The organism is Primorskyibacter flagellatus (assembly GCF_014638275.1).
Classification (GTDB): Bacteria; Pseudomonadota; Alphaproteobacteria; order Rhodobacterales; family Rhodobacteraceae; genus Pseudooceanicola; species Pseudooceanicola flagellatus_A.
Map to the genome: position 1 here is coordinate 167,748 of NZ_BMFJ01000003.1, position 56,769 is coordinate 224,516.

Here is a 56,769-nt window from a genome sequence, read left to right on the forward strand (position 1 = left end):
GGAGCGGTAGAGCAAGGAGGCGAGCCAATCCGAAAGCCAGGCCGTGCCGCGCTCATCGATCTCGGTCCAGAGCGGGTTGAGGCCGGTCGCCTGTCCCGCCTTGATCGAGGCGTAGCGCCCGCCATTGGCGCGGACGGCCATTTCCATCCCGAGCCGGTAGTCGAAAACGAAGATGCGCGCGCCGACCCGCCGGGCTTGCGTCATGAGGAAGGCCGAGAGGACGGACTTGCCGGAACCGGGGCGGCCTAGAATGAGGGTGTGGCCGCTGGTGGGCTCCGTCTCGGGGCTGCCCTGCTCGTGGTAGGAGAACCGGTAGGCGCTCTGCTCCGGGGTCGGGAAGAGTGTAATCTCCTGGCCCCAGGGAAGCTGGTGTTTTTCCTTGCCGAGTTGCGTCCGGTGAAGTGCTGCGAAGTCCGCAAAGTTGCGGTTGGTGACGGCACTGGCGCGGACCCGTTTTGGCTGGTTGCCCGGATGCTGGCTGAAGTAGTGAGATTTCGCGGCCATCCGCTCGCCGATCATCTTCACGCCCTCGGCGGCCGCGGCGTTCACGATCTCGGCTCCGAGGGACTGCAACTCGTCAAGACTGTCACTGAAGACCGTCACGACCATGTGGTGCTCACCGAAGCTTTGGCGTTTGGCCTCAAGATCGTCGTGCGCGATGTCGAGCGCCTCGAGGAGCGAAAGAGCGGCATCCTGAGAGGCCTGCATTTGACGCTTCTGGCGTTTGATCCGGCCCGCCATCAGGTTTGAATTGATCGGCGTGAAGGAATGCGTGACGATCATGTCGACCGGCAGGTTCAGCATGTCGAACATCGTGCAGGTCGTTCCTTCGGCATATTCGCCGATGGTGAAGCTCTTGCCGAAGCGATGGCCGACAACGCCATTGGAAAGCTCGAAGTGATCTTCGAGAAACGTCACGCGAGTGTTGGCAATGTTGTAAGCCAGAAACCCGTAGCGGTTGGCGGGGTAAAGCGGCAACTCGCGGCCCGTGTTGAGCGCGCCGAGGAATCCAACCAACTCGCCAGAAGCTGCTGAAAGGATGCGGGGCTTGAGTTCCGCCAGGCCGGAGGTGAAGACCCCGACCGCCTCGTTGAGGCGCCTGATCCGTTTCGCGGTCTCCGCCTTAAAGCGTTCCGGTGCGGAACGGTTCACGAAACCAAGAAAACTACTGGGCGTCGGGCGGTGGATGATTGTGAGTGTGAGGGTCTTGTCCCGGAGACCTGCCGAGGCCAGCTTTGCGCGCCAGGCATCATCCACGGCGTGAGCGAAGCCGTCCCCCTTGACCGGGAGCAGGTCCGGCGTGATCGACTTCGAGACCTTGTGCACGTAGTAGCTGAACTCGGGGCCCAGCTGCGCGATGATCCGGGCAAAGAGCGCCGTCACCTTGTCGAGATAGGCGTCGTCCGTGGTGTAGCTGTTCACCCCGCTCAGGCGGATGCATTGGAAGAGTTCGTTGACCCGGGTGCGGACTGTCTGATCATCGACGAGGCTGACATAGGGCAGCATGTGCGCGAGGCGTTTCTCGCGGGCATACCAGGCCGGCATGAGGGTGCGTTCATCGACGGTCTCGTCCAGGGCTTCACTATGGCGCATAGCTATCGCCCCCGTGGATGGACCGGTTCCGCGTCGGCGGCGTCTCCTGCACCGCCGTCATCATCACGTCGATGAAACGCGGATCCCAGTCAGCCGCTTTCCAGAGAACCGGATAGAGCACCGCCGTGATGCCCAGGACAACCAGGTGCTGCACCCAGACGAAGAGCAGCACAGAGCCGAAGAGCCAGACCATGGCATACATGATCGGCAGGCCGAGGAGCTTGGGCGGGCGTACGAGGCCCAGAAAGAGCGGCGATCGTTCGGCCACGTTCGCCTCCTCTCACGACCCGAAGACGGCGGCAACGATGGTCGGCGCGGCCGCAACACCCGCGATGCCCACCAGCACCCAGAGGGCTTGGCGCAGATCGATGATGTTGAAGAACCAGCTGAGGAACACGCCGAGGACCGCGAGGGTGGCGATGACGACTCCAAGCGGTCCGGTCAGCGCGTCCACGATGCCCTGAAGCAAGCTCTGAATCGGTGAGAGGTCGATGCTCTGGGCCAGGGCCGGTTCTGCCGCAACGATGAGGAGAGCGGCAAGGGTGATCAGGGATTTCGTCAATGGCTTCATGGGGACGCTCCTTCCAGCCGGTTGAAGACGGCCAGCACCCGCTGGACGTGGTTTTGGGTTTCTCGAAACGGTGGAATGCCGGAATGCTCGCGCACGGCGTCGGGTCCGGCATTGTAGGCGGCGAGCGCGAGTCGCGCGTCGCCAAACTCGGCCAACATCAGGGCGAGGTAACGCGCGGAGCCGTCGAGGTTCTGTTTCCAATCATGGGGGTCGACGGCAAGAGCGCGGGCTGTATCGGGCATCAACTGCCCGAGCCCGACCGCCCCGACATGGGAGACGGCGTGCGGATTGTACGCACTCTCGATCTCGATATTGGCGCGATAGAGGTGGAGCCAGTCCGTGACGGTGATATCGGCTGCACGGAGCCCAGGGTGGCTCGCATAGCGCAGTCCGGTCTCCTCGATCGCGGCGAGGATATCCGGGCGTGGTGTGAGCGCGCGAGGGATCATCGCCGCGACGCGCACCCCTTCACGTCGCTCAGTGCGGCGCTCCTCGCCCAAGATGCGCAAACCGTCCGAAGCCGAGCCAACGCCAACCCCGTCATTGTAGTTGCGCGCGAACCGCTCCTGGGCGCGCGACGGCGAAAGAGAACCGTCCCCCGCCATCACCAGGACCATGTCTGCCGATGCCGGGAGGCCCAGGTAGGAAAGGAAAAGGGCGCTAAGCCCGGCTGGCAGCCATCTCTTCGCTGGAGAGTTTGTGAACCGTCCGCTTGCCCTCTTCCAGAGGCACGTCGGCGTGCGAGAAACCGATCCCTTGCAGGAAGGAGATGACCCCGGTGACGGTCTTGATCTCGCGGATCTTGATGTCGTTGCGCGAGGTTCGGGTCCGGGCCGTGACCAGAAGTTTCTCGATCCCATCGTCGCTGACAGCGCGCATGATCCAGACCCCATGCCAGTTGGGGCCTTTCTTGAAGGCGTCTTCCTTGCAGACAACTTCGACGCGATAGCCGCTGGCGACCAGATCGCGGAATCTGGGTTCGGTGACCACATTCGGGGCTTCTTTTTCTAGGTCCATCACCCGGATCACGTTCTCCAATAGGGCGAATGACCAGGCTTCAGGTGTTGAAGTCCAGGCATACGATGATATAGTATTGGCGCACAAGATAAACTTTTGATGCGACAAGCGGATTGTTGCTCAATTGACGAATAGACGGTTCCCATGCATTTGATCAAGAAAATAAGGGGCTTGGACGCCTTCAGGTTGTGCGTGTCGATCATGGCACAAGCTATACTTCTGGTCGCGTGCCTGGCAGGCGAAGTCTCCGCCGCGTCCTGTTTGCCGCCGCCCAGGCCGTTCGTGCCAAGCGATTCTCAAGCCGCGCGGGACTATGTCGATCTCATCCGCAGCGACTTTGAGATCTACATGCGGGACATCCAGAGCTACTTTCGGTGCCTTGAGGTTGAGCGCGCGCGGGCGTTCGAAGAGGCGCGCGAGGTGAGCCAGGACTACGGACGCTTCCTGGAATTGATGGACGAGTGAATTGGCCGCGACCTTTTCGAAGGGCCGCCGTCTTGTGAAATCTGGCCGTATCGGCGGCGTGCAGTTCGGAGTCTCTATCATCATGTAAACGCCCACTATCCACTTTTTAGATAATCTATAAAGTAGATTAGCCCTGTCACAAGAGGTTTGTGACACGTGGCGAAAACGATCAGGAGTTCGGGACATGAGGCACTTCGCGACGCTTTGATTGCGGCGCGGAAGGCGGCTGGCTTAACGCAGGCCGAGCTCGCTTTACGTCTCAGATGCCACCAGTCCTTCGTCGCTCGTCTGGAGAGCGGAGAGCGTAGGGTCGACGTAGTTGAGTTGATCGTACTCGCGCGTGCTCTGCAGATCGATGCGGTTACGCTACTGGCAGCGGCCGAGGCGGCGACGGAACTCGATCACCGGATTTAAGACGAGGCGAAGGGCTGTCGCCTCGGATGGTATGACGAAATCAAGCCTCGGTGGGACCGAAGGGCAATGATAACAGCGGATTGTTATGGGACGCTGCGATCCACGGTCTCTAATGCAGGTTTGGTGCAGAGGACAACGTCTTAGTAGTTCACCTGCTCGAACCCGTAATTGCCCTCATAGTCTCGCCAGTCGACGAACACCGAGCGGTGATAGATGGAGGGGCAATGATCGCCCCAACGTTCCAAGCCGACATGCGCCTCGGGCAACGCGGCGACGGACGAACGAGACCAGTAAAAATCGCCCTGGATTCCATAGGAACCGAGAAGGACTGTTTCGAAACGGCTGCAATCGCTGTCGCGGGATTCGTGTTGGCGCGCATACCGAACATCGAAGACACGGATCGAGCGGATGAAGTTGAACTCCGGTCCACTGATGTCGATGTCGGCTCGGTCCTGGATCAGATGTAACGCAAACCCGTCAGGGTGAGGTAGTGGCTCGACGCCTTTCGACCGCACGACGGCAGGCAAGAGGGCGCCAGCTTTTTCGGGGTCAGATTCCGCGAGGTTCTGGGGCAGGGTAGAAGCGTTGGAGAAGAGGATGTCAATGACACGCCGAGTGCGACCGGGGTCGTCTACAGGTTCGAAGGAGGCCCCCATGGGGCAACGCCAGATCTGGAGGGGAGGCTCGACAGGCCATGGCGTGATCCGTCGTATGAACTCTGCACGTGCCCGCGAACAGGGCTCTGATGCCGGCCAGCCGCCGGAGAGGCAGAGCAGGATGGCGCAATCGATCGGGTAGGTCTGCGCCGACGCGCTGTTTCCACCTCCGCTCAGCGAGGCCGTTCCCGCGACGACAGCGAGAAAAAAATAACGAAGGAAATTGCGCATATCCAAGAGCTCGATTGACTGTGATGCAGAATCTGAGGATTACGATAATATACTATCGTCGAGCGGTCAAATTCGAATTTTTGTAACTGTCTTGGAGCGCCTTGATGCTAAAGCAGATCGGCTGAGCCCCTGAGCGACAGCTCCTCCAAAAGGTCAGTAACCTCATCGGTGGTGACAGTCTTTGCATTCGCAATCGTGTTCCGGCTTAACGGGGGATCGATATGGTGTGCCGTACGTTTGGGATCGAGCCAGAGGATGGACAGTTCTGACGTATTCCAGCGATAGACCCAACCAACGGTTCGATCACTGCGACCGTCAACAAGCCGCGCGACCGGAACCGCTTCTTCCTTTTCGATGCTCACCGGTTCGTGTCCGCCTTTTCTGCTTCGGTTCTTCAGTCCTATTCGGCTGGGACGTTCCCGTGATCTGATCTCGGTTGAACTTATTCCTGGCTCGTTAAAAAGGGGCGACACCGACCGCGTCGGTGCCGCCAGAGGTTCGCCCACAGGGAGGTGGTAGAGGGCGAAACCTATTGAAAATAGGGGAATTTCATGTTGCGCATAATCAATCTTATGTTAATTTCCAGACTCCGCCATCTTGTACCACCCGCGACTCAGACAACAGCTTCTCCAGATGCGCCGCAACGTTTCGTCCTGCGGCCATTGCGATATGTGGGTCGGTTTTCTGGTAGACGGAAGCGGCGATATTCTGGACCGAATCCGGGGTGTTTGAGAGGTGGGCGAGGATCTCCGCCTCGCGACGCATGCGGTTGGAAAGCAACCGTTTGACGTAAGGTTGCGGATCCCGGAGTATAGGTCCGTGCCCCGGAAAGTAGATCCTATCGTCGCGCTCAATCAGCCGCTGTAGCTGCGCGCAGTAGTCGTGCATGTTTCCGTCAGGGGGGCTGACGATCGAACTGTTCCAACTCATAACGTGGTCGCCCGTGAAGAGCACTCCGTCAGGTCTCGCGAAACAAAGGTGGTCGCTCGCGTGACCAGGTGTGTGCAGGACGGTAAGACCGGCAATGACCTGTCCGTCCTCCAGAAACCGGTCAGGTCGAAATGCATCGTCAGGGAATGCCCGTGAGGCATAAACAGGTGCGTCTGTCCGTGCTCGCAGGGCTGGGACGACTCCAAAATGATCAGAATGGTGGTGTGTGAGCAGAATCCCGGATGGTTTGGCCCCCAAATTTTCGATGATTGCCCCGAAATGTGTACTGTCTTCTGCTGGGCCGGGGTCGATTATGAACCGACCATCAGGCGTATCAATGATGTAGCTATTTGTCCCGTGGTAGGTCATCTTTCCGGGATTGTTCGCGACGATCCTCAGAATTCCAGGGGCCAATTCGACTCCCTTCGCGCGGCAAGGCTCCGGCTCTGAGAAAAATATGCTGCTTCTTTTCATTGTGTGCGACCAGGTATTGATTGCGAACAATTTGGTTCGCAAAGTTTTGCGCATTGCTCTCGCATGGCGCCGGAAACCTCAGGCTGGCGTCCGGTGCCTGTCAAATCCGGCATCGGACTATTTCAACTTACATTGGACCAGGCCCGTATGAGACTGAAACAGTCTGATACAGTCTTGGGCTGGCAGTCACACAGCGCGGCGATTATGGTAAGCAGTATACAGAACTACAGCAATTGTCGCCTTCGTCAGATCCCCGAGAAGGAACGGGTAAAGACCGGCGTTCAGCAACTTTTCGCCATAGCCGACAAAGCCACCCAACCAGAGCAGCCCTGCGCAATACATGACTATCGAACCCAAAAAGACCGCGACAGATGCTCTGAACGCAGGCCGAAGTCCTTGCAGTGCTTGAACAATCCACCCGGCGGCGGCCGCCGCAAGTGCGAAGCCTACCAAGTATCCGCCTGTGGGACCCGCAATATACGCCGGTCCGGCCAGAGCCGGAGGCGTGCCTGCGAAGACCGGCAGGCCAAGCAGACCTTCAAAAAGGTATGTCACAACAACAAGACTACTGCGCACCGGCCCCAGGAAAAGGCCCAGACCCAAGACAACCAGGGTTTGTGTAGACATGGGAACCGGGTAGAACGGCACCACGATTTTGGCGGATAGTGTCAGAAGAATTGTGCCGACGAGAATTATCGAGATCTCTTGGGTAAGTTTTGCGAGTGTTTGGCTTTGAGTGGTTTCCAGATTCATCTTTTTCGTCCTTGTTTCTGTAGATTGTTAATTTTTTGGATAGTAAGCTCACATGCGCTTGGCGACTTCTTCCAACATGACTTCGCTCGCCCCGCCGCCGATGGCCTGCACACGGGCATCGCGTGACATGCGTTCCACCGGTGTTTCGCGCATATAACCCATACCGCCGTGAAACTGGACGCAGTCATAAAGCACGCTGTTCACCAGTTCGCCGCAATAGGCTTTGACCATCGAGACCTCTTTCACGCAGTCACCGCCCGCGGCATCCAGACCGGCGGCGTGATAGACCAGCTGACGTCCTGCAGCGATCCGCGTCTGACAGTCGGCCAGCCGTTGGCGCACGGCCTGCTTGTCCCACAGAACGCCGCCAAAGGCCCTGCGCTGCTTGACATAATCCACGGTCATGTCCAGCGCGGTTTGCGCTTCGGCACAGGCCATCGCACCCAGCACAATGCGTTCGTTCTGGAAGTTCTTCATTACCGAATAGAAACCGCGGTTGACCTCGCCCAAGACGTTTTCGGCCGGGATACGGACATCTTCGAAGATCAGTTCGGCAGTGTCCGAGCACAGCCAGCCGGTCTTGTTCAACGCCCGTCCGACCGAAAAGCCCGGCGTGCCTTTTTCGACCGCAAATATGGTGATCCCGCGCGACCCCTTGGCATCCGGATCGGTCTTGGCACCGACAAAGTAGAGATCGCCATGCACGCCGTTGGTGATGAACATCTTGGTGCCGTTCAGCACCCAATCCGACCCGTCCCGCACCGCGCGGGAGCGCATGCCCGCCACGTCCGAGCCCGCGCCCGGTTCGGTCACAGCAACGGCGGTGATCATTTCGCCCGAGACGATCGACGGCATCCAGCGCGCCTTCTGTTCGGGCGTGCCGGCGTTTTCCAGATGCGGCGAGGCCATGTCGGTGTGGACCAGAACCGTGGCCGAGAACCCGCCGAAAGTGGATCGCCCGACCTCTTCGGCCAAAACCACGCTGGACATCACGTCCAGCCCCGCGCCGCCATACTGTTCGTCATAGCGCATCCCCAGCACGCCGAGATCACCCATCCGGCGCAGCACGTCGCGGGGTACCTTGCCCTGCTCCTCCCAAGGCTCGGCCTTGGCGGTCACCTCGGCTTCAATGAACCGGCGCAACTGGTTGCGGATCATCTCGAGGTCTTCGTTGAACGGGCCGGTGACCTGAGTAATGCTGTCTTGTCTGGTCATGTGTTTTCCTCTGGATCGAGTTTGATAAGTGGGGCGTGCCCGGCGACCGTATCGCCGGGTGCACAATAGATTTCAGTCACCACGCCCGCGACCGGCGCGGGCAGGCTTTGCAACAGCTTCATGGCCTCAAGCACCACCAGCGTGTCTCCGGCTTTGACGCGATCGCCGAGTGCGACGCGCACCTCGGCCACGGCGCCGGGCATGGGTGCGGACAACAGGTCAGCGACGCCAGACCCGCCGGTGGCACGTTGCAGATGCTGGTCTTCCAGCGTACGCAGGTCTGTCGCGGTCATTCCAGCAGGGGTTTGCAGGTGCACTCGCCAGTGACTCGGCGCGCGCACGACGTAAGCGATGCGCGAAAACGGAACCCCGTCGATGCGTCCGCTCAGACGGCATCCTGTTAAAGCGGCACTCTCGACCGTGATGGTCTGGCCGTCCGGTTGAATGGCAGTCAACCCCGACCCGGAGCCGTACATGCGGATCGGTTCGTCTTTGGTTGTGTCCCAATAGAAGGCCGCGCCGGACTGTCGCGCAGGGGCTGTGAGTCGCCATGACCCTAGGCTTTCCCAGGGCGACGCGCCCGCCGGCACGAGACGCAGATGCAGCGCCATCGCGGCAAAGGCCATGTCCCGGTGATCAGCGGACGATTCAGTCCAGCCGCCTGGAAACATCTCGGGCAGGTACGAGGTATGGTGACGGAACGCCGCAAAATCCGGGTGTGCCAGTAACGCGCGTTGATAGGCCAGGTTCAGGCCGACGCCGCCGACGGCAAAAGCATCGATCGCGGTGATCGCCCGGCGGATCGCCCCGGTCCGATCCGGCGCGTGGACGATCAGCTTGGCAATCATGGAATCGTAGTGGTGGCCGACGACCGAACCGCACTCTACCCCAGTGTCCAGCCGCACATCCGCAGGCGGCGCCCAAAGGGTGATCTCGCCCGTTTCGGGGTGAAAATTCTCGGCCGGGTTTTCGGCGGCGATGCGGATTTCAATGGCGTGCCCGTCAAACTGCACATCGCCTTGCGTCAGCGCCAGCGGCTCGCCCCGCGCGATGCGCAACTGCCATTCGACCAGATCGATGCCGGTGATCGCCTCGGTCACGGGGTGTTCCACCTGCAACCGGGTATTCATTTCCAGAAAGTAGTATTCACCGCGCCCGGGGTCATAGAGGTATTCCACCGTCCCGGCGGAGCGATAGCCGATCGCCTGCGCCAACCGCACCGCTGCCGCACGCATTCGGTCGCGCACAGCCTCGGGAAGATCGGCGGCGGGGGCTTCTTCGATCAGCTTTTGGTGGTTGCGTTGCAGCGAACAATCGCGGTCGCCCAGATGCAGCACGGTGCCGTGAGTGTCGCCCAGAACCTGCACTTCGACGTGGCGGGCACGGGGCGCATAGCGTTCGAGGAACACCGCCGGATCGCCGAAGGCGCTCTGCGCTTCGGCCCGGGCAGATGCAATCGCTTCGGGTGCGTCGCCCAGATCGGAGACAAGCCGCATCCCGCGTCCGCCGCCGCCGGCGCTGGCCTTGACCAGAAAGGGGGTGCCAAGCGCCTCGGCCTCTTGCAGCAGGCGCGCGTCGGACTGATCCTCGCCGCGATAGCCGGGCAGGACGGGCACGCCTGCGGCTTCGGCGGCAGCCTTGGCCTCGATCTTGGAGCCCATCCGCGCGATAGCGTCGGGTTCCGGCCCGATGAACACAAGGCCCGCCGCCTCGACCGCCGCCGCGAAACCGGCATTCTCAGACAGAAAACCATATCCCGGGTGCACCGCACCCGCGCCCGTCGCCCGCGCGGCCTCAAGGATGGCCTCGACGTTCAAATAACTGTCTGACGGGGCGGCCCCACCGATGCAGACGGCATGATCGGCCTCGGCCACGAAGGGCGCGTCGCGGTCCGCGTCCGAAAACACCGCTACGCTTTCCAGCCCCAGTTTGCGGCACCCGCGCTGGATGCGCCGGGCAATCTCGCCCCGGTTGGCGATCAGAACGCGGGTGAAGCTCATTTCACCCGCCATGACGGAACGCCCTTGTTGATGAAGCTGTTGATGCCTTCGATACCTTCCTCCGTCTCCCACGCATCGGCCAGCCGGTCGGCGGTGTAGATCATGTTGGTCTCCAGATCGTGGGACGCGACATAGGCGATCAGCGCCTTGGTATCGGCCACGGCACCCGGCGCGGCCTGAAGGTGATCATGCACCACCCGGTTCACCGTGGCGTCCAAGTCGCCCGGCGCGACAACTTCGGTCAACAGACCGATCCGCTCGGCGCGGGCGGTGTCGAACAACGCCCCCGACAGCATGGTCTCACGCGAATGCACCTTGCCGATGCGGGCCACCACGTAAGGCGATATATTCGCGGGCAGAAGGCCCAGCTTGACCTCGGTCAGACCGAAGCGCGCGCCTTCGGCGCCGATGGTGTAGTCGCAGACGGAAATCATGCCGACACCGCCACCGTAAGCCGGACCGTTGATCCTCCCGATCAAGGGTTTGGGCAGCGTGTCAAGACGGCGCAACAGCCGCGCCAGCGTGGCGCTTTGTGCGACCCTTTCACTACGGGTTTTCTCGACATTAGAGGCGAACCAGTTGAAGTCGCCGCCCGCGCAGAAGCTCTTGCCCGCGCCGGTCAGGACCACAATACGCACATCGTCATCTGCAGCCAGCTTTTCGGCGGCATCGTATAGCTCTGCGATCAATTCGCCATTCAGCGCATTGTGTTTGTCGGGGCGGTTGAGCGTCAGCGTGGCGACGCCACGCGCATCGGTTTCGATAAGGATCGTGTTGTAGGTATTGGTCAACTTGAAGCCTCACATTCTGAATACAGGCGTATGGCGACCGGCTTCGGGCACCGATGTCACGATGGCCAGACACAGGCCAAGGATATCGCGGGTTTGCGCGGGTTCGATCAGCCCGTCATCCCAAAGCCGCGAGGTGGCATAATAGGGATCGGACTGTTCACCGTACTGGGCCCGAACCTGCTCCTCGATCAGCTTCATGTCGGCCTCCATCTTGCCCGGGTCGCCCCCTTTCTGGCGGCGCAGTTCCAGCATCACATTTGTGGCGATGTCGGCAGACATGGTGGCCAGTTCCGCCGTGGGCCAGGCAAAGAGAAAATTCGGGGCGAAACCACGTCCGCACATGCCGTAGTTGCCTGCCCCGTATGAGCCGCCCAAGAGGACCGACAGGCGCGGCACCTTGGCAACCGACATGGCATAGACCAGCTTGGCGCTGTCTTTGGCAATGCCGCCGCGCTCGGCTTCGGTGCCGACCATGAAGCCCGAGATGTTGTGGAGGAACAAAAGCGGGATGTTGCGTTGATCGCACATCGACACGAATTGCGCGCCCTTGAGCGAACTGTCGGACACAAGCGCCCCATTATTTGCGAGAATGCCCACTCGATAGCCGTGAATCCGCGCGGTGCCGCAGACCAGCGTCTCACCCCATCCGGGCTTGAATTCGCGGAATTCGCCGGCGTCGATCATGCGCAGCAGAACCTCGCGCATGTCATAGGGCTGTTTGCGATCGGCGCTGATGACGCCAAGCAGTTCCTCTGGGTTGCGCGCCGGCGGCGCGCAGGTTGCATCGGGACCCATCGGGCGCGACAGGCCCAGTTCGGATACGATGTCGCGCATCAGAGCAAGCGCATGATACTCGTCCTCGGCCAGATGGTCAGACACACCGGAGACGCGCGAATGCATCTCGGCCCCCCCCAATGTTTCTCCATCAACCTCTTCGTTGATCGCCACCTTGACGATCGAGGGGCCGCCCAGATGGATGCGTGCGTTGCCGCGTACCATGATGACTTCGTCCGACAGGGCCGGGATATAGGCCCCACCGGCCGTGCAGCCTCCAAAGACCGCCGAGATCTGCGGCAGGCCGCTCGCGGACATGTTGGTTTGACGATAAAAGGAATTGCCGAAATGGCGGGCATCGGGGAAAACCCGGTCCTGCTCTGGCAGATAGGCACCGCCGCAATCCACCAGATAGAGGCAGGGCAGCCGGTTCTCGGCTGCGATTTCCTGGGCGCGGATGTGTTTCTGCACGGTTTCGTGATAGAAGGACCCACCCTTCACTGTCGCATCGTTGGCGATCACAACGCAGGGCAGCCCGTGGACGATCCCGATACCGGTCACGATCCCCGCACCGGGCACCTCGCCCCCGTATTGACCGTAGGCGGCAAGCGACGACAGCTCAAGAAACGCAGTGCCCGGATCCACCAGCAGGTCGATCCGTTCGCGGACCAACAGCTTGCCGCGCTTGCGATGCCGCGCGACCATATCGGGGCGGCCGCCAGCCGTTGCTTCGGCGATCCGCGCACGCAGCGTTTCGACGCGCTCGCTTTGTGCGGCGTGGTTGCGGGTGTAGGTCTCTGATGCGGTCAGCACCGCTGTTTCAAGACGTGCCATGAAGTCAGGTATCCTGTCTTTGGAGTATCCCGTTGAGGAACACATCGGCATAGGTGCGTGACAACGCATCGGCGCTACCGCGGTCCGGGTCGAACCAATCGAGCGTGGCGTTCAATGTACCGATCAGCATCAGGCGCAGGCGACGGATATCGACGTCTTGCTTCAGCGTGCCATCTTTCTTAAGCTGGGACAGAAGACTGTCCCACTCTGCCTCATAGGCCCTGCGCGTGGGCAAGTTGGCATCCCGGACGGATTGCGGCACCTGCCCGAAAATACGCACATTCGCCGATGTATAATCGCTCACATCAATAAGCGCGCGCAGATGCGCCCGGATCGCGGCGCGCAGTACCGTTTCGCCGTCGGCATCGGCCCGCAGGTCGGTGACGGCGTCTCTCATGCTCTCGTGAACGACTCGAATCCCTGCATCAAGAACGGCCGCGACGATCTCGTCCTTGGAACCGAAATGATAATATATGCTACCCGCCTTGATCCCGGCGGCCTCGGCAATTTTTCGGAGCGAAACGGACCCGTAGCGTTGTTCGCGGAAAAGCCGCGCGGCAATGTCCAGCACCCCATCCCGTCCAACCGCGCTGCGCGATGTCTCGTTGACTTTGATTGCCGTGTTTTGTGCCATATACTTTCGTATCGCCCCAACGCCTAACTAACGCCTGTTAGGTTAATAACGCAAATGAGTAAATCGTCGTGATCGTGCCAGACTAGAGTTTGCGGAAAATTCCGCATTGGCGACCGCCAAGAGGCCGCCCAGACATTAGTGTGCTTGCCCGGACCCCGTCATCGGGTCCGGGCAAATGCCTTAGATCACGAAACCGCCACCGCAGATGACGTGCTGGCCTGAAATGAAGTTCGATTCCGGCGCACAGAACAGATAGACGGCACCGGCAGCTTCTTCCGGAGTGCCGACCCGGCCCAGCGGGATCATGCGCTCCATCTGGGACAGGAGATCGGGATTCACGCCGACCTTGATCTCTTTTTCCTCGACCTTGATCGTGCTGTCGCCATCCGCGCTGCCTTCGGTCAAGCGGGTGCGAATCGGGCCGAAGGCGACGGCGTTGACGTTGACCTTATAGCGGCCCCATTCCTTGGCCATCGTCCGGGTGACCCCTAGGATACCGGCCTTTGCGGCGGAATAGTTGATCTGGCCAGCATTGCCGCCGGTCCCTGCGATGGACGAGATGTTGACCACCTTGCGGAACACCTCTTGCCCGGCGGCGGCCTCTTCCTTGGCCTTGGCGCTGATCACCGGCTGGGCAGCGCGCAGGATCTTGAAAGGTGCCGTCAGGTGGACGTCGATGATCGCCTGCCACTGTTCGTCGGACATCTTCTGAACGACGCTATCCCAAGTGTAGCCTGCGTTGTTCACGATGATGTCTAACCCGCCAAAGCTGTCCACGCCGGTCTTGATGAACCGTTCGGCAAAACCGTCTTCGGTGACGCTGCCGGCACAGACCACGGCCTCAGCTCCCATTGCGCGCACCGCCTCGGCGGTTTCATTGGCCGGATCCGCATCCAGATCGTTGATCACCAGCCGGGCCCCTTCCGAGGCCAGTTTGAGAGCGATTTCGCGGCCAATGCCCCGGCCCGAGCCCGAGACCAGCGCCACGCGCCCGTCGAGTTTTCCAGTCATATTGATTCCTCCCGAAAGGCGCTATCAGGCTTTTTCATAAAGCGTGGTGACGCAGGCCCCGCCGAGGCCCAGATTGTGCTGAAGCGCCAGACGTGCGCCATCAACCTGGCGCGCATCTGCCTGGCCGCGAAGCTGCTGAACGAGCTCGGTACATTGCGCTAGGCCGGTCGCCCCAAGCGGATGGCCTTTGGACAAAAGACCGCCCGACGGGTTGGTCACGTATTTTCCGCCGTAGGTGTTGTCGCCATCATCAACGAATTTCGCCGCTTCGCCGCGACCGCAAAGGCCAAGCGCCTCATAGGTGATAAGCTCGTTGTGGGCGAAACAGTCGTGCAGTTCGACCACATCCACGTCCTCGGGCCCGATGCCCGCGTCCTCGTAAACCTGATCGGCGGCGCGCTTGGCCATCGAAAAGCCGACCACTTCGCGCATGTCATGGGCTTCGAAAGTTTCCGGGCCGTCCGTCGTCATGGCCTGCGCCGCGATCCGAACCGAAATGTCCAGTCCGTGCTTGTCGGCGAATTTCTTGGAACAAATGATCGCGGCGGCCGCGCCACAGGTTGGCGGACAGGCCATGAGCTTGGTCATGACGCCGGGCCAGACGACCTGGGCGGCCATGACGTCTTCCGCCGTCACCTCCTGCCGGAACAGGGCAACCGGATTCTTCGCAGCATGTCGGCTGGCCTTGGCGCGGATTTTTGCGAAGGTTTCCAGGGGGGTGCCGAACTCGTCCATATGCGCCTTGCCCGCACCGCCGAAGTACCGCAGCGCCAGCGGGATCTCGGCACTGCCAACCAGTTCGTCGGTTTCACTGTCGAATGCCGCAAACGGGCTGACCCGGTCATGGAACATCGCACCGATTGCGCCGGGCTGCATCTGTTCGAACCCAAGTGCCAGAGCACATTCGACCGCGCCGCTTTCAACTGCCTGCCTGGCCAGGAACAGGGCGGACGATCCGGTCGAGCAGTTGTTGTTCACATTCAGAACCGGGATGCCTGTCATTCCGACATGGTACAGGGCGCGCTGACCGCAGGTGCTGTCGCCATAGACATAGCCAACATAGGCCTGTTGGACTTTATCATAATCCAACCCCGCGTCTGCCAGAGCGGACCGGGTCGCAGCGGTCGCCATCACATCGTAGCTTTCGGATTTTCCCGGCTTCTGGAACGGGACCATCCCAACGCCTGCAACATAGGCTTTGTCTGTCATTTCTCTCTCTCCCAAGTTCGGTCAGGCCACCCTAATCGGTCCGCCAGCCTATTTTCTACCATTTGTTAGATTTTAAATCCCAACCTTGGGAAGTGTCAATATCGCCAAGCTGTGACGTAGGGAGCTTGCGCTATTTTCTAACTTGTGTTTGTTTTCGGGCCACACGCCCTGATCGGCGGCACAATTGAGGGATTCTGGTCCCGGCGCAACCGCTGACAAGCGTTTAGCACTCAGCTTACGAAAGGTGGTCGGAATGGCATACTGTTATGAGTTCAAGGGTTTTATACCCGTCGTGCCCGAGGATACATATGTCCACCCCCAGGCCGTTCTGATCGGAAATGTCATCTTGGGTCATGGATGCTACATCGGCCCCGGAGCAAGCTTGCGGGGCGATTTCGGCAGGATCGTGATCGGGGATGGAGCCAATGTTCAGGACAATTGCATCATCCATTCCTTTCCCGGCCGCGACGCCGTGGTGGAAAGCGACGGCCACATCGGCCATGGCGCGATCCTGCACGGTTGCACAGTGGGCCGGAACGCTCTGGTCGGAATGAATTCCGTCATTATGGATGGTGTAGAGCTTGGGGCGGAATCGATTGTCGGCGCGCAGGCGTTTGTGCGTGGCGAAACCGTGATTCCGCCGCGTTCGATGGTGGTGGGATCGCCGGCAAAGGTGATCCGCGAGGTCAGCGAGAAAGAAATCGCGTGGAAAACGCGCGGCACCGCGGAATACCAGCAACTTGCGCGCGACTGTCTGGCCGGATTGACGCCGGTCGAGCCGCTGAAGGCGGTCGAGGCAAACCGGCCCGGCATGGCGGCCTCTGACGTCGTCTCCATTCAGGAGGCGCGGCGGACATCGTCCTGACCTGTCCGGGAACCGGACCGGTCAGGACTACTTCAGATTCCGAAAGCGCCAGATGGAAGCGCCTTGACGCGGAACGGCACTCCCCGACCCGGTGTGCCGTCCCTCAAGCCTTTACAGACGGAAGATCCCGTAGTGCGGATCGTCGATCGGTGCATTGAGCGAGGCAGAAATCGACATGCCAAGCGCGTTGCGTGTGTCCGCCGGATCGAGGATGCCGTCGTCCCACAATTCCGAGGTCGAGGTATAAGCCTCGACATCGCGCTTGTATTTTTCCAGCACCGGTTCGCGGATCGCGGCGATTTCTTCTTCGGTCAGCTCTTTGCCTTCGCGCTGAAGCTGCCGAATCTTGACGTCCGCCATGGTATTTGCGGCCTGATCCGCCCCCATCACGCCGATCTCGGCCTGGGGCCACATGAACAGCGTGCGCGCGTCCCAGGCCCGTCCGCACATCCCGTAGTTGCCGGCCCCGTAAGACGCATTGGCGATCACGGTAAACTTCGGCACGACCGAGCCGCCCTGCGCCATCAGCATCTTGGCGCCATCCTTGGCGATGCCTCGTTCTTCGTATTCGCGGCCCACCATATAGCCGGTGATGTTCTGGAAAAAGACCAGAGGCGTGCGGTTCTGGTTGCACAACTGCATGAAATGCGCTGCCTTGAGCGAACTGTCGTTGAACAGCACCCCGTTGTTGGCAAGGATGCCGACCTTGTAACCCCAGATATGGGCAAAGCCGCAAACCATCGTGGTGCCATAGTCGGGCTGGTATTCGTGAAAGCGCGAGCCATCGACGATCCGCGCCAGGACCTCGCGCATATCAAACTGGGTTTTCCGGTCCTTGGGGATGATCCCATAAAGCTCCTTGGGGTCGTAGTATGGCTCTTCAAAAGCGGCGGTTTCGATGATCGTTTTCGGGGTGCGCATCCATTGGCTGACAATCTCGCGCGCCAGTGAAAAGGCGTGTTGTTCGGTCGCGGCGCGATAGTCGCCGGTGCCCGATACCGAGGTGTGCATGACCGCGCCGCCAAGCTCCTGAACACCGACCTCTTCGCCGGTAGCCGCCTTGACCAGCGGGGGACCGCCAAGGAAAATCGCGCCTGTGCCTTCGATGATGATGTTGTAGTCGCTCAGCGTCGGCACATAGGCACCGCCAGCCGTGCAGTGTCCGCCGACCACGGCAATCTGCGGGATATTGGCCTGGCTCAGCTTGACCTGGTTGCGGAACACCCGCCCGCCCAGATACCGGTCGGGAAACACCCCGTGCTGCAGCGGCAGGAAACCGCCCGCGCTGTCGCAGATATGGATGACCGGCAGACGGTTTTCCAGCGCGACATCCAGAAGACGCACGACCTTTTTCACGGTATGCGGATACCAGGCACCGCCCTTGACGCTGGCATCATTGGCATGAATGGCGACCTCGCGGCCTTGCACGATGCCGATCCCCGTAACCACGCCTGCGCCGGGCACCACCCCGTCATATTCACGACAGGCCGCCAGGGTTGAAAATTCCAAAAACGGAGTGCCGGGGTCCAGCAGCAGTTTCAACCGCTCGCGCACGCCCAGTTTGTTCTGGCGGGCGAGGCGGTCGATATCGCGTTGCGGACGTTCGAAACGCGCCGCGTGCTGGCGAGCGTGGAATTCCTTCAGCCGTTCAGACATGGCGGCGAAATTTGCCTTGTAGTCGGCGGCATTGGTGTCGATCTGACTTTCAATTCTGCGCATGGTCACTCCTCCTCCGGAGCCAATTGGGCCAGGATGTCTTTCAGACCAAAACTGTCGCCTTCGGCGAATGGCATTTCGGCAACGACCCCGTCGCGCGGCGCCGTCAGTGTGGTTTCCAACTTCATGCTTTCGATCACCAGAAGTGGCTGGCCTTCTTCAACCGCATCGCCGGGTTTAACCGCAACTGACACCACGACACCCGGCATGGGCGCCACCAATCGGTCGTCGCTCGCGCCACCGTCGCTTCCGGCCAGGCGTTCGGCGGGATCAACCCGCCCGACTTCATAGGTTCGCCCGTCCGTGTGTACAAAAGTTGCTTCCGGCCCCACGGCCAGTCGCAATTCGCGCACAACACCCTTGGCCCGCAGCTTGTACCCGCCCGGCAGACCCGTCGGGTCCAATTGGCAGGCAACAGCGCCAGTGGGGGTGTTGAGCACGAACCGGCTGCCATCATGACCCAGCCAGCAATCAGTCTCTTCTCCGTCGATCTGAAAAATCCGTTGCATCAGTTTCTCCACCCACCCATCTTGCGGTACATTTCCGGTATCTGCATTACGTCACTCACCAGGCGCTCGTCCGATAGGGCCGCCGCCGCCATCAGCAAGTCAGAGACGTCTTCGCCCGGCGCGGTTAGCGTTTCGGATTGTTCAGCCAGGAAGCCAGTTGAAACGTCACCAGAGGCGAAATCCGGATGTGCAAGGATTGCATCCAGGTAACCGGTGTTGGTCGTTACCCCGAGAATCACATAGCTTTGCACCGCGCTCCGGGCACGGGCGATGGCCTGCGCGCGATCCGGGCCATGCACGATCAGCTTGGACAACATCGGGTCGAAGTCGGTCGTTACCTTGCCGCCATCCAGAATGCCGCTGTCTACGCGGATCCCCTCGCCCTGGGGTTCGTCCAGCAGCAGGATATTGCCGATCGCGGGGCGAAAATCGGCGGTCGCATCCTCGGCACAGATGCGCAGTTCGATCGAGTGTCCGGTTTGGGGAATATCCGCCTGCACGGCGCTCAGCCCGTCGCCCGCCGCGACACGCAGCTGCTCGGCAACCAGATCAAAGCCGGTTACCATCTCGGTCACCGGATGTTCGACCTGAAGGCGGGTGTTCATTTCCAGGAAATAAAAGGCCCCATCCTGTGCATAGATGAATTCGACAGTCCCTGCCCCGCGGTATTTGACGGCGCGGGCAATTCCGGCAGCGGTCTCGCAGATCTCATCCCGTTGCTCGGGGGTCAGCGCCGGTGACGGCGTTTCCTCGATAATCTTCTGGAACCGGCGCTGGATCGAACATTCACGTTCCCAGAAATGGACCACGTTGCCCTGTCCGTCGCCCATCACCTGCACCTCGATATGGCGCGGGCGTTCGATATAGCGTTCGACGAAAAGCCGCCCGTCGCCGAAATATCGTTCGCCTTCGCGGCGCGCGGTTTCGATTTCGGTCTCCAGCGTGCTGTCCTCGCGTACGACGCGCATGCCCTTGCCGCCACCGCCGGCCGAGGGCTTGATGAGCAGCGGATAGCCAACGGCGCGGGCGCGTTCGACAAAGCTCGCCGGATCATCATCCTCGATGGCCGAGGGGGCGACGGGAAACCCGCGTTCCTCGACGAAGGCGCGGGCGCGGACCTTGTCCCCCATCAGGTCGATGACCTCGGACGTCGGGCCGACAAAGGTCACTCCGGCTTTTTCCAGCGCCGCGACAAAACCGGCATTCTCTGACAGAAAGCCATAGCCGGGATGAACCGCGTCCGCGCCGATCCCTTTGGCGGCTTCGACGATCTGAGGAATATCGAGATAGGCGGCCACGGGCGTCGGGCCGTCGATCATCACGACCTCATCTGCGATCAGATGCGCCGGCCCCTCTTGCTCGGCGACATGACGCAACACGGCAGTCGCAAGCCCGCGGGCCTTAGCGGTGCGCAACACGCGCGCCGCGATCTCGCCCCGATTGGCGACCAGGAGTTTCGAAATGGTCATGGTGTCGTCCTCTTAGTTCCGGGCCGCGGCATTCAGTCCGTCACGTGCGGCCAGATCGGCTGGCACGGGAATTTCGATATCAAGCAGCATCTGCGCGAACCCTTTGCCCTGCGGGTCTATGCGGACCGAAGCGATGCCCCCCCCGCCCAGCGAGTCATGCAGCAGGAAATTCAGCGAATGGCTTCCGGGCAGGTCGAACCGTTCTACCCTGCCGTCGCAGACATGGGCGAAATAGTCCTTCACCACCTCTTCGCTGAGAGCCGAGCGGATATATGGCAGGTAGTCCGGCTTGCGCGCGAGGATGCCGATATTGGCGATGTCCCCCTTGTCGCCCGAGCGGCCCCAGGCCAGATCGACGAGGCGGACCTTGACAACGTCCGGACCGGGCTCGCGGCTATCTGCGGGCGGTGCGGCAGGCGGATCAAGGTGGACTGGCGTGGCGGCCACGCTCACGGGCACATCCTTGCCGTCGACCTCGACCGCGACGGGGGTCTCGGCCTTGCTCTGAAGGAAGGAAAATAGACGGACCACCGGCTGCACCTTTGGCCGTCCGGCGAAGAACCCGGTCAGACCCTGCGCGGTCGAAATCGCCATCGGTGCGATTTCGCCGGCAAAGATGTTCAGCGCGGCGCGATCGTCATGGACCGCGCCGATCTTGAGCACCACCTCGCGGGTCCGGGCGCGCGCATTTGCGCCATAGGCCGCCTCGGCCCCCAGCACCTCGACGCTGACCTGCCGGAAATCTCCCATGTTGCGGTCGCGGAAAATCCGGCGACAGCGGGTCAGGATCGCCTCGGCCACACGTTCGGCCTTGGCGGGTGCGTCAATCGCGGCCAGTGTCAGGGTAGAGACCGCGCGCCAGCCATCGGCATGGGTCGCCGACACCTTGTAGCTGTCGGTGCGCCCAAGCCCCCGGCCGCCCTTGACCAGCACCCGGTCGGGTCCGACCTGTTCCAGGGTGACCCCGGACCAGTCGCAGATCACGTCGGGCAACAGGTAGGCGCGCGGGTCCCCGATTTCATAGAGCATCTGCTCTCCGACTGACCCGGGCACGACCAGCCCGCCGGTGTCAGGCGTCTTGGTCATGATGAAACTGCCGTCTTCGGACACCTCGACGATGGGCATGCCCATATTGTCCCAACCCGGCACGTCCTGCCAGTCGGTGAAGTTGCCGCCGGTTCCCTGGGGGCCGCATTCGATCAGGTGGCCGGCCAGCGATCCCTGGCTGAGCTTGTCCCAGTCATCGTCGCCCCAACCGTATTCATGCATCAGGGGACCAAGCGCGACCGCGCTGTCGGCGCAGCGTCCGGTGATCACGATGTCGGCCCCGGCATCCAGCGCGGCAGCGATGGGGCGGGCACCCAGATAGGCATTCATGCTCCAGATATCATCTGGAAATGCGACACCCGAGAACATTTCCGTCTGACCGTTTTTGCGAATTTCATCGGCCCTGGGCAACAGGTCATCGCCTAGCACGACTCCGATGGACAGATCGATCCCGGCCTGGGCGGCGGCTTTGGCAAGCGCATCGCTGCAGCCACGCGGGTTCACGCCCCCTGCATTGGCAACGACCTTGATCCCTTTTGCCTTGATATCCGACAACCAGGGTGCCAGCGCCTTGACGAAGTCCGGCGCATAGCCCGACTCGGGCGCTTTGGCGCGGGCCCGCGCCATCAGCGACATTGTCACCTCTGCCAGATAGTCAAACACCAGATAGTCGATCTCGCCCTTTGAGACCAGTTGACCGATCGCTTCCGGCGTATCGCCCCAGAAGCCCGACGCGCATCCGATGCGCAGCTTTCGTTCCGACATATTCCTCTCCTCCCCGTTTGATCAGCGGCCCGTCCATTCGGGTTTGCGCTTCTCAATAAAGGCATCAAAGCCTTCGCGCGCGTCTTCGGTCTGCGCCACACGCGGTAACAGTGTTTCTGCAAACCGCATCTGCTGCGGATAGGTCATGTCCTCCATCGCGTGACAGGCGTATTTTCCCAGCCGGATCGCGCTCGGCGACTGCGCGGCGATCTGGGCAACCAGTTCTGCAACCTTGTCGTCCAGCCCCGCGGCATCGGTCACATAGTTGACCAGATTGAACTGCAGGGCTTCCTCGGCCGTCAGAGGAACGCCGGTGATGAACATCTCCATCAGCCTCCGCCGGGGCAGCACGCGCATCATGGGTGGCACGATCGTCATAGGAAACAGACCCACCTTCACTTCCGGCGTTCCGATGCGGGCATGATCCGCCATCACAGCCAGATCGCAGGCACAGATGATGCCCGCTCCTGCCCCCATCGCGACACCATTGATGCGCGCGATCGTTGGCTTTCGGCACGCCTGTATCGTCTCGAACAACCTTCCGGCAAAATGATCCGGGTCCGCCGGATCCTGAACAAACGGGCCGCCATCCGCCCCCGCCTTGATGTCGCCCCCGGCACAGAAGGCGCGCTCGCCCTCGCCGGTCAGAACGATCACGCGGCAATCGCTGTCCCTCTCGGCAGCACATATGGCGGCCATGATCCCGTCTGCGACCTCACGGTTGAGGGCATTTCGATTGTCAGGACGTCGAATCGTGATACGCACTTCTTTGCCGAGCGCCTGCGATTGAACAACGCTCTCAGTCATTTCCGAAGCTCCCCCCCTGTATTCAGGACACCGCGCTTTCTTACGTCAGGTCGTCAAAAGCTTGGCTTGATCTATTTTCTAACATATGTTTGATTTTGGTCAACACGGCGGACGACATTTTTCGGGAGGATGATATGACCACTCAAAGTGAGGCCATCTCGGCTGATCTGGAAGCCATCAGGGCGAACTATTCTTTGACTGATGAGCAACGCCAGATCGTCGATCACGTGGATCGGGTGTCGCGCGAGGTGCTACACCCACTGCAAGCGCGTATGGATGACGAGGAATGGTGGCCCGATGATCTGTTCAAGCAGATGGGCGAGCTGGGCCTGCTGGGGATTACCGCACCCGAAGAGCATGGCGGATCGGGACAGAACGAGTTCACCCAGGCGCTGGTGTCCGAGGTGATTTCGAAGTGGAATCCGGCTGTGGGCCTCTCACACGGGGCGCATGACAACCTGTGCCTGAATAACCTGCTGCGCAATGGATCCGAAGAGCATGTGAAGAAATACGTGCCGGGCCTTTGCTCGGGCGAGCTGGTTGGTGCTTTGGGCCTGACCGAACCGGGTGCGGGATCCGATGCGCTCGGATCCATGGCCACAACTGCCCGCCGCGACGGTGATGATTATGTCATCAACGGCTCGAAGATTTACATCACCAACGGCCCCATTGCCGATGTGATCCTGCTTTATGCCAAAACCGACAAGTCGAAGGGCGCCAAGGGCATTTCTGCTTTCATCATCGAGACGGACAATCCCGGTTTCAAGGTGGCGCAAAAGCTTGACAAGATGGGCTTTCGCGGCTCGCCAACCGGAGAACTGGTGTTTGAGGATTGCCGCGTACCCGCATCCGCCATGGTTGGACCGGAAAACACCGGCGTTTCGGTGGTAATGAGCGGGTTGGATCTGGAGCGTGCTATGGTTGCCTCAGTCTGCGTTGGCATGGCCGAACGCGCCCTGGAACTAGGGCTGGAATACGCCAAGATTCGCGAACAATTCGGCAAACCGATTGCAAGTTTCCAGATGATGCAGTCGAAACTGGCCGAGATCTACACCGAGGTCGAAACCGCGCGCGCATTCGGTTATCGGGCACTGGCCGCCTGTACGGGCCTACCAAAAGGGGCCGGGGGCCGTGGCGAAATCCACAAACTGACCGCGGCGGCCTGTCTTTACGCAGGCGAGGCATTCAACAAGGCGGTGACCGAAGCCTGTCATATTCATGGTGGCTCTGGCTACATGCAGGACACCGAGATCAACCGGCTGTTCCGCGCCAACAAATTGTTGGAGATCGGCGCGGGAACAAGCGAAGTCCGCAAGATCATCATTGCCGAAGAACTTTTGCGCGCCTGAGGGGGACGAGACAATGAACAAGCAACTGCGCAACGACACCGCTCTGCCAACACATTTCATGACGGACGAACAGCAGGCCCTGGCCGATCAGGCCGGCAAGTTCTTCATGTCCGAATTCCACCATCTGAATGCGGAAATGGACGATACTGATGACCTGCCGTCTTCGGTTTTCCCCAAGCTGGGCGAAATGGGCTACCTGGGACTGAACGTGCCGCCGGAATTCGGTGGCGCTGGTTTGGATTTCACCTCGGCCTGCATCATCACCGAACAGCTGTCGCGGGCCTCTGCCGCGATTGGGCTGACTCATGTGGCGCATGACAATTTGTGCGTCAACAACATCTATCGCAACGCCAATGACGATCTGCGCCGAAAATACCTGCCGGGGCTTTGCAACGGCACGCTGATCGGCGCCCTGGGTCTGACCGAACCCGGCGCGGGATCCGATGCGCTTGGCTCGATGCGGACCACGGCCAAAAAGGATGGCGACGACTACATCCTGAACGGCGCCAAGATCTATATCACCAATGGGCCGATTGCCGATCTGGTGCTGGTCTATGCCAAAACATCGCCCGAAAAAGGGGCCAAGGGCATTTCCGCCTTTATCGTGGAAACCGACACGCCCGGTTTCAAGGTGGCGCAGAAGCTCAACAAGATGGGTTTCCGTGGCTCGCCCACCGGCGAACTGGTGTTCGAGGACTGCCGGGTGCCCGCAAAAAACATGGTCGGCAAACTTGATGGCGGCGTTGCCGTGACGATGTCCGGGCTTGATCTGGAACGGGCCATCGTCTGTTTCAACGCCTTGGGTATTGCTCAGCGGGCATTGGATATTTCCATCGACTACGCCAAGACACGCCAGCAATTCGGCAAACCGATCGCCAGTTTTCAGATGGTTCAGGCGATGCTGGCCGACATGTATACGCAGATCGAGGCCGCGCGCAGCCTGTCCTTGCGCACCGCAGCCATGTGTGAGGGCCTCGAAGAGGGCGCAGGCGGGCGCGGCGAAATCCACAAGCTCACCGCTGCGGCGATCTACAAGGCCGCTGAGGCGACATCCTTCGTGCTGGACAAAGCTGTCCAGATTCACGGCGGCTCAGGCTACATGCGTGATACCGAAGTGAACCGGCTGTACCGAACCGGTCGCGTGCTTGAGGTCGGCGCGGGCACCCAGGAGGTTCGCAAACTCATCATCTCCGGCGAATTGCTGAAGAACTAAGGGGGCGGAACATGAGCGAAGCGAAATCAAGGCGTTACGCGTCGGATCTCATGGCGGGCCAGGTTGCCCTGGTCACGGGGTCTGGATCTGGAATGGGCCGGGCGACGGCGATCGAAATGGCCTCTTGCGGGGCCAGGCTTGCGCTGTTCGCGCGCCGGGAAGAGCCGCTGGAGGAGACCGCCGAGATGATCCGGTCGGCGGGGGGCGAGGCCTTTGTCGTGCCCGGAGATACCCGCGACGAGGACAGTATCGAAACCGCGATGGGACGCATCAAGGACCACTACGGGCAGTTGGATGTCTTGGTGAACAATGCCGGCGGCCAGTATATCGCGGCCGCCCGCGATATCACCAACAAGGGCTTCGAAGCCGTGATCCGCAACAACCTGATCGGATCTTGGCAGATGACCCGGGCAGCGGCGGATCACTTCATGTACGACAATGGTGGATCGGTTGTGTTTGTCACCGCCATCTCGGCGCGCACCGCGCTTACCGGCTTTACACACACCGTCGCCGCCCGCGCCGGTGTGACGGGCATGATGAAAACGCTGGCCGCCGAATGGGGCGAGTACGGCATCCGGCTGAACTGTGTCGCGCCGGGCACGATCAAGACCGATGCGCTTGGCCGCTATCCGATTCCGCCGGAACAGTGGAAAAAGCTGAACCGCTCGGTGCTAAACCGGATGGGGGCGGCCGAGGACATCGCAGGCACGATCATTTTCCTGGCCTCGAAACTTGGCGGTTTCATCACCGGAGAAGACATTTATGTAGACGGCGGTGAGACCTTGCATATGGGTCATGACGCGCGGGACATGATCAACCCCGCGATGTTCGAGAAACGCGAACGGGGAGATGGCAAGAATGAATAAACAGCCCGTCCTTCTGGAGATTTCCGACAGGATCGCTACGGTTACGCTGAACGACCCCGAGCGGCGCAACCCGGTCACCGGCAACGACATGATCGCTGCCCTTCTGGAGACCTTCGCCAAGGTGCAGGCCGATCCTCAGGTCAGCGCGATGATCCTGACCGGGGCCGACCCGGCCTTTTGTGCAGGCGGGGACATCAAGGAGATGAACGATCCCGACAGCGTGTTCCGCAAGGAGCCGCTGGCGGCGGCGCAGAGCTATGTTGATGGGGTGCAGCGGCTGCCGCTTGCGCTCTACAACATGGATATTCCGACGATCGCCGCAGTCAACGGCCCGGCGGTGGGCGCGGGGTGCGACCTGACCATGATGTGCGACATGCGCATCGCGTCAGAAAAAGCAAGGTTCGGCGAGGTGTTTCTGAATCTCGGAATCATTCCGGGCGATGCGGGCAGCTGGTTCCTGTTGCGTCGTCTGGGCCACCAGAAGGCCGCCGATCTGACCTTCTCGGGGCGCATGGTCGAGGCCAAGGAAGCGCTGGAGCTTGGTATGGTGCTTGAACTTGTGCCTCATGAAAAATTGATGGAACGGGCCCGTGAACGGGCCGCTGTCATCGCCGCGAAACCGCCGCGCGCGGTGCGGGTCGCCAAGCGTCTGATGCGCAATGCCGAACGGATGGACCTGCCGGATTTCCTGAATTCCGCAGCGGCCTATCAGGCGCTCATGCATCAGACCGAAGACCACCACGAGGCGGTTGCTGCGTTCGTCGAAAAACGAAAACCCAATTTCACGGGGCGTTAAAGGAAAGATCGCATGTCAGACATCACCCAAAAGAAGATGGAGCAAATCGCGCAGATGTGGAATGCGCGCGGCAAGGGTCTGATAACGCATATGGCGCTTGAGATCGAAGAGGTCTCGACGGAAGGTGTTCGGGTTCGGATGCCGTTCAATCCGGACTTTTGCGTCGATGCGGAACAATCGCTGCTCCACGGTGGTATCCTGACGGCACTTCTGGACAGTGTCTTTGGACTGGCGAACTTTGTTGCCATCGAAGGCGTCAGTACCATGGCCACTCTTGACCTCAGAGTTGATTACCTGCGCCCGGCCCGTTCGCGCGCGGATGTCATCGTTCAAGCGCATTGTTTTCGCAAGACCCGCCACATCGCCTTCAATTCCGGTAGCGTCTGGTTCGCGGGCCATGAGGATGCTGAAATAGCCAGGGGAACCGCCTCGTTTGCATTGACGCGCGGCGAAACCAGCCTGTTTGACGCAATGACAAAAGGAAAAACCTCGTGATGGACGTGCAAACTGTCAATGCCAATGTATCCCGGGTGCCGTTCTTCCGATTTCTCAACTTTGAGGTCAGAAGTCTAGACAGTCTCCATGCTGAGGCGGAAATGACCTTTGATGACCGCCATATCGGTAACCCGATCATGGAGTACTACCATGGCGGCATAATCGCGAGTTTTATGGAGGCCACTGCCGCCATCGCGGTACAGCCCGATTTCGCCGACGTTCCGGCCAAGCCGATCAACCTGACCGTCGATTACCTCAGACCCGGTGTGAAGGGACCGCTTTTTGCGCGCGCTAACGTCACGCGCAAAGGCAAGCGGATGGCAAGCGTCAGCGTGCTCAGCTGGCAGACGGATCGGGAAAAGGCGGTTGCCGAAGGGCTGTATCACTTCCTTCTGGTCTGACCGGGGCAACCGCTTTCAGGGCTACCTTGTCCTGTGGACGGGGTCGCTTCCCGGTTACAAATGCCTTCCAATAGCAGATTGATGAGCATGCTGGAGAATTCAGGCAGTGATAGATATCCTTCCACTCCTGCCTTGTTCGGGTCGAACCATTCCACCGTCCAGTTTAAGGCACCCAACATCACTTGGCGCAAGGGGACGATCTTGATATCCGACCGTATGGCACCGTCGTCCTGAGCGTCACGGAGTATCCGATCCCAGAGTTTTCCATACTCATGGCGAATACCCCTGTGCCTCTCCCTGAAATGATTGGGGAGCATTCCATAGCTTCTGATATTCGCCGAGGTGAATTCGCTTGCCTTGAAGAGGAAATCCAGGTGCGCCCAGATTGCAGTCGCTATCCTGGCGTGATGATCGTACGGGGCATCGAATTTCCGAACGGCGGCTTCGACACCTGCTAGCAAGTCCCTCAGTCCGGCGTTTAGAACTTCGTCAACGATCGCTTCCTTGGAGTTGAAATGGTAATAGACGCTTCCCGCTTTCATGTCCGCTTCTTCCGCGATCTTTCTCAGCGTGGTCGCCTTGTAGCCATTGTCCCTCAGAACGCGCGCTGCGGCCTTTAGAATTTCTGCACGGGTCTTAGCCGCCTTGCCGTCGGGATCCGGGGTTTTGGCGGGAGTGGCGGGGCACAGCTTCAAGCCTCCGGTACCCGCCTTGCGATGTGGACACATTCCGTCAAGTATCAGCTTACTCATTCGTTCCGCGAGGATGCGCACCGGATACTTGTCGACATCGTACCATTCTACGGTCCAGTTCATGGCACTCAGGATGAACTGGCGGATCACAGCAGTGGATATGTCGCTTCGAAGGTGGCCGGCGCGTTTGGCGTCATTCAGGAATTTGCCCCAAGCCCCTGCATATGATGCACGCAATTCGCGATGCGGGGCGCGTGTTTCGTCCGACAACATCGGATAGTTCCGAATATTGGCTGACGTGAAGTCGCTGTCGGTCAATAGGTAGGTAAGGTGTGTTTCAATCAGCAGTCTGAAAGTCTTGCGAAAATCCTCCGAACTTATCGGTGCCGACCGAACGATTTCACTGACCGCCTGATATAGTTGACGGACGCCAAGATCGAGAACATCGCTCAGAATCTGGTCCTTGGATTGAAAATGATAATAAATGCTGCCGGCCTCAATGCCAGCTTCCTGCGCGATGTCGCGCATAGTCGTTGCGTGATAGCCTTCATACCGAAAAAGTCGCGCAGCCGCCGAAAGGATACCCTCACGTGTCCTCTCAGACTTGCTCAAGTCTTCGCTCAGTGTCCTGGGTGGGTCAGTCTTGTGTACCATTCCATTTCGATACTTGCGGGACACGAGACTGTCCATTGCATTAAATCTAACAAATGTTAGAATAATGGAAGGAACGTTCCGAATCAAGTTCTTTGCCAAGATGATAGCGGAAGAGGAGGACCTCCATATGCGAGGGTTGAGTGGAAAACGCGTGATCGTGACCGGCGGCGGCAGCGGCATCGGGCGCGCGGTGTGCGAACGGTTCGGCGAAGAAGGTGCCGAGATTGCGATCTTTGACATGAGCGAAGACGGGGCGAAGGAAACGGTTCGCCTGATCACCGAGGCCGGCGGCAAGGCGCAGGCCTTCAAGGTGGACATCACCGACCGTGCCCAGGTCGACAAGGCTGTAGCCGAGTTCGAGGCCGGGGGTCCGGTCGATGTGCTGGTGAACAATGCCGGCTGGGACGTGATCAAACCGTTCCTCGACACCGATCCCGACCTTTGGAAAAAGGTCATCGACATAAATCTTTACGGTCCGCTGAATATGCATCACGCGGTGCTTCCGGGCATGGTCAAGAACGGCGGCGGCCGTGTGGTCAACATCGCGTCCGACGCCGGACGCGTCGGATCATCCGGCGAAGCCGTGTATTCGGCCTGCAAGGGTGGCATCATCTCGTTCACCAAAACCGTAGCGCGCGAACTGGCGCGTAAAGGTATTCAATTGAATGCGGTCGCCCCCGGCCCGACCGATACGCCGCTGTTCGCTCAGGTTGCCGAGGGCGAGGCCGGTCAAAAGATCGCCGAAGGTCTCAAGCGGGCGATTCCGATGAAGCGTCTTGCGCAGCCGACGGATTACCCTGGCATCATCTGCTTCCTGTCGTCGGACGACGCAGGGTTCATTACCGGCCAGGTGATTTCGGTTTCGGGCGGCCTGTCCATGCACGGTTAAAACGCTGGCAGCAGCGCCGGACTCAAGGCGCTGCTGCCATACCGTGCCAAGAGTTACCTCCCCGACTGGCCGCGCCTTATGTGCGGCCCTTTTTCATTCTAGAAAGGTTGCGAATGTTTCAGCCAGGCTCTGACATCCAGCGGACAAGCACGCTGACCGCATTTCTGAGGGGCTGCGGCATTGACAGTTACGAGGAACTCGTCCGCCGTTCGAATGAAGACCCAGACTGGTTCTGGGGCCAGATCATTGACCATGCCGGGATACGGTTCGCGCGGCCCTACAGCCGGTTGCGAGATATCTCCGAAGGGCCCGAATCGATCCGGTGGGCCGTCGGGAGTACTTTGAATCTGACGGAAACCTGTCTTGACGCCCGAATTGCCGATGGCTTGGGCGACAAGGTCGCAATCGACTGGGTCGGCGAAGACGGAAGCCGCCGCCGCTGGACCTATTCCGACCTTACCGCCGAAGCCTCCCGCGTCGCCTCGGCCCTTGCCACGCGCGGTGTAAGGCCCGGTCAGGCGGTGGGCATCTATATGCCGATGATCCCCGAAATCGAGGCCGCGCTTCTGGGTATTGCCCGGCTGGGCGCGGTTGCGGTGCCGCTGTTTTCCGGTTTTGCGCCCCATGCCATCGTATCGCGCCTGAACGACGCGGATGCCGTGGCGGTGTTGACGGCGGATGCCACACCCCGGCGAGGCAAGCCGGTCTGGATGGAAGCGACCCTTGCCCAGGCTTTGACCGACGTACCATCGGTTCATACCGTGATCAGCCTGCGACGGTTCGGCGATGCGGTGGCCGATCCGGCCCGCGATCTGGACTGGACCGAAACAGTGGGCCGCGCCAGTCCGGAGTTTGCCGCCGTTCCCGTCAGTGCCGATGACACCTTTCTCATCGCCTATACATCGGGCACCACCGGGCGGCCCAAGGGTGTCGTGCATACCCATTTGGGCGTGCAGGCCAAGGCCACGGCCGATTTCCTGCTTTGCCTCGACATGAAACGGGATGACCGGCACCTCTGGATGACCGACATGGGGTGGGTCATGGGACCGCTCACCCTTTTATCGGTGCTCTTGTCCGGTTCGACTCTGGTGCTGGCCGAGGGCGCACCATCAATGCCCGGCGATCCCTTCAGGCTGCTGCGTCTTGCGTCCGAGATGGAGGTCACGCATCTCGGCGTGGCCCCGACCCTGGTACGGCAGTTCATGACGCAGGATACTGAATCTTTGTCGGGCTACGACTTGTCGTCCCTGCGCATCGTCGCCTCGACCGGCGAGCCCTGGACCGAGGATGCCTGGCTCTGGCAGCTCGATCATATCTGTCGCCGCCGCGCCGTGCCGCTGAACATCTCGGGCGGGACCGAGCTTTTTGGCGCGATCCTGACCTCGACCGTGCTGCACGAGCTCAAGCCCGGCGGATTTTCGGCCCAGGCCCTGGGTGTCGGGGCCAAGGTTCTGCGCCAGGACGGCAGCGAAGCCGCACCGGGCGAGGTCGGCGAACTGGTCGTGACCCAGCCGCCTCTGGGTCTGACCCCGGCCATCAGGGGGGACCGCGATCGCTACCTTGACACCTACTGGTCCACCTTCCCCGGCCTCTGGCGGCACGGCGACTGGGTGCGCTGCGATCCGGACGGGACATGGTATATCCTGGGCCGGTCGGACGACACGCTGAACATCGCCGGCAAACGCATCGGCCCGCCCGAGATCGAGGCGGCCCTGACCGAAACCGGAGAGGTGGTGGACGCCGCGGCCATCGCGGCACCTGATGACATCAAGGGCGTGGCTGTCGTCTGCGTCTGCGTGGCGGCACCAAATGTGTCGCCGGGCGCGGAGCTCGTGAACCGGCTCAAGGATCGTGTCGGGGAGATCGTCTCGAAACCCTTCCGCCCGCGCGAGATCCACTTTGTCGAAGCGCTGCCCAAGACCCGCAGCATGAAAACCATGCGCCGTGTCGTGCGCGCCGCCTTTCTCGGTGAAGATCCAGGCGATCTGTCGTCGATCAGCAACCCGGAAACCATTCAGCCCATCGCAGACCTGCAAAAGGAAAAGTCATGATCACTGTTTTCGGAGCCACGGGCACGACTGGTGCGCCCCTCGTCGACACGCTTCTGGCAAAAGGCGCGACCGTGCGCGCTGTCACCAGCGACCTCTCAAAGTTAGACGCGCTAAAGGCCAAAGGATGCGAGGCGGTCGTCGCGGATTTCACCGACCCTGCCGCGCTGGCGCGGGCCTGTGACGGGGCAGAAAAGATATACCTGGTCACGCCTGCCCATCTGAACATGCGCCAGTGGAAGGCGAACGTGATCGAGGCGGCCAAGTCCGCGGGCGTGCGCCATATCGTTTTGGCCACGGGGCTTGGCGCGTCGCCCAAGGCGGGGCTGACCTTTGGCAAATGGCATTCGGAAACCCAGGAACTGCTGAAGCAAAGCGGCCTTGACTGGACCTTTGTCCAGCCGACCTATTTCATGCAGAACCTGCTGTGGCAGGCCGGCAACATTGCAAAGGACGCCGTGTACTATGACGATCTGGGCGGCCCCGTGGCCTGGATCGACGCCCGCGACATCGCGGATGTCGCCGCCGAGGCGCTGACCGCTCCGGGGTACGAAGGCAAGGTTCTTGGCCTGACCGGGCCCGAAGCTCTTGCAGGGGATGACATCGCGGCCCTTCTGTCCGGGGTGACGGGACGAACAGTGTCGTGCGTGTCCCTGTCGGCCGAGGATGCCAGGGCGGGCATGGTGGCCGGCGGAATGCAGGACGAGGTCGCCGGGGCCATGGTCGAACTGGCCTCTATCGCGCCCAGGGGCTACCTAGCCGGCATCGAGACCACGGTCAGCGAGGTGGTGGAGCGCCCGGCCCGCCGGTTTGCCGATTTCATCGCCGAAAACCGGAATGCTTTCGTCAAGTAACCTGATGGCGCCGCCGCTTTATCTCGAACTGGCGCCGCCTGAGGAAGCGGCTAAACAGATCGACCATTTGTTCGTGTTCCGCGATACCGGTGTGCTGAGCGGTGGTGGACGCGGGCGGTTCGCAACCGACCTCTTTACCCTTTCGGTAACGCGCGACGACAGCGGCGGCGGGCGCGTATCGCTGGCAGAACCGCGCCCCTATTGTTCGCCCCGCCCAAGGCCATTCCTGGGTGTCGTGGCCGGGCTGCGACTGTCGTCACGACCGCAGCGATTTCCCGACTCCAAAGGGCTGGACATGCTGGCCTCTGAACTGGCCAGGGTTCAGACCGGGGACGATGACCTGCCTGCGCTCATCGCGGTGCTTGACGGCCTTGCGAGAGACCTGCGCTTTGCCGCACCACCCGGAGCTTACAGCCACCGGACCAAACGTCGAAAGGTGCGGGCGGAAACCGGCGTGTCGCGGCTAGCGACCTTGCGACGCTTTCGCCGGGCTCTCGGGCAGCTTGCGTCAAGACCCTGCCGCTGAGCGATCTAGCGCTGGACGCCGGATATTACGATCAATCTCACTTGTCCGCCGCTTGCCGGATCTTCGCCGGCAAACCGCCCGGCGCGTTGCGCGCTCTGTCTATACCGCGTCGTTTTGACCTTTTGCTACAAGATACGCGCCCCAAAGACCGCCTAAGATTGGTCATTGACGAATGAAATCGAAGAGGAAGACCCGCCATGACACAATTCAAACCGAAAAACCCCGACTATGACGCACGCGTGCGCAACAGTTTCGATCGCCAGGAGGTGATGAACACGTTGGGGATCAGCATTGCCGAGCTATCGCCCGGTCGCATTGTTCTGGAGATGGCACATGAGGATGCCCTGACCCAGCAGCATGGGTTTTTGCATGCCGGAATCGTGTCGACAGCGCTGGACAGCGCCTGCGGATACGCGGCCTTTTCGCTGATGTCAGCGGACGCGGCAGTGTTGACGGCCGAATTCAAGATCAACCTGCTCAACCCGGCGGACGGCGAACGGTTTCGCTTCGTCGCTGACGTGGTGAAACCAGGCAGGACGCTGACCATATGCGAGGCGCGTGCCTATGCCGTGAAGGGCCAGGATGAAAAGCTCGTCGCAACGATGACCGGAACGCTCATGGCGCTGATCGGGCGGGCGGGGGTCGCGGACTGAGCGCAACCCGGCCGCTGCACATCCGATCCGGGCGGCCGGACCGATTATTCAGACAGCTGGATCAGCTGTTCCAGCGGCTCGCGACCTCGGCCAACCGTTTCCCGTAGGCGCGCGCGGTATCCAGATCGCCGCCAGCAGGTTCAGACCTGCCAAGCGGTAATGTTAGCCTTTAGCAGTGCGGTCGCCGATTGTCCGTCGTCAGGGTTTTTCGGAGAGCTGAGACTGTATCGTAACGGAGGATCTGGTTCGGTTTCTGTTCAAGTTTATGCGGCAGCGGCCTGATGCTGCAACCGTAATTGGAACGGATGGACGCCCACGGTGCCGATGGGCTGCCGTCACACCGGAGTTTCCAGTCAGGGCTGAGCTGGCGCACCATTCTGGCCAAGCGCGAGAACTTTCGTGCTGCCTTCGCCGGGTTCGACTTTCGGGGAGTTGCGAACTTTGACGACAACGACATTGAGCGCCTACTTGCCGATGAAGGAATTGTTCGCTATCGAGGCAAGATCGAAGCCGTGATCAACAACGCTCGCCGTACTTTCGAGGTCGTCCAAGAGGAAGGCTCCTTCGCCGCATTCATCTGGCTATATGAACCTGCCAAGGACGACGCACTGCCACAAATGCGGTCCAAATCAACAGCGTCCGAGACCCTTTCCAAAGACCTACGAAAGCTTGGCTTCAAATTCGTGGGACCGACCACCGTATATGCATTCATGCCGGCCATGGGATGTATCAACGATCACGCAGAAGTCTGTTGGATGCGAAAGGACGTCGAAACAGCCCGAAATACCCTTCGCACACCGACATAGGCAACTGTCGGCCAATTAACGTGAAAAAAATCAAGGCCACTTAGCGTGGAAAGTCACAGACAGGTTTCGCGTCAGTCGACCGAGACTTCAGAGCCTTGAGAGTAGCGTGGCCAATTGAGCGGCGTCTTTGGGTTTCAGCTTTGCGCCGATCCTTTCCGACAGAACCCGTTCATAGATCGGCCACATCGCCCTCCTGACAGATTTACCCTTTTCAGAGATAGAAATGTTTTGACCTCGCCCATCTTCCGAGCAGTCCCGTCGGTCCACCAGCCCTGCTTTCACCATGCGGTCCAGCAACCGCGATGTACCGTATTGGGGTAACAATATCCGGTCTTTGAGTTCGAATGGACGGAGTCCGTCCGGGCCTGCCTTCTCGAGTTCGAGAAGCGCGTCATACCATGCAAGTGGCGGGTATCCTGCCGATTTCAGAGACGATTCGACAGCCTCAAGCAAAACGCGGCTTTTAGTCATGAGGGCTGTCCAGGCGGCCTCAGTAGCATGGTCAATCTCGTTCATATCCAGCACCTATCATGTGCATGCAAGTGCATCAACCTTGACGTCGCATGTAACGCGCTATATATAGATGCAAATGCATCGACATATGGGATCATATCATGTCAAAATCGCACCTCACAGAATTTGGGATATTCCTGCTCCGTATAGCACTCGGTATCATGTTCCTGGCGCACAGCCTGTTTCTCAAGCTCTTCATTTTCACACTTCCCGGAACGGCGCAGTTCTTCATTTCGATCGGGCTGCCCGGCTGGTTTTATGGTCTTTGCAGTCGAGGCGATTGCCGGTGCCTTTTTGGTCCTCGGCATACAGGCGCGGTGGGTCGCGTCGGCGACCGTGCCCATCCTGGCCGGAGCGACCTGGGCTCACTCCGGAAACGGCTGGATGTTCGGATACGAGAACGGCGGGTGGGAATACCCGGCCTATCTGACGCTGCTTGCCATCGTGCAAGGGCTTCTGGGCGACGGCCGTTTCGCCCTCAGCCCTTCCTTCGCGCCCGGTAACGTGCAGATGGAGGGAGAGACAACATGAGCCTCCACCTCATTAGCCATGCGCTCTGCCCATATGTGCAGCGCGCGGCGATCTCGCTCACTGAGAAAGGTGTCACGTTCGAGAGAACTGACATCGATCTTTCGAACAAGCCCGACTGGTTTCTTGCCATATCTCCGCTGGGCAAGACGCCTGTCCTGGTTGTGGACGGGACGCCGATTTTCGAATCTGCGGTTATCCTCGAATATCTTGAGGATACACAACCCCACGCGCTTCATCCGCACGACGCTCTTGATCGCGCCCGCCACCGTGCCTGGATTGAATTTGGATCTGCTGTCTTGAACGACATTGCGGGGTTCTACTCGGCGCCGAACGAGAAAGCGTTGGAAGAAAAAGTGGCGGCGCTCCGCGCAAAGTTCCTTCGGCTGGACGCGGAGCTTGGGGAGGGACCATGGTTCGATGGCCACCGGTTCAGCCTCGTCGATGTCGTATTCGGCCCGGTCTTCCGCTATTTCGACGTTTTTGACACCATCGGAGAGTTTGGCGTCTTCACAGGGCTTGCCCGTGTAAGGGCCTGGCGACATGAACTGGAGCGTCGGGTTTCTGTGAAGAATGCCGTCAGTGAAGATTACCCGACCCTTCTGCGTGACTTCATCAGACGGCGCAATTCTTACCTGTCCCAGATCATGCAGACAGGAGGGCCGAAGAAGACAGTTACACAGGTGCGATCGGCTGACCGCTGATCACTTGATATCGTTTTGTCGGGCCGCAGTACAGAACCGGACGTTTGAGGTCGCTTGGCGAATGTCCGCTTTGTCCCGCACATCGGATAGTCGCCGACTTTCCCTTGAAGGCCCGCAGCAGCCCCAACCGGCAATTGCCGGCAGTCCATGCCCGTCCGTGCGATGCGCAGGGTTACTGCTGCCCCCACAGCGAAACCGGGAACAAACCACCGATCGCATTGATGAATGGCTCAGGGATCTACGAATCCTCCTGAGCTCAAACACCCGGAAAACCCTAGGGTCAGGACCCATTGATTTCCGTGTGGCTGCGTGGTTCACCGCGCGGAAAACGAGCGGTGAACATGTCTGATCTCTTCTGGCTGACGGACGCGCAGATGGCGCGACTTGAACCCTACTTTCCCAAGTCCCACGGCAAACCTCGCGTTGATGATCGGCGCGTACTGAGCGGAATTATCTTCATCAACCGCAATGGCTTGCGCTGGCGTGACGCGCCCATGGAGTACGGTCCACACAAGACCCTGTACAATCGCTGGAAACGATGGAGCGACAAGGGCATCTTCGCTCAGATGATGCTCGGATTGGCCGCTGAACACGGCGAAGAGAAGACCGTGATGATCGACGCGACTTATCTGAAGGCGCACCGAACAGCGACCAGTATGGGCGTGAAAAAGGGGGGCGTGGACGCCTGATCGGGCGAACCAAGGGCGGGATGAACACCAAGCTTCATGCCGTGACCGACAGTCAGGGTCGCCCCATCAACTTCTTCGTCACAGCCGGACAAGTCAGCGATTATGTCGGCGCAAGAGTGCTTGTGGACAAACTTCCGAATGTGAAGTGGCTGCTCGGGGGCCGTGGCTATGACGCAGATTGGTTCAGAGAAGCGTTGCAAGACAAAGGGATACGCGCATGCATTCCTGGCCGCAAAGCACGAAAGAAACCCGTCAAATACGACAAGCGACGCTACCGCCGCCGAAACCGGATCGAGATCATGTTCGGCAGGCTCAAGGACTGGCGACGGGTCGCAACCCGCTACGACAGGTGTCCGAAGGTCTTCCTTTCAGCCATCGCACTCGCGGCAACCGTCATTTTCTGGCTATGAGTCCTGACCCTAGCCGTGTAGTCCGACAGAGGGCTGCGCATCAATCGCGGGTCAATCTATCCCAGATGGTGGATCACTTTCAGGGGGTTACTCCAAAGGGCGGGGATAAGAAGCTCGTGGCAACGAGGATAAGAACGCTTTTATCGCTATTGGGGCGAACTGGCGTGGCTGGCTGACGATCGGGTCAGAGCGAAAATTAATCTGCGAGCCGGGCTTCGAGGATATGCCGCTGGATCTTGCCGCTGGTCGATCTGGGAAAATCCTCGAACGCGATGAAGTGAATTTCGCGTGGTCGCTTATAGCCAGCGAGGCTTTCGCGGCACAAGTTCAGCAGCGCCTCGGCATCCGGCCCGTCATCGTCACAGGCGACAAAGGCCACCGGGCTTTCCCCCCATTTCGCGTCGAAGGCCCTTACCACGGCGGCATCGATCACATCGGGATGAGAAAGAAGCACACGTTCGATTTCCGCCGGATAGACGTTTTCACCTCCGGTCTTGATCAGGTATTTCGCCCGATCCACAAAGTCGACGGTGCCGTCCGCATTGCGCCGGAACAGATCGCCCATGTGGAAAAAGCCGTTGCGAAAGTCACGGGCATTGGTGTCGTCGGCGTTCCAGTACCCGGAAAACAGCGTCGGACCCCGAAGCGCCATTTCGCCCGGCGTTCCATCGGGGACTTCGCGGTCGTCGGGATCGACCAGCCGCACCTCGCAAAAGGCGCTGATGCGCTTGGACAGCCGGTCCGGGGTCACACCCGGCGCGATCAGATCGGCGGTTCCCGGCGGCAGGCCGGTTTCGGTCGCCCCGAAGGAATTCAGATAGGGCGTGTCCAGAAGACCGGTCAGTTCCGCGATCTGATGCGGCGGCACCAGATCAGCCATTGCGCCGCAAACCTTGATCCCCTTCAGCGGCAAAGGGTTGGCGTGCCGTTCGTTAATAAAAGCCTCCAGTGCCCCGGGCATCATCACGAACCAGCCGATCCTGTGGCGTGACAGCGCCTCGTTGATGACGGCGGGCTGCAGCCCGTCCACCATCACCACGGTCCCACCCCGCAGGATCGTTGCCAGCGCATGATCGGTGGAGGCCATGTGGAACATCGGCGCCCAGGCGATGAACCCGTCACCGGGATCCAGCGCCAGCTGGGCCGCAAAGACCATGGATCGGGCGATATGCGCGCGGTGGCTGATATGCGCCCCCTTGGGCAGGCCCGTGGTCCCCGAGGTATAGAGGATCGTCAGACCGGCCTCGGGGTCGTCAACCATGGTTCCGGTGCGCGGGTCCGGCTCGACCCCGGCAATGGCCGTTTCCAGGTCTGGCCCGACGGTTAGACAGGGTGTCGACGCGACGGCGCGGTAAGCTTCTGAAAGTTCCGGTTCGACAACCGCGAGAACCGGCTCGACCAGATCGATGCAGTGCCGCAGTTCATCGGGGGCAAGCCGCCAGTTCAGACAGGCGACGATCGCGCCGATTCCCGCTGCTGCAAGTTCGACCTCCAGGTATTCTGAGCGGTTATGCGACAGGATCGCGATCCTGTCTCCGGGCGCCACGCCTCGTGCCAGAAAGACAGCCGCCAGACGATCGACCCGCTCCAGCAGTTCTGCATAGGTCAGTTTCCTGCTGCCGTCCTCGATGGCGAGGGCGCGGGCGCAGTCATGTGCGCGGGTTCGAAAGATCGAATACAGATCAGCGCGCCCCGCGCGGATGACGCCGGTCAGCATAGTTTCCCCCTTGCCCGAGCCTCGGTTCAGAGATCCTGCGCCAGGCGCACGCCCTCATCAATGGCGCGCAGCGCATCCAGTTCGGCGGCCTCCTTTGCCCCGCCGATCATCGTAACCAGGACGCCGCGCGCTACAACCTCTTTGGCCAGGGCCCGTTCCGGTTCCTGACCGGTGCACAGCACAATTGTATCGGCTGCGATGACCGTCGGGTTTCCGTCCGCGACGATGTGCAGCCCCGCATCGTCGATATGTTCATAGGTCACCCCGCCCATTGCCTCGACCCCATGTTTGCGCAGCGCGTTGCGCAGGATCCACCCTGTCGAAACACCAAGCCCCGCGCCCGGTTTAGCGGTCTTGCGCTGCAGCATGACGACCTTGCGGCGCGACGGCTTCGGTGCCAGAGGGTCACCCGCCAGGGCACCCGAGGAGACAAATTCGGGGTCCACTCCCCAGGTTTCGCAAAAGACGTCGGAATTCGCGGTCTCGGCGGGTTTGGTCACTAGGAACTCGGCCACATCATGACCGATGCCCCCCGCCCCCATCACCACGACACGGTCGCCCGCCTCGCGGTCACCGGACAGAATTTCGGCGTAGGTCGCGACGCTGGGATGGTCGATACCCGGCAGGTCGGGAATGCGCGGCGTGACCCCGGTGGCGATGACCACATGGTCAAATCCCTCAAGATCGCTCGCCTCTGCCCGCTGTCCCAGACGCTGCGTGACCCCGTGTTTCTGCATCTGACCGGCATAATACCGCAGGGTTTCGTCGAATTCGTCCTTGCCTGGTGCGGCGCGGGCCAGATTCAGCTGACCGCCCAATTTGTCCTGCGCTTCGAACAGGGTGACATCGTGGCCCAGCCGTGCCGCCTCGGCGGCTGTGGCCATGCCCGCGGCACCACCGCCAACGACGGCCACTTTCTTTGGCGTGTCGGTTGGCGTATCCCGGAATTCCGTTTCACGCCCGGCCCTTGGATTGACCAGACATCCGACCGGCCGGTCCGAAAAAATGAAATCCAGGCAGGCCTGGTTGCAGGCAATGCAGGTGTTGATCTCGTCTGCGCGGCCCTCGCGCGTCTTTTTCACGAAATGCGGATCGGCCAGAAACGGGCGCGCCATCGAGATCATGTCCGCATCGCCAGAGGCAAGTATGTCTTCTGCAAGCTGGGGTGTGTTGATCCGGTTCGAGGCGACTACCGGGATCGACACCGCCGCTTTGACGTTGGCTGCCGCCTTGCGCCAGGCACCGCGCGGCACCGGGTAGGCGATCGTCGGCACGCGGGCCTCATGCCAGCCGATGCCGGTGTTCAGGATATCCGCACCCGCAGCCTCGATCTTGCGGGCCAGTGCGGCAATTTCATCGGCGGGCGCGCCGCCCTCGACCAGATCGGCCGCCGAAATCCGGTAGATGACCAGAAAGTCGGGGCCGCAACGTTCGCGCACCGCGCGCACGATCTCGACCGGGAATCGGTGGCGGTTCGCGGCGCTGCCGCCCCAGTCGTCTTGGCGCTTGTTGGTGTGGGTGACGGTGAATTCGTTGATCAGGTATCCCTCGGACCCCATGATCTCGACGCCATCAAAGCCTGCGGCCAGCGCATTGGCGGCCGCTACGGCAAAATCCTCGATGGTACGGAGAATGTCGGCTTCGGTCATTTCACGCGGGATGAAACGGTTGATCGGGGCGCGGATCGGCGACGGGGCCACACACCTTTCGATCTTGGCATAGCGCCCGGCGTGGAGGAGTTGCGCGCAGATCAGGCTGCCTTCGGCCTGCACCGCCTCGCAGATCGGGCGCAGGTCAAGCGCTTCTTCCGGGTCATCGATTCTCGGACCTTCTGGATCGAATATGCCCTCGGCATTGGGCGAAAACCCGCCGGTGACCAGAATCGCCGCCTCCCCCCGCGCACGCTCGGCGTAAAACGCGATCTGTTTGGCTATGCCGTCAGGCTCGGTTTCCAACCGCGTGTGCATCGACCCCATGATGACACGATTTCGCAATGTATGCTGGCCTGCGCGGATGGGCGAGAGCATGGTTTCAAAGCTTCCATCTGGTCTATTTTTCACTTTGGTTCTCCTCCTCAAAACTGCACTTGATCTACATTCTAACATTTGTTAGATTTTTGGAAAGAAGATTTTCGCTCATGGGGAGGAGCACCGATGCAATTCCAGCCTACAGACGATCAGAAGGCGTTTCGCGAGACCGCAAAGCGCTTCGCAACTGAAAGGCTTGCGCCCACATATCAAGAACGCGCCAGCGGCCATACATTCGACCGTGCGCTGATCAAGGAGATGGGCGCACTGGGGCTGATCGGGGCCGATCTGCCCGAGGAATTCGGGGGTCTCGGCGAAAGCTCTGTCACGTCAGGGCTGATCGTCGAAGAGATCGCCTATGCCGATTTCAACGCAAGTTACGTGCAGCTTCTGGGCTCTCTCATGGGCGGAATGGTTGCCAAACATGCCTCCAAGGACATCGCGTCGGAATGGGTGCCCAAGGTTGTTTCGGGTGATGCGGTCATTGGCCTGGGCCTGACAGAGCCGCGCGGCGGTTCGGATGCGGCGAACCTGATTCTGAGGGCCGAGAAATCCGGCAACGGCTGGCGGCTGAACGGTGAAAAGACATCCATGAGTTTTGCCAGTCAGGCGGATGCGGCGGTCGTCTTTGCCCGTACCGGCGATCCTGATGGCGGCTCACGCGGGGTCAGCGCCTTTTTCGTCGATCTGAACCAGGAAGGCATCAAGCGCACCCATTTTGACGACATCGGCACCAAGCCTGTCGGGCGCGGCTCGGTTTTCTTTGACGATGTTTTCGTGCCGGCTGAAAACATGATGGCGGAACAGGACCATGCCTTTGGCACGATCATGGCGGGCTTCGACTATTCCCGCGCACTGATCGGGCTGGAGTGCCTGGGGGCCGCGCAAGCGTCGGTGGATGAAACCTGGGCCTACGTTCAGGAGCGCGAGGCATTCGGAGCCCCGATCGTGCAGTATCAGGGTGTCAGCTTTCCCTTGGCCGAGGCCGAGACCCAACTGACCATGATGCGCCAGCTTTGCTATTACACGCTGGACCTGCGCGACCGTGGCCTGCCCCACACCTCTCAGGCCGCCATGTGCAAATGGTACCTGCCCAAAACCGCCTGCGAGATCCTGCACCAGTGCCTGATCCTGCACGGACATTACGGCTACACCACCGACCTGCCCCACCACCAGCGCTACAACGATGTGCTCGGCTTGCAGATCGGTGACGGCACCGCGCAGATCCAGAAGCTGGTGATCGCCCGCGAGAAGGTCGGTCGCATGGCGCTGCAGTATGACAAGAAGGCGAAGGGAGCCTCGAAATGAGCGACCCCATCCTCGTCACTTCCGAGGGCAACACCGGCATCATCGAACTGGCCCGCCCCGAGAAATTCAATTGCCTGTCACTTGAGGTGCATGAGCGTATTTCTGTCGCGCGTGCGGAATTCGAGGCGAACCCCGCTATTCGGGCGATCCTCATCCGGGCGCAGGGCAAGCACTTTTGCACCGGTGCCGATCTGGTGGAAGTGAAAGGTAAGTTGAACGATCCCGCCGCGCTGGACCATTTCATCGCCTTTGGCATGAAAAACCTGCGTGCGCTCGAAACCTCCTCCCTCCCTGTCGTAGTCGCAGTGCAGGGGTTGTGTCTGGCCGGCGGGATCGAACTGATGCTGGCCTGCGACGTGTGCTTTGCGGCCGAAAGCGCCCAGTTTGGCGATCAGCATGCGCAATTCGGGCTGATTCCCGGTTGGGGTGGCTCGCAGCGGCTGACGCGGTTGATGGGGCAGCGCCGGGCGCTCGATCTGATGTTCTCGGCCCGCTGGCTCAAGTCGGACGAGGCCAAAGAGGCCGGCCTGGTCAACTACATCGTGCCGGATGCGGATCTGCACAAGATCTCGCTGGAATACTGCCAGAAGATCGCCACCCGCTCGCGTCCCGGCATCGCCGAGATGAAGCGGTTGGCGCGCGAAGGTGCGGACCTTGGTATCGACCAGCAGATGCGGCTTGAGCGCGATGCCGCGGTGCGTGCACTGCCCAGCGATGACGTGGCCGAGGGCCTCGACGCATTCGAGAACCGGCGCGCCCCCGAATTCAAGGCCTGAGGACGAAACATGGATTTCATTTTGAACGACGAACAACGCCAGATTTACGAGTATGGCGGCCAGCTGGCGCAGAAATACGACAATGCGTATTGGCTGGACCACGCGCGCAGGCATGAGTTCCCGCACGAGATGTTCAAGCAGATTGCCGATGACGGTTTCCTGGGCATCATGGTGCCCGAGGAATTCGGCGGCGCGGGCCTTGGTATGACTGAAATGGCCCTGTTCATGGAGGGCACCGCCAATCACGGCATTCCGCTTTTGATGATGGTGGTCGGGCCGACCATGTCGCTGGCCCATATCGCCAGCCACGGGAGCGAGTTCCACAAGAAAGAACTGCTGCCGGCCGCCTGCCGCGGTGATATCCAGTTCTGTTTCGCGATCACCGAACCGGGGGCCGGGTCGAACACGATGAAGGCCACTACGCTGGCCAAGCGTCGAGGCAACCGGTTCAGCCTGTCGGGCGAAAAGACCTTCATCACCGGGGCCGAAGTGGCCGACTACTGCCTCGTGGTGGCGCGGACCAAACCGCATACCGAGGTCAGCCGCAAGACCGACGGCTTTACCCTGTTCGCCGTGGATCTGAAGAAAAAAGGCGTCCACAAGCAGCGGGTGAAGATCTCGATCCCCCTGCCCGAGGAGCAGTGGACACTGTTCTTCGACGATGTGGATCTCGGCCCCGAGGATGTGGTCGGCGAGGTGGACGAAGGGTTCTCGATCCTGTTCGACAGCCTCAACCCCGAGCGTATTATCCTGGCCGCCTTGTGCTGCGGCATCGGCCGGTTCGCCCTGAACAAGGGCGTGGCCTATGCCTCCGAGCGCAATGTGTTCGGCCAACCCATCGGTGCGCACCAGGGCGTGCAGCATCCGATGGCCAAGGCGCATACGGCAGTCGAAATGGCCAGTCTGATGACCCGGCGCGCGGCATGGGAGTTCGACAACAAGCTGCCTGCCGGTGCGTCGTCGAACATGGCGAAATATGCCGCCGCCGAAGCCGGGATCGAAGCGGTCGACGCGGCGCTTCAGGCGCATGGTGGATCGGGCTTTACCGAAGATACGGGACTTTACGAAATGTACCCGCTGGTCCGCCTGCTGCGCACAGCGCCGGTGAACCGCGAACTGTGCCTGAGCTTTATCGGCGAAAAGGTCATGGGCCTGCCACGATCCTATTGATCGCCACGGCTAGGAACGGAGAACGACATGCAATTTGGAATGCGCTTCCGGCGGGAAGATGCCGCCGACAAGGTAAATGATCGCTTCTGGCACGCGATCGAGGGCACGCCGCTCGACGAGGTGCGCCGTATTCAGGAAGAGCGACTGCGCGATCAGATGGCCTATCTCAAGGCAAACTCGACTTTCTATCAGGAGAAGTTCGCGAAAGCCGGTGTGGAATTCGACGATATCCGCACCATCGAAGACCTGCAGAAACTGCCCTATACCTACAAGACCGAGATCCGCGAAAGCCTGGCCGCCGATCCGCCGTTCGGCAAACACCGCGCCGCGCCCATGTACGAGATCATCCAAATGCAGGCATCGTCGGGCACGACCGGCAGCCCCTCATATGTGGCCCTGACCGAATCCGACGCCGAAATGTGGCACGAGATGACGGCACGCTGTTTCTTTGCCAATGGCGTGCGGCCGGGCGACATGGTGCTGCACGCGTTTTCGCTCGCCAAGGGCTTTGTCGGCGGCATCCCCGTGATGCAGGGATTGCAGTACATGGGCACGATCGATGTCCCGGTGGGCGCCGATGGCGGTGCGGAACGGCTGCTGCGCGCCTGCGCCGACACCCGCCCGCGTTGCGTGGTCGGCGCCCCGAACTTTGTGCTGCACCTGGCCGAAAAGGCTCCCGAGGTACTTGGCTGCAAGGCCAGCGAACTGGGTATCGAGCGCGTGATCGTCGGCGGCGAACCCGGCGGCGGAATTCCCGCAATTCGGGCAAAGATCGAAAAGGCCTGGGGTGCGAAATGCACCGAGATGCTGGGCGGCACCGATCTGGGCGTGACATACTGGGCCGAGTGCGACGCCCAGTCGGGTATGCACATGGTCAACATGGATTATGTCCTGACCGAGCTGCTCGACCCGGAGAGCGGCAGGATCATTCCCTGGAAAAAAGGCGCAGAAGGCGAGATGGTCTATACCGCGCTCGGCCGCCAGGCGAGCCCGCTCGTGCGGTTCCGGTCAGGCGATTATATCGAAGTGATCGATACCGAATGCTCCTGCGGCCGCACCGGACCGAAGATCCGCTGCACCGGCCGCACCGACGACATGCTGATCGTGCGCGGGGCCAATGTCTTCCCGTCGGCGATCAACAGCATCATTACCGAAATGGTGCCGGACACCAACGGCGTCATGCGCATCGTGGCCGATTTCGAGGGCCATACCACGCAGGGCGCGCTGACAGTGATTGTCGAACGGGGCCCCGATCGCGATCCGGCCGATGACGTCACCCTCAAAAAGAAAATTGAGCAGCGGCTTCGCGACTCCTTGGTCTTCAAGGCCGACGTTCACCTGGTTGCGGCCGACACTTTCGAAAAACCTGGCGCCGCTAAGGTCGCCTTCGTTCTCAGGAAATATCCAGACCTGCCATGACTAGAATGAAATCTCTTCTCGACAGCGGGTCGGACGACTTCCGCGCCAACGACGTGTCTTACCGCGAAAAGGTCGATGAACTACATGCCCTCCGGCTCTTACAGCGCGTCGGCGGCCCCGAAATGGCGCGCAAACGTCATGTGGACAAAGGCAAAATCCTGCCGCGCGAACGGATCGAACGGCTGATCGACCCGGGCACACCATTTCTGGAACTCGGCGAGTTGGCCGGACTGAATATGCACAAGGGAGTTCCACCCGGCGCCGGCATCATTACCGGTATTGGCGTGATCGAAGGCCGTCAGTGCATGATCATCGCCAATGATGCCACCGTAAAGGGCGGCACCTATTTCGGGATCACCTGCCGCAAACACGTCCGGGCACAGAAAATTGCCTGGAAAAACCGGCTGCCCGTCATCACCCTCGTGGACTCCGGCGGTGCCTTCCTGCCCGACCAGGCCAACCTTTTCCCCGACGAAGGCCAGTTCGGCTCCATCTTTCACCAACAGATCGGCATGTCTGGCGATGGTGTGCCGCAAATCGCCGTGGTCATGGGGCCCTGCACCGCGGGTGGTGCCTATATCCCCGCGCTCTGTGACGAAGTGGTGATCGTGCGCGGTCAGGGCTTTATGTATCTGGGCGGACCGGAATTGACCTTTGCCGCAACCGGCGAAAAGGTCGAAGCCGAAGAACTGGGTGGCGGCAAGATGCATTCGTCCGTTTCCGGTGTGACCGACCATTTGGCCGAAGATGACGCCCACGCTCTGGCCATCACGCGCGAAATTGTCAGCCATCTTGGCGAAAAACCCCAACCCCGCAAGACGCCCGAAACGCCCCGTGCGCCCGCCTACCCGGTCGAAGAGATTTATGGGCTCATCAGCCGCGATCCCAAGGTGCCGACCGACAACCGCGAAATCGTGGCTCGGTTGGTCGATGAGAGCGATTTTCACGAATTCAAGCCGCTTTATGGCGACACGATCATGACCGGCTGGGGGCGCATCCACGGCCACGAGGTCGGGATCATCGCCAATACAGGCGTGCTTTTCGTCGAAGCCGCGCTGAAGGCGACGCATTTCATCAATCTCTGCGTCCAGCGTGATATTCCGCTGCTGTTCCTGGCCGATGTGAACGGCTTCATGGTGGGCCGCGAGGTCGAGCAGATGGGCATTGCCAAGGCTGGCGCCAAGATGATCACGGCCATGTCTTCGGCCCGGGTGCCGAAATTCACAATCATCACCGGTGGCTCTTACGGGGCCGGATACCTGGCGATGCTGGGCCGCCCGTTCCAGCCGGACGCAATGTTCGCCTGGCCGACGGGACGGTCGGCAATCATGGGGCCGGAACAGGCCGCCAGCGTGCTGGCTCAGGTCCGCGCGCAGATCAACGAACGCGAAGGCAAAAGCTGGACCCCCGAGGAGGAGGAAGCCTTCAAGGCACCGATCCGCAAGGAATACGAAGATTTTCAGGGAGCCTATAATTTTGCTTCCAACCTTTGGATCGACAGCGTGATCGAGCCCTGTGAGACCCGTGACGTCATGGCGCTGATGCTGGATGTGACATCGCGCAGACCCAAGGTCGATACCAACTTCGGCGTGTTCAGGATGTGAGGAGCGAACCGTGAAAATCAAAACGCTTCTGATCGCCAACCGCGGCGAAATTGCCTGCCGGATCGCGCGCACCGCGCGGGCCAGCGGTATCACCCCTGTCGGCGTGCATTCGCAGGCCGATGCCAATGCCCTGCATGTCCGCGAGATCGGCAAATCTGTCTGTATCGGTGCCGGGCCTGCATCCGAGAGCTATCTGAAAATCGACGCGGTGATTGCCGCTGCGCAATCGGTGGGCGCGGATGCGATCCATCCCGGTTACGGCTTTCTGGCCGAAAACCCCGATTTTGCCCGCGCGGTCGAAGCCGCCGGCATGATCTTCATGGGGCCGACGCCGGAAACGCTTGAACGTTTCGGCGACAAGGCCAGCGCCAAAGAGGCCGCCGTGGCGGCCAGCGTCCCGGTGATTTCGGGCGCCGAAGGTGCGCGGTCCGATCCCGAGCAGATTGCCGAGGAGGTGCGCCAAATGGGCCTGCCGGTGCTGCTCAAGGCTGTCGGCGGCGGTGGTGGGCGAGGGCAACGGCTCGTCACCGACGAAACCACGCTGGTCGAGGACATCGAAGGCGCGCTGCGCGAAGCAAAATCCACCTTCGGCTCCGAAGGGCTGCTGTTGGAGCGTTTCCTGCCCGAGGCGCGCCATGTTGAAGTGCAGATCGCAGGTGACGGCAAGGGCCATGTGGTGCATCTGTTCGAACGCGATTGCACGCTTCAGCGCCGCCACCAGAAGGTCATCGAGGAAGCCCCGGCCTGGGGTCTGCCCCGGACGCTTATGGACGACATCGCGCGCGACGCGGTGCGCCTTGGTGAAACGCTGGACTATCGCGGTCTGGGCACGGTCGAATTTCTGGTCGCGGGGGACGAGTATTTCTTCCTTGAGGTGAACCCGCGCATTCAGGTGGAACATCCCGTCACCGAAGCGATCACCGGGCTGGACCTTGTCGCGCTTCACCTGCGGATTGCCGAAGGCGCGGGCCTTGGACTGGTGCAGGACGATCTGACGATCAACGGCCACGCGGTCGAGGCGCGGCTTTACGCCGAAGATCCGGCGATGCAATTCGCCCCGTCGACGGGCACGCTCTCCACGCTCAGCCTGCCATCGGGCCTGCGCATCGACAGCGGCGTCGAGGAAGGCGATGCCGTCACGCCCTATTACGATCCGATGATCGCCAAGCTGATCGTGCACGCGCCCGACCGGGAAACCGCATTGGCACGTCTGGCCACGGCGCTTGATCATGTCGCGGTCGAAGGTGTCGAGACCAATCGCGCCTTTCTAACGGCGCTGGCGCGAAACCATGAATTCGAACGGATGCAGGTGCATACCCGCTGGATCGACGGCAGGCTGGATGAGCTGACACAAGCACCCGGACTGACCCGCCCCGATCTGTGGAAAGCGACCGCTGCCATTCTCTTCGTGACCCAGTCGCGCAGCGACACAAACGCCAATCCCTGGACCAACCGTGATGCCTTTACCGGCTGGCGGCTTGGCCTGGGCGGTGATGCGATTGAAGCGGGGCAGCGCGTGACGCTTACCGATTCTGACGAGGTATCCGAAGAACTGCGCATCGGCCCTGTCAAACCGGGCGCCAAGTACACCGTCCATTCGGAAAACGGCGAGGCGCTGACACTGTCGGCATGTGAACTGACCCCGGGCCGTTGGCGTGTCGGCGAAGGCGACACCGTCCATCTGATCGACGCGCGCCTGCACGCGGGCGTGATCGAACTGGACACGCCCGAAGGTCGCCTGGTCTTCCGCCCCGCCGCGCCCCTTGCTTTTGCCGGCGGCGATGCCGCGGCGGATCGCGCCGTGACCTCTCCGCTGACCGGAATGATTGTCGAAATCAAGGTCTCCGATGGTCAGAGCGTGGCCGAAGGCGAAGTGGTCGCGGTCATGGAATCCATGAAACTCGAAATCTCGATCCGGGCGGCCGCGGCCGGGATCGCCAGCAATATATCCGTCTCGAATGGAGACATGGTCGATCGTGGCCAAGTCATCGCCGAGATTCTGCCATCCGAGGAGTGATGAAATGAGCGACTTTCCCAAATTCGTCGAGTTTCGCGAAGAAGGCCCGCGTGAGGGTTTTCAGATCGAAAAGAAGATTTATCCGATCGAAGAGCGGATCGAACTGATCGACATGCTCAGCGAAACCGGTCTGAAGCGCATTCAGGTTGGCAGTTTCGTCAGCCCGAAATACGTGCCGCAAATGGCCGACACCGGCGAGTTGTTCCAGCGTATCAAGCGCGAACCGGGCGTGAATTACACATCGCTGTGGCTGAACGACAAAGGGTTTCGCAAGGCCCTGACCGCGCATGACGTCGATATCGACCCGCGTCTGCTGTTCTATCCCTCCGAGGCATTCGCCCAATCGAACAACAATTGTTCCTCGGCGGAGATGCGGGAAAAACAACGTGACTGGGTCCGTCTTTACAAGGAAGAAGGATATACGGTCGACGCGGCCTATGTGATGACTGCCTTCGGCTGCAACCTCGAAGGCCCCATCCCCCAAGAACGCATCTTGGACGATTTCCGCTTCATTCTTCAGCTGTGCGAGGAAGAGGACATCCCCGTGCCGATCCTTGTGATCGCCGACACAATGGGCTGGGGAAACCCCGAGGCGGTCAAACGCATGATCGGCGCCCTGCGCGAATTGGCGCCCGAGGCGCGCATCGGTATGCACATCCATGACACACGTGGGCTGGGGATCGCCAACGTTTATGCCGCCCTGTCGATGGGCGTGGACATGTTCGAAAGCTCGGTCGCCGGTCTTGGCGGCTGTCCTTTCGCGGGCCACGGCCACGCCCGCGCCGCCGGCAACGTCTGCACCGAGGATGCAGTGTTCCTATGTCACGAACTGGGCATCGAAACCGGCATTGATCTGGACAAGCTGATCGCGGCGGCGCTCAAGGCCGAAGAAATCATCGGCGTGCCGCTGATGGGCCGGGTCATGCATACCGGCGGGTTGGACAAATACCGCAAGTCACGCTGAGGGAGCAAGAAGATGACAAAAGCACTTGACGGAAAGGTGGTTCTGGTCACCGGGGCCGGCGGTGGGATCGGGCGTGATATCGCCTTGATGGCAGCCGCAGAAGGCGCCGCCGTGGTGGTCAATGATCTGGGCGCATCCCTGAAAGGCACCGGTCAGACAGAAACTGCGGCGCAGAAAGTCGTCGAAGAGATCAAGGCGGCGGGCGGCGATGCGATCGCCGATGGCGGCAACGTCAGCGATCCGGACGCCGCGCGCGCGATGATCGAGGCGGGTGTCAAGGAATTCGGCCGCATCGACGCGGTGGTGAACAACGCCGGCATCCTGCGCGACGGGTTCTTCCACAAAATGACCTACGAGGATTTCGACGCGGTTGTGAAGGTCCATCTCTATGGCGCCTTCAACACCAGCCGTGCAGCGGCCGATTATTTCCGCGGACAAGAGGGCGGTGCTCTGGTGCACATGACCTCGACCTCGGGGCTGATCGGCAATCTGGCGCAGGCGAATTACGCGGCGGCAAAGCTGGGCATTGCGGCCTTCTCGAAATCGGTCGCGCTCGACCTGAAACGCTGGAACGTGCGGTCAAACTGCATCGCGCCCTTCGCCTGGAGCCGGATGATCTCGTCGATCAAGACAGACACCCCGGAACAGGTGGCACGGGTCGAAAAGATCAAGGAGATGACACCGGCCAAGGTTGCACCGATGGCCTGTTTCCTGATGAGCGACCGCGCGGCTGACGTGTCAGGACAAATCTTTGCGGTTCGCAAGAACGAGATCTTCCTGTTCAACCAGCCCCGCCCGGTGCGGTCGGTTCATTCCGATGATGGCTGGACCGCCGATGAAATCGCCGAGCGCGCCATTCCCGCGCTCAAATCACAGTTCACGCCGCTCGAAGTTTCGGCGGATGTCTTTTCGTGGGATCCGGTTTGATGGGAAAACGCAAAGAAAAAATCAGCTCCGACATTGCCTGGAGCACCTCTGACAAGATCAGCGTGCGTGGGCTCGATCTGCCCAACGAGATCCTGGGCCACATGAACCTCGGCGATCTGGCGTTTCTGCAGTTGACGGGTCGCAAGGCCACGCCCGAGGAAAGCCGCGTCTTTAACGCCATCGTCATTACCTTGGTCGAACATGGTATCACGCCCTCGGCCCTGGCGGCGCGGATGACCTATATGGGGGCGCCGGAATCGCTTCAGGCGGCTGTGGCGGCTGGCTTGTGCGGGCTGGGCACCGTCTTTGTCGGTTCTATGGAGGGTGCCTCGAAGATGCTTTACGAGGCACTGCCACAGGACAAGTTGGGCACCGGTGTCGATCTGGATGCGCTGGCCGTCGAGACGGTGGAAAAATTCCGCGCCCGCAAGATGATCGTGCCGGGGCTGGGCCATCCGGTGCACAAGCCGGTCGATCCGCGCGCACCTCGCCTGTTCCAGATCGCTGCCGAGAACGGCAAGTCCGGTGAATACATCGAGTTGATCCAGAAAATTCAGGCCGTTGCCGAAGAAAAATCGGGTAAGATGCTGCCAATCAACGCCACCGGGGCGATCGGAGCGATCTGCTGTGAATTTGGCTTCCCCTGGAAGATCGTGCGGGGCTTTGGCGTCATGGCACGCGCCATCGGTCTGGTCGGTCATATCCTCGAAGAGAGCGAAAACCCGATTTCCTATGAGCTTTGGCAGCGTGCCGAGCAGGAAATTCTTGAAACGTCGGGTCCGGGAGCGAAGTAACCGATGCAGACGTCAGCCCCAGACACTCACACCGATCTGCGCGACGCCTTGCGCGCACTTTGCGCGCAGTTTCCGCCAGAGTATCATCGCAAGTTCGGCGAAGACGAAACCTACCCCGAGGAATTCGTCGATGCGCTGACCCGCGAGGGCTGGCTTGCCGCGATGATCCCAGAGGAATACGGTGGCTCGGGTCTGGGGTTGACCGAAGCCTCGATCATCATGGAGGAGGTGAACCGCTGCGGCGGAAACGCGGGCCATTGCCACGGGCAGATGTATAACATGGGCACGCTGCTGCGGCATGGTTCGGATGAGCAAAAGCAGACATACCTGCCCGGTATTGCCAGCGGCGCGTTGCGCCTGCAATCCATGGCCGTGACCGAACCGACAACCGGGACCGACACCACCAAACTGAAGACCATCGCAGTCAAGAAGGGTGACCGGTATGAGATCAATGGCCAGAAGGTCTGGATCAGCCGTATCCAGCATTCTGACCTGATGATCTTGCTGGCCCGCACTACGCCGCTGAGCGAGGTCAAGAAAAAGTCGCAGGGCCTGTCGATCTTTATGGTCGATCTGAAAGAGGCAATCGGCAACGGGATGGAGGTCCGCCCCATCGCCAACATGCCCGGCCACGAAACCAATGAAGTGTTTTTCGACAACCTGGAAATCCCCGCCGAGAACCTGATCGGCACCGAGGGGCGCGGGTTTTACCATATTCTTGACGGGCTGAACGCCGAACGGACCCTGATTGCGGCGGAATGCATCGGTGATGGATACTGGTTCGTTGACAAGGCCCGCGCCTATGCCGGCGACCGCGTGGTCTTTGACCGTCCCATCGGCCAGAACCAAGGTGTGCAATTCCCTATCGCCAGGTCCTATGTGAACATCGAGGCCGCCAATCTGATGCGCTTTGAAGCCTGCAGGCGGTTCGATGCCGGACTGGATTGTGGTGCACAGGCGAACATGGCCAAGCTGCTGGCTTCGGAAGCCAGCTGGGAAGCGGCCAATGCCTGCATCCAGACCCACGGCGGCTTCGGTTTCGCACGGGAGTACGATGTTGAGCGCAAGTTTCGCGAGGCGCGCCTCTATCAGGTCGCCCCGATCTCGACCAACCTGATCCTGTCATATGTCGGAGAACATATCCTCGGCATGCCAAGATCGTTCTGAAGGCTAGGATTATGGGTGAGATCGACCTTGACGCGCTGGCGCCCTGGCTGGGACGCACCGAGACCAAGGAAGATGTTCTGACGCACGGGCTGATCGACAAATTCCGCGCCACGCTCGGTCCGCATCTTTGGGACGGAGCGGGCGATGTCCCGCTGGGAATTCATTGGTGCCTTGCCCTTGATACCGTGCCAGCGACCGCCCTGTCAGAAGACGGCCATGCCGCGAGGGGTGGATTTCTGCCCCCTGTTCCGCTGCCCGCCCGCATGTGGGCTGGCGGCGATGTTACGCATATCGCGCCGCTGAAAATCGGCGAAATCATCACCCGACGCTCTTCGATCAGGAATATTGTGGCCAAGCAGGGCCGTAGTGGACCATTGGTCTTTGTGACCGTCGAACATGAGTATCTGAGTGGCAACCGGCTTTTTATCCGGGAGCAGCAAACGATCGTTTATCGTGAGATTTCCACCCCCCGCACGGGCGAGAGCGCAGCTGACGCGGGTGACCCCAACACGCTTAGATCGACGCTGACACCGGATCCTGTTCTTCTGTTTCGCTATTCGGCGCTGACGTTCAATGCCCATCGCATTCACTATGATTACGTCTACGCCACCGAAACCGAAGCCTATTCCGGACTTGTTGTGCATGGCCCATTGCAGGCCACGCTGCTTCTGAATCTGGCGGCGGGTGCGTTGAAAACATCGCCCCACCGGTTTTCGTTCCGTGGCCTCGCGCCACTCACCCTGCCCTGCGAATTGCAACTGCACAATGAAGGGACCGGCACCTCCGGGACAGTCTGGTGTCAGGATCAAAAAGGTCTTCGAAGCTTTTCCGCAGAGTACGCGGCCGTCTGATCGGTCTTCTTCGGTAGCGAATTCAGTTGTTGACCAATTTTTCTAACATCTGTTAGGCTTCGCGGAGAGACTTGGTAAATAAACCAGGCAAACCTCTGAATTTAGAGGTGGGAGGAGGAACAATGCGAGGAAAACTCGTAACCAACGAAAAACCGTGCGGTCAGGCTATGCGCGCCTCCATGAGGTGTGGGGCAAAAGCACGGGCCGCAACATGACCACGAATAACGGGCACGTATCCTCACCGCTTGCGGTGCGTGGTGCAACTTTGAAATTTGGCGGTGTGACCGCGCTCGACGATGTGAGCATTTCTGTGGCCGACGATGAATTGCTTGCAATTATCGGACCGAACGGAGCCGGAAAAACATCACTTCTGAACGTGACTGCGGGCTTCTACCGTCCGCAGAAGGGCCGTGTCGAATTGTCCGGGCAGGACGTGACCGGCCTGCGTGTTGACCAGATCGCCCGGCGCGGTCTGGCGCGGACGTTTCAGGGCACCCATCTTTTTGCCGGGCAGACGGTGGTGGAAAACATTATGATCGGCCGCCACATGCTGATGAAATCGAATGTAGTCCAGGCTTTTTTCCAGTTCGGTCCCGTGATGCGCGAGGAATCGGAACATCGTGAAGCCGCAGAGGAGATCATCGATTTTCTCGAGATCGAGGCAATCCGCAACCGGCCCGTGGGCACGTTGGGGTATGGGTTGCGCAAGCGTGTCGATCTGGGCCGTGCATTGGCGCAGGAACCGTCGATCCTGCTGATGGATGAACCGATGGCCGGCATGAACTCGGAGGAAAAAGAAGACCTGGCGCGCTTCATTCTCGATGTGCGCGAGGCGCGCAAGATTCCGGTAGTTCTGGTGGAGCACGACATGGGCGTCGTGATGGACCTTGCCGACCGGATCGTGGTGCTGGATTTCGGGCGGGTCATCGCCGAAGGCACCCCGGAAGAAATCCAGAAGGACCCGGCTGTCATAAAGGCATATCTGGGGTAGCGGCATGGTCAAACAACGGACAGCAATGGTCTTTTCGGACCCAGCAGTGACACATATCGAAACCCTGCCGCAGGTTTTGCTCGCGCGAGCGACATCCACACCGACCAACCTCGCCGAACGGCACAAGCGCCTGGGCATCTGGCGTGAATTCACCTGGGCCGATGTTCTTGACAGGGTTCGCGCCCTGGCTCTCGGGTTGGAGAACCTGGGCTTGTCGGCTGGCGAATCTGTCATGATGATTGGCGAAAACGAACCCGAACATTTCTGGGCTGAATACGCCGTCCAGTCGTTAGGCGGCAAAGTCCTGTCTGTCTATCCGGATCAAAACGCTGAAGAGATTCTGTATCTGGCCGAAGACTCGCAAACGCGGATTTTTCTGGCGCAGGATCAGGAGCAGGTCGATAAATGCATCGAGATTGCGGGCAAGTACTCGGGCGCCCTGGCGGTCGTTTACTGGGACGATTCCGGTCTGTGGGGCTATGATCATCCCCTGTTGCATTCGTTTGAAAGTGTGAGCGCGGCAGGGCGTCAGATCCACGCCAAGGAACCCGCCAGATTTGAAGAACACGTAAAACGTGGACGGGCAGACGATACCGCCTTGCTGTCCTATACCTCGGGGACCACGGGAAAACCCAAGGGCGTTGTCATCAGCCATCGCTACCTGTTCGACAATTGCTCGCGGGTGATGGGGGCAATCGAAATCGCGCCGGGCACCGAATACCTGACCTACATTTCGCCGGCCTGGGTCACGGAACAGATTTTCGGCCTGTCGATCGGTTTGATCGCGCCCATGGTCGTCAACTTCCCCGAAGGCCCTGAAGATGTACTGACCAACATTCGCGAACTGGCGGTCGACGCACTGGTGTTCAGCCCGCGCCAGTGGGAAAATCTCGCCTCCATCGTTCAGGCCCGGATGCTGGGGGCGGGTAAAATCCGCAATGCGATGTACAACTGGGGTATGAAGGTCGGCCACGACGTTTATGTGGAACGGCTGGAGGGGCGTAGCCCCAGCCTTGCCGCACGCCTGCAGCTTCCCTTTGCCGAAGCTCTGGTGCTGCATCACCTGCGCGACAATCTTGGCCTTGGTAAGGCCAAAAACGCAATGAGCGGCGGCGCCCTGATGGCACCTGACGTCTTTCGTATGTTCCACGCGATGGGGGTTAAGCTGCGCAACGTGTATGGCGCGACCGAAATCGGCCTT

General features: G+C 60.6%; 55 protein-coding genes and 1 pseudogene (2 of these 56 running past the window's edge). 31 read left to right on the forward strand and 25 right to left on the reverse strand.

Features of this window, described 5'->3' with window-relative positions:
• The 5 genes in view from IEV87_RS20315 to IEV87_RS20335 are tightly spaced (at most 43 nt apart) and all read right to left on the reverse strand, a layout consistent with a single transcriptional unit that may run on beyond the window.
• Nucleotides 1–1,593 carry the 5' portion of a type IV secretion system protein B4 gene (locus tag IEV87_RS20315; protein ID WP_043753576.1) on the reverse strand. The gene continues 783 nt to the left of window position 1, outside the view, so the window shows 1,593 of its 2,376 coding nt (coding positions 1–1,593); the start codon lies at nt 1,591–1,593; the stop codon falls past the left edge of the window.
• A complete protein-coding gene (locus IEV87_RS20320) occupies nt 1,583–1,861 on the reverse strand; it encodes a type IV secretion system protein VirB3 (protein WP_043753579.1) in 279 nt (92 codons plus the stop codon). The genes IEV87_RS20315 and IEV87_RS20320 overlap by 11 nt, the downstream gene beginning before the upstream one ends.
• Nucleotides 1,862–1,873: 12 nt before the next feature.
• Nucleotides 1,874–2,164, reverse strand: coding sequence for a TrbC/VirB2 family protein (locus IEV87_RS20325; RefSeq protein ID WP_009803468.1), 291 nt, complete (start codon nt 2,162–2,164; stop codon nt 1,874–1,876).
• Entirely contained in the window at nt 2,161–2,781 is a 621-nt protein-coding gene (locus IEV87_RS20330) for a lytic transglycosylase domain-containing protein (RefSeq protein WP_028093939.1), read from the reverse strand. The genes IEV87_RS20325 and IEV87_RS20330 overlap by 4 nt, the downstream gene beginning before the upstream one ends.
• 43 nt (nt 2,782–2,824) lie before the next feature.
• Nucleotides 2,825–3,181: a hypothetical protein gene (locus IEV87_RS20335; protein ID WP_028093938.1), complete on the reverse strand. Its 357-nt coding sequence runs from the start codon at nt 3,179–3,181 to the stop codon at nt 2,825–2,827.
• Nucleotides 3,182–3,382: 201 nt separating this feature from the next.
• Here IEV87_RS20335 and IEV87_RS20340 point away from each other — a divergent pair, with 201 nt between their 5' ends.
• Together IEV87_RS20340 and IEV87_RS20345 are read left to right on the forward strand one after the other, a co-directional pair.
• Complete coding sequence (locus IEV87_RS20340) at nt 3,383–3,646, forward strand: hypothetical protein (RefSeq protein WP_202076281.1); 264 nt, start codon at nt 3,383–3,385, stop codon at nt 3,644–3,646.
• 156 nt (nt 3,647–3,802) lie between these two features.
• Nucleotides 3,803–4,060: a helix-turn-helix domain-containing protein gene (locus tag IEV87_RS20345; RefSeq protein WP_043753586.1), complete on the forward strand. Its 258-nt coding sequence runs from the start codon at nt 3,803–3,805 to the stop codon at nt 4,058–4,060.
• A gap of 140 nt (nt 4,061–4,200) precedes the next feature.
• Here IEV87_RS20345 and IEV87_RS20350 read toward each other — a convergent pair whose 3' ends face one another.
• The 11 genes from IEV87_RS20350 to IEV87_RS20400 form a co-directional block, all read right to left on the reverse strand.
• Entirely contained in the window at nt 4,201–4,947 is a 747-nt protein-coding gene (locus IEV87_RS20350) for a hypothetical protein (RefSeq protein ID WP_043753590.1), read from the reverse strand.
• Between the two features lie 107 nt (nt 4,948–5,054).
• On the reverse strand, nt 5,055–5,309 hold the full coding sequence (locus IEV87_RS20355; RefSeq protein WP_141102078.1) for a hypothetical protein: 255 nt from the start codon (nt 5,307–5,309) through the stop codon (nt 5,055–5,057).
• A 208-nt stretch (nt 5,310–5,517) separates the two neighbouring features.
• Nucleotides 5,518–6,405, reverse strand: coding sequence for an MBL fold metallo-hydrolase (locus tag IEV87_RS20360; protein ID WP_238318824.1), 888 nt, complete (start codon nt 6,403–6,405; stop codon nt 5,518–5,520).
• 132 nt (nt 6,406–6,537) lie between these two features.
• Complete coding sequence (locus IEV87_RS20365) at nt 6,538–7,104, reverse strand: biotin transporter BioY (protein ID WP_043753595.1); 567 nt, start codon at nt 7,102–7,104, stop codon at nt 6,538–6,540.
• A 48-nt stretch (nt 7,105–7,152) separates the two neighbouring features.
• On the reverse strand, nt 7,153–8,319 hold the full coding sequence (locus IEV87_RS20370) for an acyl-CoA dehydrogenase family protein (RefSeq protein ID WP_043753598.1): 1,167 nt from the start codon (nt 8,317–8,319) through the stop codon (nt 7,153–7,155).
• The gene (locus IEV87_RS20375) at nt 8,316–10,319 is read right to left on the reverse strand and encodes an acetyl/propionyl/methylcrotonyl-CoA carboxylase subunit alpha (RefSeq protein ID WP_229737739.1); all 2,004 of its coding nucleotides are present in this window, start codon (nt 10,317–10,319) and stop codon (nt 8,316–8,318) included. The genes IEV87_RS20370 and IEV87_RS20375 overlap by 4 nt, the downstream gene beginning before the upstream one ends.
• The gene (locus IEV87_RS20380) at nt 10,316–11,110 is read right to left on the reverse strand and encodes a crotonase/enoyl-CoA hydratase family protein (protein ID WP_028288551.1); all 795 of its coding nucleotides are present in this window, start codon (nt 11,108–11,110) and stop codon (nt 10,316–10,318) included. The genes IEV87_RS20375 and IEV87_RS20380 overlap by 4 nt, the downstream gene beginning before the upstream one ends.
• Before the next feature lie 9 nt (nt 11,111–11,119).
• The gene (locus IEV87_RS20385; RefSeq protein ID WP_043753606.1) at nt 11,120–12,718 is read right to left on the reverse strand and encodes an acyl-CoA carboxylase subunit beta; all 1,599 of its coding nucleotides are present in this window, start codon (nt 12,716–12,718) and stop codon (nt 11,120–11,122) included.
• A gap of 4 nt (nt 12,719–12,722) precedes the next feature.
• Nucleotides 12,723–13,352, reverse strand: coding sequence for a TetR/AcrR family transcriptional regulator (locus IEV87_RS20390; protein ID WP_043753609.1), 630 nt, complete (start codon nt 13,350–13,352; stop codon nt 12,723–12,725).
• A 180-nt stretch (nt 13,353–13,532) separates the two neighbouring features.
• Entirely contained in the window at nt 13,533–14,363 is an 831-nt protein-coding gene (locus tag IEV87_RS20395; protein ID WP_027264429.1) for an SDR family NAD(P)-dependent oxidoreductase, read from the reverse strand.
• A 24-nt stretch (nt 14,364–14,387) separates the two neighbouring features.
• Nucleotides 14,388–15,572 carry a lipid-transfer protein gene (locus IEV87_RS20400; protein ID WP_043753613.1) on the reverse strand — a complete coding sequence of 395 codons (1,185 nt, stop codon included), beginning with the start codon at nt 15,570–15,572 and terminating at the stop codon, nt 14,388–14,390.
• Between the two features lie 253 nt (nt 15,573–15,825).
• On the opposite strand from IEV87_RS20400, the gene IEV87_RS20405 reads away from it, so the two are divergent.
• Nucleotides 15,826–16,437 (forward strand): acyltransferase, encoded by a 612-nt coding sequence (locus tag IEV87_RS20405; protein WP_043753615.1) that lies wholly within the window; start codon nt 15,826–15,828, stop codon nt 16,435–16,437.
• Between the two features lie 111 nt (nt 16,438–16,548).
• Here the strand turns inward: IEV87_RS20405 and IEV87_RS20410 are convergent, their stop codons facing one another.
• The 5 genes from IEV87_RS20410 to IEV87_RS20430 are packed head-to-tail and all read right to left on the reverse strand — an operon-like array spanning nt 16,549 to nt 22,750.
• On the reverse strand, nt 16,549–18,156 hold the full coding sequence (locus tag IEV87_RS20410; protein ID WP_043753618.1) for an acyl-CoA carboxylase subunit beta: 1,608 nt from the start codon (nt 18,154–18,156) through the stop codon (nt 16,549–16,551).
• Nucleotides 18,157–18,158: 2 nt separating this feature from the next.
• Nucleotides 18,159–18,674 (reverse strand): biotin/lipoyl-containing protein, encoded by a 516-nt coding sequence (locus tag IEV87_RS20415; RefSeq protein ID WP_043753621.1) that lies wholly within the window; start codon nt 18,672–18,674, stop codon nt 18,159–18,161.
• A complete protein-coding gene (locus IEV87_RS20420; protein ID WP_043753624.1) occupies nt 18,662–20,131 on the reverse strand; it encodes an acetyl-CoA carboxylase biotin carboxylase subunit in 1,470 nt (489 codons plus the stop codon). The genes IEV87_RS20415 and IEV87_RS20420 overlap by 13 nt, the downstream gene beginning before the upstream one ends.
• A gap of 12 nt (nt 20,132–20,143) precedes the next feature.
• Entirely contained in the window at nt 20,144–21,943 is a 1,800-nt protein-coding gene (locus IEV87_RS20425) for an acyclic terpene utilization AtuA family protein (protein ID WP_043753627.1), read from the reverse strand.
• Between the two features lie 21 nt (nt 21,944–21,964).
• Nucleotides 21,965–22,750 (reverse strand): enoyl-CoA hydratase-related protein, encoded by a 786-nt coding sequence (locus tag IEV87_RS20430; RefSeq protein ID WP_043753629.1) that lies wholly within the window; start codon nt 22,748–22,750, stop codon nt 21,965–21,967.
• A 134-nt stretch (nt 22,751–22,884) separates the two neighbouring features.
• Between IEV87_RS20430 and IEV87_RS20435 the strand changes: the two genes are divergently transcribed.
• Genes IEV87_RS20435 through IEV87_RS20460 form a run of 6 tightly spaced genes read left to right on the forward strand, consistent with a single transcriptional unit; the run spans nt 22,885 to nt 27,870 of the window.
• Complete coding sequence (locus IEV87_RS20435) at nt 22,885–24,099, forward strand: acyl-CoA dehydrogenase family protein (protein WP_048534215.1); 1,215 nt, start codon at nt 22,885–22,887, stop codon at nt 24,097–24,099.
• Nucleotides 24,100–24,112: 13 nt separating this feature from the next.
• Nucleotides 24,113–25,312, forward strand: coding sequence for an acyl-CoA dehydrogenase family protein (locus IEV87_RS20440; protein ID WP_043753632.1), 1,200 nt, complete (start codon nt 24,113–24,115; stop codon nt 25,310–25,312).
• Between the two features lie 11 nt (nt 25,313–25,323).
• Nucleotides 25,324–26,178, forward strand: a complete 855-nt coding sequence (locus IEV87_RS20445) for an SDR family NAD(P)-dependent oxidoreductase (protein WP_028288564.1) — start codon at nt 25,324–25,326, stop codon at nt 26,176–26,178.
• On the forward strand, nt 26,171–26,974 hold the full coding sequence (locus IEV87_RS20450) for an enoyl-CoA hydratase-related protein (RefSeq protein WP_043753635.1): 804 nt from the start codon (nt 26,171–26,173) through the stop codon (nt 26,972–26,974). The genes IEV87_RS20445 and IEV87_RS20450 overlap by 8 nt, the downstream gene beginning before the upstream one ends.
• A 12-nt stretch (nt 26,975–26,986) precedes the next feature.
• Nucleotides 26,987–27,469, forward strand: coding sequence for a PaaI family thioesterase (locus IEV87_RS20455; protein ID WP_027264417.1), 483 nt, complete (start codon nt 26,987–26,989; stop codon nt 27,467–27,469).
• A complete protein-coding gene (locus tag IEV87_RS20460) occupies nt 27,469–27,870 on the forward strand; it encodes a PaaI family thioesterase (protein WP_028093915.1) in 402 nt (133 codons plus the stop codon). The genes IEV87_RS20455 and IEV87_RS20460 overlap by 1 nt, the downstream gene beginning before the upstream one ends.
• On the opposite strand, the gene IEV87_RS20465 is transcribed toward IEV87_RS20460, so the two are convergent.
• Nucleotides 27,852–29,252, reverse strand: coding sequence for a TetR/AcrR family transcriptional regulator (locus IEV87_RS20465; RefSeq protein WP_269902658.1), 1,401 nt, complete (start codon nt 29,250–29,252; stop codon nt 27,852–27,854). The genes IEV87_RS20460 and IEV87_RS20465 overlap by 19 nt on opposite strands.
• A gap of 91 nt (nt 29,253–29,343) precedes the next feature.
• Between IEV87_RS20465 and IEV87_RS20470 the strand changes: the two genes are divergently transcribed.
• The 6 genes from IEV87_RS20470 to IEV87_RS20495 all read left to right on the forward strand — a co-directional run bounded on the left by IEV87_RS20470 (nt 29,344) and on the right by IEV87_RS20495 (nt 34,992).
• Nucleotides 29,344–30,105 carry a glucose 1-dehydrogenase gene (locus IEV87_RS20470; protein ID WP_027264415.1) on the forward strand — a complete coding sequence of 254 codons (762 nt, stop codon included), beginning with the start codon at nt 29,344–29,346 and terminating at the stop codon, nt 30,103–30,105.
• A 113-nt stretch (nt 30,106–30,218) separates the two neighbouring features.
• Nucleotides 30,219–32,156 (forward strand): AMP-binding protein, encoded by a 1,938-nt coding sequence (locus tag IEV87_RS20475; RefSeq protein ID WP_043753639.1) that lies wholly within the window; start codon nt 30,219–30,221, stop codon nt 32,154–32,156.
• Nucleotides 32,153–33,007 (forward strand): SDR family oxidoreductase, encoded by an 855-nt coding sequence (locus tag IEV87_RS20480; RefSeq protein WP_043753641.1) that lies wholly within the window; start codon nt 32,153–32,155, stop codon nt 33,005–33,007. Before IEV87_RS20475 ends, IEV87_RS20480 begins: the two co-directional genes overlap by 4 nt.
• A gap of 4 nt (nt 33,008–33,011) precedes the next feature.
• Nucleotides 33,012–33,533 (forward strand): hypothetical protein, encoded by a 522-nt coding sequence (locus tag IEV87_RS20485; protein ID WP_229737742.1) that lies wholly within the window; start codon nt 33,012–33,014, stop codon nt 33,531–33,533.
• Between the two features lie 197 nt (nt 33,534–33,730).
• Nucleotides 33,731–34,186, forward strand: a complete 456-nt coding sequence (locus IEV87_RS20490; protein ID WP_043753644.1) for a PaaI family thioesterase — start codon at nt 33,731–33,733, stop codon at nt 34,184–34,186.
• A gap of 305 nt (nt 34,187–34,491) precedes the next feature.
• Complete coding sequence (locus tag IEV87_RS20495) at nt 34,492–34,992, forward strand: DNA-3-methyladenine glycosylase I (protein WP_081979686.1); 501 nt, start codon at nt 34,492–34,494, stop codon at nt 34,990–34,992.
• Between the two features lie 87 nt (nt 34,993–35,079).
• On the opposite strand, the gene IEV87_RS20500 is transcribed toward IEV87_RS20495, so the two are convergent.
• Complete coding sequence (locus IEV87_RS20500) at nt 35,080–35,508, reverse strand: MarR family winged helix-turn-helix transcriptional regulator (RefSeq protein ID WP_043753647.1); 429 nt, start codon at nt 35,506–35,508, stop codon at nt 35,080–35,082.
• Nucleotides 35,509–35,666: 158 nt separating this feature from the next.
• Between IEV87_RS20500 and IEV87_RS22915 the strand changes: the two are divergent.
• From IEV87_RS22915 to IEV87_RS20515, 3 genes and pseudogenes are all read left to right on the forward strand, one after another.
• A pseudogene (locus tag IEV87_RS22915) lies at nt 35,667–36,036 on the forward strand (DoxX family protein).
• Complete coding sequence (locus tag IEV87_RS20510) at nt 36,033–36,737, forward strand: glutathione S-transferase family protein (RefSeq protein WP_043753650.1); 705 nt, start codon at nt 36,033–36,035, stop codon at nt 36,735–36,737. Before IEV87_RS22915 ends, IEV87_RS20510 begins: the two are co-directional and overlap by 4 nt.
• Nucleotides 36,738–37,078: 341 nt before the next feature.
• A protein-coding gene (locus IEV87_RS20515) for an IS5 family transposase (RefSeq protein WP_148562938.1) occupies nt 37,079–37,836 on the forward strand; the annotation gives its coding sequence in 2 pieces (ribosomal slippage) (nt 37,079–37,400 and nt 37,400–37,836; 759 coding nt in all).
• A 196-nt stretch (nt 37,837–38,032) separates the two neighbouring features.
• On the opposite strand, the gene IEV87_RS20520 is transcribed toward IEV87_RS20515, so the two are convergent.
• Together IEV87_RS20520 and IEV87_RS20525 are read right to left on the reverse strand one after the other, a co-directional pair.
• A complete protein-coding gene (locus IEV87_RS20520; RefSeq protein WP_043753659.1) occupies nt 38,033–39,553 on the reverse strand; it encodes a class I adenylate-forming enzyme family protein in 1,521 nt (506 codons plus the stop codon).
• 26 nt (nt 39,554–39,579) lie between these two features.
• Nucleotides 39,580–41,580 carry an NADPH-dependent 2,4-dienoyl-CoA reductase gene (locus tag IEV87_RS20525; protein ID WP_043753661.1) on the reverse strand — a complete coding sequence of 667 codons (2,001 nt, stop codon included), beginning with the start codon at nt 41,578–41,580 and terminating at the stop codon, nt 39,580–39,582.
• A gap of 126 nt (nt 41,581–41,706) precedes the next feature.
• Between IEV87_RS20525 and IEV87_RS20530 the strand changes: the two genes are divergently transcribed.
• From IEV87_RS20530 to IEV87_RS20590, 13 genes are all read left to right on the forward strand, one after another.
• Nucleotides 41,707–42,888: an acyl-CoA dehydrogenase family protein gene (locus IEV87_RS20530; protein WP_043753664.1), complete on the forward strand. Its 1,182-nt coding sequence runs from the start codon at nt 41,707–41,709 to the stop codon at nt 42,886–42,888.
• Nucleotides 42,885–43,664, forward strand: a complete 780-nt coding sequence (locus tag IEV87_RS20535) for an enoyl-CoA hydratase/isomerase family protein (protein ID WP_028288574.1) — start codon at nt 42,885–42,887, stop codon at nt 43,662–43,664. The genes IEV87_RS20530 and IEV87_RS20535 overlap by 4 nt, the downstream gene beginning before the upstream one ends.
• A 9-nt stretch (nt 43,665–43,673) precedes the next feature.
• Nucleotides 43,674–44,834, forward strand: coding sequence for an acyl-CoA dehydrogenase family protein (locus IEV87_RS20540; RefSeq protein ID WP_028288575.1), 1,161 nt, complete (start codon nt 43,674–43,676; stop codon nt 44,832–44,834).
• A 27-nt stretch (nt 44,835–44,861) separates the two neighbouring features.
• Nucleotides 44,862–46,253 carry a phenylacetate--CoA ligase family protein gene (locus tag IEV87_RS20545; RefSeq protein ID WP_043753667.1) on the forward strand — a complete coding sequence of 464 codons (1,392 nt, stop codon included), beginning with the start codon at nt 44,862–44,864 and terminating at the stop codon, nt 46,251–46,253.
• Nucleotides 46,250–47,857, forward strand: coding sequence for an acyl-CoA carboxylase subunit beta (locus tag IEV87_RS20550; protein ID WP_028288577.1), 1,608 nt, complete (start codon nt 46,250–46,252; stop codon nt 47,855–47,857). The genes IEV87_RS20545 and IEV87_RS20550 overlap by 4 nt, the downstream gene beginning before the upstream one ends.
• Nucleotides 47,858–47,867: 10 nt before the next feature.
• The gene (locus IEV87_RS20555) at nt 47,868–49,874 is read left to right on the forward strand and encodes an acetyl/propionyl/methylcrotonyl-CoA carboxylase subunit alpha (RefSeq protein WP_043753670.1); all 2,007 of its coding nucleotides are present in this window, start codon (nt 47,868–47,870) and stop codon (nt 49,872–49,874) included.
• A 4-nt stretch (nt 49,875–49,878) separates the two neighbouring features.
• On the forward strand, nt 49,879–50,838 hold the full coding sequence (locus IEV87_RS20560) for a hydroxymethylglutaryl-CoA lyase (protein WP_043753673.1): 960 nt from the start codon (nt 49,879–49,881) through the stop codon (nt 50,836–50,838).
• A 12-nt stretch (nt 50,839–50,850) separates the two neighbouring features.
• Nucleotides 50,851–51,765, forward strand: a complete 915-nt coding sequence (locus IEV87_RS20565) for an SDR family NAD(P)-dependent oxidoreductase (protein ID WP_043753676.1) — start codon at nt 50,851–50,853, stop codon at nt 51,763–51,765.
• Nucleotides 51,765–52,559, forward strand: coding sequence for a citryl-CoA lyase (locus IEV87_RS20570; RefSeq protein ID WP_043753679.1), 795 nt, complete (start codon nt 51,765–51,767; stop codon nt 52,557–52,559). Before IEV87_RS20565 ends, IEV87_RS20570 begins: the two co-directional genes overlap by 1 nt.
• A 3-nt stretch (nt 52,560–52,562) precedes the next feature.
• Nucleotides 52,563–53,726: an acyl-CoA dehydrogenase family protein gene (locus tag IEV87_RS20575; RefSeq protein WP_028288582.1), complete on the forward strand. Its 1,164-nt coding sequence runs from the start codon at nt 52,563–52,565 to the stop codon at nt 53,724–53,726.
• 11 nt (nt 53,727–53,737) lie between these two features.
• Nucleotides 53,738–54,577 carry an FAS1-like dehydratase domain-containing protein gene (locus IEV87_RS20580; protein WP_043753682.1) on the forward strand — a complete coding sequence of 280 codons (840 nt, stop codon included), beginning with the start codon at nt 53,738–53,740 and terminating at the stop codon, nt 54,575–54,577.
• A 211-nt stretch (nt 54,578–54,788) separates the two neighbouring features.
• Nucleotides 54,789–55,568, forward strand: a complete 780-nt coding sequence (locus IEV87_RS20585; protein ID WP_028288584.1) for an ABC transporter ATP-binding protein — start codon at nt 54,789–54,791, stop codon at nt 55,566–55,568.
• A gap of 46 nt (nt 55,569–55,614) precedes the next feature.
• On the forward strand, nt 55,615–56,769 hold the 5' portion of the coding sequence (locus IEV87_RS20590) for an AMP-binding protein (RefSeq protein ID WP_229737743.1). 801 nt of this gene lie beyond the right edge of the window; only the first 1,155 of its 1,956 coding nucleotides appear in the window; its start codon is at nt 55,615–55,617; its stop codon lies off the right edge, out of view.

Excerpts from the sequence above, each read along its gene's own strand:
- IEV87_RS20325 (WP_009803468.1), bottom strand. The coding sequence starts at position 2,164 with ATGAAGCCATTGACGAAATCCCTGATCACCCTTGCCGCTCTCCTCATC.
- IEV87_RS20330 (WP_028093939.1), bottom strand. The coding sequence starts at position 2,781 with ATGGTCCTGGTGATGGCGGGGGACGGTTCTCTTTCGCCGTCGCGCGCC.
- IEV87_RS20335 (WP_028093938.1), bottom strand. The coding sequence starts at position 3,181 with ATGGACCTAGAAAAAGAAGCCCCGAATGTGGTCACCGAACCCAGATTC.
- IEV87_RS20340 (WP_202076281.1), top strand. The coding sequence starts at position 3,383 with ATGGCACAAGCTATACTTCTGGTCGCGTGCCTGGCAGGCGAAGTCTCC.
- IEV87_RS20350 (WP_043753590.1), bottom strand. The coding sequence starts at position 4,947 with ATGCGCAATTTCCTTCGTTATTTTTTTCTCGCTGTCGTCGCGGGAACG.
- IEV87_RS20360 (WP_238318824.1), bottom strand. The coding sequence starts at position 6,405 with ATGCGCAAAACTTTGCGAACCAAATTGTTCGCAATCAATACCTGGTCG.
- IEV87_RS20365 (WP_043753595.1), bottom strand. The coding sequence starts at position 7,104 with ATGAATCTGGAAACCACTCAAAGCCAAACACTCGCAAAACTTACCCAA.
- IEV87_RS20370 (WP_043753598.1), bottom strand. The coding sequence starts at position 8,319 with ATGACCAGACAAGACAGCATTACTCAGGTCACCGGCCCGTTCAACGAA.
- IEV87_RS20375 (WP_229737739.1), bottom strand. The coding sequence starts at position 10,319 with ATGAGCTTCACCCGCGTTCTGATCGCCAACCGGGGCGAGATTGCCCGG.
- IEV87_RS20385 (WP_043753606.1), bottom strand. The coding sequence starts at position 12,718 with ATGGCACGTCTTGAAACAGCGGTGCTGACCGCATCAGAGACCTACACC.
- IEV87_RS20390 (WP_043753609.1), bottom strand. The coding sequence starts at position 13,352 with ATGGCACAAAACACGGCAATCAAAGTCAACGAGACATCGCGCAGCGCG.
- IEV87_RS20395 (WP_027264429.1), bottom strand. The coding sequence starts at position 14,363 with ATGACTGGAAAACTCGACGGGCGCGTGGCGCTGGTCTCGGGCTCGGGC.
- IEV87_RS20400 (WP_043753613.1), bottom strand. The coding sequence starts at position 15,572 with ATGACAGACAAAGCCTATGTTGCAGGCGTTGGGATGGTCCCGTTCCAG.
- IEV87_RS20405 (WP_043753615.1), top strand. The coding sequence starts at position 15,826 with ATGGCATACTGTTATGAGTTCAAGGGTTTTATACCCGTCGTGCCCGAG.
- IEV87_RS20410 (WP_043753618.1), bottom strand. The coding sequence starts at position 18,156 with ATGCGCAGAATTGAAAGTCAGATCGACACCAATGCCGCCGACTACAAG.
- IEV87_RS20420 (WP_043753624.1), bottom strand. The coding sequence starts at position 20,131 with ATGACCATTTCGAAACTCCTGGTCGCCAATCGGGGCGAGATCGCGGCG.
- IEV87_RS20425 (WP_043753627.1), bottom strand. The coding sequence starts at position 21,943 with ATGTCGGAACGAAAGCTGCGCATCGGATGCGCGTCGGGCTTCTGGGGC.
- IEV87_RS20430 (WP_043753629.1), bottom strand. The coding sequence starts at position 22,750 with ATGACTGAGAGCGTTGTTCAATCGCAGGCGCTCGGCAAAGAAGTGCGT.
- IEV87_RS20435 (WP_048534215.1), top strand. The coding sequence starts at position 22,885 with ATGACCACTCAAAGTGAGGCCATCTCGGCTGATCTGGAAGCCATCAGG.
- IEV87_RS20440 (WP_043753632.1), top strand. The coding sequence starts at position 24,113 with ATGAACAAGCAACTGCGCAACGACACCGCTCTGCCAACACATTTCATG.
- IEV87_RS20445 (WP_028288564.1), top strand. The coding sequence starts at position 25,324 with ATGAGCGAAGCGAAATCAAGGCGTTACGCGTCGGATCTCATGGCGGGC.
- IEV87_RS20450 (WP_043753635.1), top strand. The coding sequence starts at position 26,171 with ATGAATAAACAGCCCGTCCTTCTGGAGATTTCCGACAGGATCGCTACG.
- IEV87_RS20455 (WP_027264417.1), top strand. The coding sequence starts at position 26,987 with ATGTCAGACATCACCCAAAAGAAGATGGAGCAAATCGCGCAGATGTGG.
- IEV87_RS20460 (WP_028093915.1), top strand. The coding sequence starts at position 27,469 with ATGGACGTGCAAACTGTCAATGCCAATGTATCCCGGGTGCCGTTCTTC.
- IEV87_RS20465 (WP_269902658.1), bottom strand. The coding sequence starts at position 29,252 with ATGGACAGTCTCGTGTCCCGCAAGTATCGAAATGGAATGGTACACAAG.
- IEV87_RS20470 (WP_027264415.1), top strand. The coding sequence starts at position 29,344 with ATGCGAGGGTTGAGTGGAAAACGCGTGATCGTGACCGGCGGCGGCAGC.
- IEV87_RS20475 (WP_043753639.1), top strand. The coding sequence starts at position 30,219 with ATGTTTCAGCCAGGCTCTGACATCCAGCGGACAAGCACGCTGACCGCA.
- IEV87_RS20480 (WP_043753641.1), top strand. The coding sequence starts at position 32,153 with ATGATCACTGTTTTCGGAGCCACGGGCACGACTGGTGCGCCCCTCGTC.
- IEV87_RS20485 (WP_229737742.1), top strand. The coding sequence starts at position 33,012 with ATGGCGCCGCCGCTTTATCTCGAACTGGCGCCGCCTGAGGAAGCGGCT.
- IEV87_RS20490 (WP_043753644.1), top strand. The coding sequence starts at position 33,731 with ATGACACAATTCAAACCGAAAAACCCCGACTATGACGCACGCGTGCGC.
- IEV87_RS20495 (WP_081979686.1), top strand. The coding sequence starts at position 34,492 with ATGGACGCCCACGGTGCCGATGGGCTGCCGTCACACCGGAGTTTCCAG.
- IEV87_RS20500 (WP_043753647.1), bottom strand. The coding sequence starts at position 35,508 with ATGAACGAGATTGACCATGCTACTGAGGCCGCCTGGACAGCCCTCATG.
- IEV87_RS20510 (WP_043753650.1), top strand. The coding sequence starts at position 36,033 with ATGAGCCTCCACCTCATTAGCCATGCGCTCTGCCCATATGTGCAGCGC.
- IEV87_RS20520 (WP_043753659.1), bottom strand. The coding sequence starts at position 39,553 with ATGCTGACCGGCGTCATCCGCGCGGGGCGCGCTGATCTGTATTCGATC.
- IEV87_RS20525 (WP_043753661.1), bottom strand. The coding sequence starts at position 41,580 with ATGCTCTCGCCCATCCGCGCAGGCCAGCATACATTGCGAAATCGTGTC.
- IEV87_RS20530 (WP_043753664.1), top strand. The coding sequence starts at position 41,707 with ATGCAATTCCAGCCTACAGACGATCAGAAGGCGTTTCGCGAGACCGCA.
- IEV87_RS20535 (WP_028288574.1), top strand. The coding sequence starts at position 42,885 with ATGAGCGACCCCATCCTCGTCACTTCCGAGGGCAACACCGGCATCATC.
- IEV87_RS20540 (WP_028288575.1), top strand. The coding sequence starts at position 43,674 with ATGGATTTCATTTTGAACGACGAACAACGCCAGATTTACGAGTATGGC.
- IEV87_RS20545 (WP_043753667.1), top strand. The coding sequence starts at position 44,862 with ATGCAATTTGGAATGCGCTTCCGGCGGGAAGATGCCGCCGACAAGGTA.
- IEV87_RS20550 (WP_028288577.1), top strand. The coding sequence starts at position 46,250 with ATGACTAGAATGAAATCTCTTCTCGACAGCGGGTCGGACGACTTCCGC.
- IEV87_RS20560 (WP_043753673.1), top strand. The coding sequence starts at position 49,879 with ATGAGCGACTTTCCCAAATTCGTCGAGTTTCGCGAAGAAGGCCCGCGT.
- IEV87_RS20565 (WP_043753676.1), top strand. The coding sequence starts at position 50,851 with ATGACAAAAGCACTTGACGGAAAGGTGGTTCTGGTCACCGGGGCCGGC.
- IEV87_RS20570 (WP_043753679.1), top strand. The coding sequence starts at position 51,765 with ATGGGAAAACGCAAAGAAAAAATCAGCTCCGACATTGCCTGGAGCACC.
- IEV87_RS20575 (WP_028288582.1), top strand. The coding sequence starts at position 52,563 with ATGCAGACGTCAGCCCCAGACACTCACACCGATCTGCGCGACGCCTTG.
- IEV87_RS20580 (WP_043753682.1), top strand. The coding sequence starts at position 53,738 with ATGGGTGAGATCGACCTTGACGCGCTGGCGCCCTGGCTGGGACGCACC.
- IEV87_RS20585 (WP_028288584.1), top strand. The coding sequence starts at position 54,789 with ATGACCACGAATAACGGGCACGTATCCTCACCGCTTGCGGTGCGTGGT.